This is a genomic window from Ruegeria sp. AD11(2025) (genome assembly GCF_056542405.1).
This window is the reverse complement of the sequence record NZ_JBQFZU010000022.1, coordinates 1-57,406: the sequence shown is the minus strand read 5'-3', so window position 1 is coordinate 57,406 and position 57,406 is coordinate 1. Positions and strand designations below refer to the sequence as shown.

47 protein-coding genes, 1 tRNA gene and 4 pseudogenes (1 of these 52 cut by a window edge) are annotated in these 57,406 nt (G+C 58.7%); 21 read left to right on the top strand and 31 right to left on the bottom strand.

All coding sequences use genetic code 11. From position 1 onward, the window contains the following. The 4 genes in view from urtB to urtE are tightly spaced (at most 3 nt apart) and all read left to right on the top strand, a layout consistent with a single transcriptional unit that may run on beyond the window. A protein-coding gene (gene urtB / locus ACR1XY_RS18210; protein WP_480595340.1) for an urea ABC transporter permease subunit UrtB crosses the window boundary here: on the top strand, nucleotides 1-1,691 show its 3' portion. Its footprint begins 262 nt before the window's first position; 1,691 of the gene's 1,953 nt are visible here — the last part of the coding sequence; its start codon lies off the left edge, out of view; its stop codon occupies nucleotides 1,689-1,691. Between the two features lie 3 nt (nucleotides 1,692-1,694). Next, nucleotides 1,695-2,924: an urea ABC transporter permease subunit UrtC gene (urtC, locus tag ACR1XY_RS18205; RefSeq protein ID WP_480595339.1), complete on the top strand. Its 1,230-nt coding sequence runs from the start codon at nucleotides 1,695-1,697 to the stop codon at nucleotides 2,922-2,924. Next, nucleotides 2,921-3,661, top strand: coding sequence for an urea ABC transporter ATP-binding protein UrtD (gene urtD / locus ACR1XY_RS18200; protein ID WP_480595338.1), 741 nt, complete (start codon nucleotides 2,921-2,923; stop codon nucleotides 3,659-3,661). Before urtC ends, urtD begins: the two co-directional genes overlap by 4 nt. Before the next feature lie 3 nt (nucleotides 3,662-3,664). Beyond that, nucleotides 3,665-4,360, top strand: a complete 696-nt coding sequence (gene urtE / locus ACR1XY_RS18195; protein ID WP_480595337.1) for an urea ABC transporter ATP-binding subunit UrtE — start codon at nucleotides 3,665-3,667, stop codon at nucleotides 4,358-4,360. Between the two features lie 599 nt (nucleotides 4,361-4,959). Here urtE and gph read toward each other — a convergent pair. Further along, nucleotides 4,960-5,637 carry a phosphoglycolate phosphatase gene (gene gph / locus ACR1XY_RS18190; protein ID WP_480595336.1) on the bottom strand — a complete coding sequence of 226 codons (678 nt, stop codon included), beginning with the start codon at nucleotides 5,635-5,637 and terminating at the stop codon, nucleotides 4,960-4,962. Nucleotides 5,638-5,862: 225 nt separating this feature from the next. On the opposite strand from gph, the gene hemP reads away from it, so the two are divergent. After that, entirely contained in the window at nucleotides 5,863-6,030 is a 168-nt protein-coding gene (hemP, locus tag ACR1XY_RS18185; RefSeq protein ID WP_480595335.1) for a hemin uptake protein HemP, read from the top strand. Continuing rightward, nucleotides 6,027-6,503, top strand: a complete 477-nt coding sequence (locus ACR1XY_RS18180; RefSeq protein WP_480595334.1) for a hypothetical protein — start codon at nucleotides 6,027-6,029, stop codon at nucleotides 6,501-6,503. The genes hemP and ACR1XY_RS18180 overlap by 4 nt, the downstream gene beginning before the upstream one ends. 52 nt (nucleotides 6,504-6,555) lie before the next feature. Here ACR1XY_RS18180 and ACR1XY_RS18175 read toward each other — a convergent pair whose 3' ends face one another. From ACR1XY_RS18175 to ACR1XY_RS18145, 7 genes are all read right to left on the bottom strand, one after another. After that, nucleotides 6,556-9,621 (bottom strand): aminotransferase class III-fold pyridoxal phosphate-dependent enzyme, encoded by a 3,066-nt coding sequence (locus ACR1XY_RS18175; RefSeq protein ID WP_480595333.1) that lies wholly within the window; start codon nucleotides 9,619-9,621, stop codon nucleotides 6,556-6,558. Nucleotides 9,622-9,691: 70 nt separating this feature from the next. After that, on the bottom strand, nucleotides 9,692-10,564 hold the full coding sequence (locus ACR1XY_RS18170) for an NAD(P)-dependent oxidoreductase (RefSeq protein WP_480595332.1): 873 nt from the start codon (nucleotides 10,562-10,564) through the stop codon (nucleotides 9,692-9,694). 96 nt (nucleotides 10,565-10,660) lie between these two features. After that, on the bottom strand, nucleotides 10,661-11,050 hold the full coding sequence (gene cueR, locus ACR1XY_RS18165; RefSeq protein ID WP_480595331.1) for a Cu(I)-responsive transcriptional regulator: 390 nt from the start codon (nucleotides 11,048-11,050) through the stop codon (nucleotides 10,661-10,663). Further along, complete coding sequence (locus tag ACR1XY_RS18160) at nucleotides 11,047-13,524, bottom strand: heavy metal translocating P-type ATPase (protein ID WP_480595330.1); 2,478 nt, start codon at nucleotides 13,522-13,524, stop codon at nucleotides 11,047-11,049. The genes cueR and ACR1XY_RS18160 overlap by 4 nt, the downstream gene beginning before the upstream one ends. Before the next feature lie 102 nt (nucleotides 13,525-13,626). Beyond that, complete coding sequence (locus ACR1XY_RS18155) at nucleotides 13,627-13,788, bottom strand: hypothetical protein (protein ID WP_480595329.1); 162 nt, start codon at nucleotides 13,786-13,788, stop codon at nucleotides 13,627-13,629. Between the two features lie 44 nt (nucleotides 13,789-13,832). Continuing rightward, entirely contained in the window at nucleotides 13,833-14,453 is a 621-nt protein-coding gene (locus ACR1XY_RS18150; RefSeq protein WP_480595328.1) for a pyridoxamine 5'-phosphate oxidase family protein, read from the bottom strand. A gap of 11 nt (nucleotides 14,454-14,464) precedes the next feature. Then, nucleotides 14,465-14,929 (bottom strand): nuclear transport factor 2 family protein, encoded by a 465-nt coding sequence (locus ACR1XY_RS18145; protein WP_480595327.1) that lies wholly within the window; start codon nucleotides 14,927-14,929, stop codon nucleotides 14,465-14,467. Between the two features lie 258 nt (nucleotides 14,930-15,187). On the opposite strand from ACR1XY_RS18145, the gene ACR1XY_RS18140 reads away from it, so the two are divergent. Together ACR1XY_RS18140 and ACR1XY_RS18135 are read left to right on the top strand one after the other, a co-directional pair. Further along, on the top strand, nucleotides 15,188-15,751 hold the full coding sequence (locus tag ACR1XY_RS18140; protein ID WP_480595326.1) for a TetR/AcrR family transcriptional regulator: 564 nt from the start codon (nucleotides 15,188-15,190) through the stop codon (nucleotides 15,749-15,751). A gap of 109 nt (nucleotides 15,752-15,860) precedes the next feature. Continuing rightward, nucleotides 15,861-17,018 (top strand): acyl-CoA dehydrogenase family protein, encoded by a 1,158-nt coding sequence (locus ACR1XY_RS18135; protein ID WP_480595325.1) that lies wholly within the window; start codon nucleotides 15,861-15,863, stop codon nucleotides 17,016-17,018. Nucleotides 17,019-17,114: 96 nt separating this feature from the next. Here ACR1XY_RS18135 and ACR1XY_RS18130 read toward each other — a convergent pair whose 3' ends face one another. Beyond that, complete coding sequence (locus ACR1XY_RS18130) at nucleotides 17,115-18,014, bottom strand: LysR substrate-binding domain-containing protein (RefSeq protein ID WP_480595324.1); 900 nt, start codon at nucleotides 18,012-18,014, stop codon at nucleotides 17,115-17,117. A 161-nt stretch (nucleotides 18,015-18,175) separates the two neighbouring features. On the opposite strand from ACR1XY_RS18130, the gene ACR1XY_RS18125 reads away from it, so the two are divergent. The 3 genes from ACR1XY_RS18125 to ACR1XY_RS18115 are packed head-to-tail and all read left to right on the top strand — an operon-like array spanning nucleotide 18,176 to nucleotide 22,719. Then, the gene (locus ACR1XY_RS18125) at nucleotides 18,176-20,368 is read left to right on the top strand and encodes a dehydrogenase E1 component subunit alpha/beta (RefSeq protein WP_480595323.1); all 2,193 of its coding nucleotides are present in this window, start codon (nucleotides 18,176-18,178) and stop codon (nucleotides 20,366-20,368) included. Beyond that, complete coding sequence (locus ACR1XY_RS18120; protein WP_480595322.1) at nucleotides 20,365-21,399, top strand: ACP S-malonyltransferase; 1,035 nt, start codon at nucleotides 20,365-20,367, stop codon at nucleotides 21,397-21,399. Before ACR1XY_RS18125 ends, ACR1XY_RS18120 begins: the two co-directional genes overlap by 4 nt. Nucleotides 21,400-21,438: 39 nt before the next feature. Further along, nucleotides 21,439-22,719, top strand: a complete 1,281-nt coding sequence (locus ACR1XY_RS18115; RefSeq protein WP_480595321.1) for an NAD(P)/FAD-dependent oxidoreductase — start codon at nucleotides 21,439-21,441, stop codon at nucleotides 22,717-22,719. A 1-nt stretch (nucleotide 22,720) separates the two neighbouring features. On the opposite strand, the gene ACR1XY_RS18110 is transcribed toward ACR1XY_RS18115, so the two are convergent. Beyond that, complete coding sequence (locus tag ACR1XY_RS18110; RefSeq protein WP_480595320.1) at nucleotides 22,721-23,623, bottom strand: LysR family transcriptional regulator; 903 nt, start codon at nucleotides 23,621-23,623, stop codon at nucleotides 22,721-22,723. Nucleotides 23,624-23,698: 75 nt separating this feature from the next. Here ACR1XY_RS18110 and ACR1XY_RS18105 point away from each other — a divergent pair, with 75 nt between their 5' ends. From ACR1XY_RS18105 to ACR1XY_RS18085, 5 genes are all read left to right on the top strand, one after another. Then, nucleotides 23,699-26,911 (top strand): reductive dehalogenase, encoded by a 3,213-nt coding sequence (locus tag ACR1XY_RS18105; RefSeq protein WP_480595319.1) that lies wholly within the window; start codon nucleotides 23,699-23,701, stop codon nucleotides 26,909-26,911. 128 nt (nucleotides 26,912-27,039) lie between these two features. Beyond that, nucleotides 27,040-27,906, top strand: a complete 867-nt coding sequence (locus ACR1XY_RS18100) for an FAD binding domain-containing protein (protein WP_480595318.1) — start codon at nucleotides 27,040-27,042, stop codon at nucleotides 27,904-27,906. Further along, nucleotides 27,903-28,382, top strand: a complete 480-nt coding sequence (locus ACR1XY_RS18095; RefSeq protein ID WP_480595317.1) for a (2Fe-2S)-binding protein — start codon at nucleotides 27,903-27,905, stop codon at nucleotides 28,380-28,382. The genes ACR1XY_RS18100 and ACR1XY_RS18095 overlap by 4 nt, the downstream gene beginning before the upstream one ends. Continuing rightward, nucleotides 28,382-30,637: a xanthine dehydrogenase family protein molybdopterin-binding subunit gene (locus ACR1XY_RS18090; RefSeq protein WP_480595316.1), complete on the top strand. Its 2,256-nt coding sequence runs from the start codon at nucleotides 28,382-28,384 to the stop codon at nucleotides 30,635-30,637. The genes ACR1XY_RS18095 and ACR1XY_RS18090 overlap by 1 nt, the downstream gene beginning before the upstream one ends. Beyond that, a complete protein-coding gene (locus ACR1XY_RS18085; RefSeq protein WP_480595315.1) occupies nucleotides 30,630-30,875 on the top strand; it encodes a MoaD/ThiS family protein in 246 nt (81 codons plus the stop codon). Before ACR1XY_RS18090 ends, ACR1XY_RS18085 begins: the two co-directional genes overlap by 8 nt. Here the strand turns inward: ACR1XY_RS18085 and ACR1XY_RS18080 are convergent. After that, entirely contained in the window at nucleotides 30,872-31,579 is a 708-nt protein-coding gene (locus tag ACR1XY_RS18080) for a lysophospholipid acyltransferase family protein (protein ID WP_480595314.1), read from the bottom strand. The two genes, ACR1XY_RS18085 and ACR1XY_RS18080, sit on opposite strands and share 4 nt — an antisense overlap. A gap of 143 nt (nucleotides 31,580-31,722) precedes the next feature. On the opposite strand from ACR1XY_RS18080, the gene ACR1XY_RS18075 reads away from it, so the two are divergent. Beyond that, nucleotides 31,723-31,798 (top strand) — tRNA-Trp (locus ACR1XY_RS18075). Nucleotides 31,799-32,480: 682 nt separating this feature from the next. Here the strand turns inward: ACR1XY_RS18075 and ACR1XY_RS18070 are convergent. The 3 genes from ACR1XY_RS18070 to ACR1XY_RS18060 all read right to left on the bottom strand — a co-directional run bounded on the left by ACR1XY_RS18070 (nucleotide 32,481) and on the right by ACR1XY_RS18060 (nucleotide 33,907). After that, complete coding sequence (locus ACR1XY_RS18070; RefSeq protein ID WP_480595313.1) at nucleotides 32,481-33,002, bottom strand: GNAT family N-acetyltransferase; 522 nt, start codon at nucleotides 33,000-33,002, stop codon at nucleotides 32,481-32,483. Nucleotides 33,003-33,118: 116 nt separating this feature from the next. Continuing rightward, nucleotides 33,119-33,499: a GNAT family N-acetyltransferase gene (locus tag ACR1XY_RS18065; protein ID WP_480595312.1), complete on the bottom strand. Its 381-nt coding sequence runs from the start codon at nucleotides 33,497-33,499 to the stop codon at nucleotides 33,119-33,121. Nucleotides 33,500-33,649: 150 nt separating this feature from the next. Next, the gene (locus ACR1XY_RS18060; protein ID WP_480595311.1) at nucleotides 33,650-33,907 is read right to left on the bottom strand and encodes a YjhX family toxin; all 258 of its coding nucleotides are present in this window, start codon (nucleotides 33,905-33,907) and stop codon (nucleotides 33,650-33,652) included. A gap of 1,247 nt (nucleotides 33,908-35,154) precedes the next feature. Here ACR1XY_RS18060 and ACR1XY_RS18055 point away from each other — a divergent pair. After that, nucleotides 35,155-35,574: pseudogene (locus ACR1XY_RS18055) on the top strand (transposase). Nucleotides 35,575-37,098: 1,524 nt separating this feature from the next. On the opposite strand, the gene ACR1XY_RS18050 reads toward ACR1XY_RS18055, so the two are convergent. Beyond that, nucleotides 37,099-37,383 carry a hypothetical protein gene (locus tag ACR1XY_RS18050; RefSeq protein ID WP_480595310.1) on the bottom strand — a complete coding sequence of 95 codons (285 nt, stop codon included), beginning with the start codon at nucleotides 37,381-37,383 and terminating at the stop codon, nucleotides 37,099-37,101. Between the two features lie 466 nt (nucleotides 37,384-37,849). Then, nucleotides 37,850-38,158, bottom strand: a complete 309-nt coding sequence (locus ACR1XY_RS18045; protein WP_480595355.1) for an alpha/beta hydrolase — start codon at nucleotides 38,156-38,158, stop codon at nucleotides 37,850-37,852. A 413-nt stretch (nucleotides 38,159-38,571) separates the two neighbouring features. Here ACR1XY_RS18045 and lptF point away from each other — a divergent pair, with 413 nt between their 5' ends. Then, on the top strand, nucleotides 38,572-39,711 hold the full coding sequence (gene lptF, locus ACR1XY_RS18040) for an LPS export ABC transporter permease LptF (RefSeq protein ID WP_480595309.1): 1,140 nt from the start codon (nucleotides 38,572-38,574) through the stop codon (nucleotides 39,709-39,711). Here the strand turns inward: lptF and ACR1XY_RS18035 are convergent. Continuing rightward, a complete protein-coding gene (locus ACR1XY_RS18035) occupies nucleotides 39,708-40,535 on the bottom strand; it encodes a LysR family transcriptional regulator (protein WP_480595308.1) in 828 nt (275 codons plus the stop codon). The two genes, lptF and ACR1XY_RS18035, sit on opposite strands and share 4 nt — an antisense overlap. Before the next feature lie 101 nt (nucleotides 40,536-40,636). On the opposite strand from ACR1XY_RS18035, the gene ACR1XY_RS18030 reads away from it, so the two are divergent. Next, nucleotides 40,637-41,227: an HD domain-containing protein gene (locus ACR1XY_RS18030; protein WP_480595307.1), complete on the top strand. Its 591-nt coding sequence runs from the start codon at nucleotides 40,637-40,639 to the stop codon at nucleotides 41,225-41,227. Here ACR1XY_RS18030 and speB read toward each other — a convergent pair. The 10 genes and pseudogenes from speB to ACR1XY_RS17980 form a co-directional block, all read right to left on the bottom strand. Next, complete coding sequence (gene speB, locus ACR1XY_RS18025; RefSeq protein WP_480595306.1) at nucleotides 41,224-42,066, bottom strand: agmatinase; 843 nt, start codon at nucleotides 42,064-42,066, stop codon at nucleotides 41,224-41,226. The genes ACR1XY_RS18030 and speB overlap by 4 nt on opposite strands. Then, nucleotides 42,063-43,232, bottom strand: a complete 1,170-nt coding sequence (gene nspC, locus ACR1XY_RS18020) for a carboxynorspermidine decarboxylase (RefSeq protein ID WP_480595305.1) — start codon at nucleotides 43,230-43,232, stop codon at nucleotides 42,063-42,065. The genes speB and nspC overlap by 4 nt, the downstream gene beginning before the upstream one ends. Nucleotides 43,233-43,316: 84 nt before the next feature. Then, a complete protein-coding gene (locus ACR1XY_RS18015) occupies nucleotides 43,317-44,528 on the bottom strand; it encodes a saccharopine dehydrogenase family protein (protein WP_480595304.1) in 1,212 nt (403 codons plus the stop codon). Nucleotides 44,529-44,550: 22 nt separating this feature from the next. Beyond that, nucleotides 44,551-46,440, bottom strand: a complete 1,890-nt coding sequence (gene speA, locus ACR1XY_RS18010) for a biosynthetic arginine decarboxylase (RefSeq protein ID WP_480595303.1) — start codon at nucleotides 46,438-46,440, stop codon at nucleotides 44,551-44,553. 100 nt (nucleotides 46,441-46,540) lie between these two features. After that, on the bottom strand, nucleotides 46,541-47,623 hold the full coding sequence (locus ACR1XY_RS18005; RefSeq protein WP_480595302.1) for a DUF1513 domain-containing protein: 1,083 nt from the start codon (nucleotides 47,621-47,623) through the stop codon (nucleotides 46,541-46,543). A gap of 3 nt (nucleotides 47,624-47,626) precedes the next feature. Beyond that, entirely contained in the window at nucleotides 47,627-48,637 is a 1,011-nt protein-coding gene (locus ACR1XY_RS18000; protein ID WP_480595301.1) for an imelysin family protein, read from the bottom strand. 3 nt (nucleotides 48,638-48,640) lie between these two features. Then, a complete protein-coding gene (locus ACR1XY_RS17995) occupies nucleotides 48,641-50,170 on the bottom strand; it encodes a di-heme oxidoreductase family protein (protein WP_480595300.1) in 1,530 nt (509 codons plus the stop codon). After that, a pseudogene (gene bfr / locus ACR1XY_RS17990) lies at nucleotides 50,142-50,627 on the bottom strand (bacterioferritin). Before bfr ends, ACR1XY_RS17995 begins: the two are co-directional and overlap by 29 nt. Further along, nucleotides 50,575-50,868, bottom strand: a complete 294-nt coding sequence (locus tag ACR1XY_RS17985; protein ID WP_480595299.1) for a (2Fe-2S)-binding protein — start codon at nucleotides 50,866-50,868, stop codon at nucleotides 50,575-50,577. Before ACR1XY_RS17985 ends, bfr begins: the two are co-directional and overlap by 53 nt. A 127-nt stretch (nucleotides 50,869-50,995) precedes the next feature. After that, on the bottom strand, nucleotides 50,996-52,267 hold the full coding sequence (locus ACR1XY_RS17980) for an imelysin family protein (RefSeq protein ID WP_480595298.1): 1,272 nt from the start codon (nucleotides 52,265-52,267) through the stop codon (nucleotides 50,996-50,998). A gap of 231 nt (nucleotides 52,268-52,498) precedes the next feature. Here ACR1XY_RS17980 and ACR1XY_RS17975 point away from each other — a divergent pair, with 231 nt between their 5' ends. Next, complete coding sequence (locus ACR1XY_RS17975) at nucleotides 52,499-53,032, top strand: ZrgA family zinc uptake protein (RefSeq protein ID WP_480595297.1); 534 nt, start codon at nucleotides 52,499-52,501, stop codon at nucleotides 53,030-53,032. A gap of 436 nt (nucleotides 53,033-53,468) precedes the next feature. Here ACR1XY_RS17975 and ACR1XY_RS17970 read toward each other — a convergent pair whose 3' ends face one another. The 4 genes and pseudogenes from ACR1XY_RS17970 to ACR1XY_RS17955 all read right to left on the bottom strand — a co-directional run. Further along, nucleotides 53,469-54,926, bottom strand: a complete 1,458-nt coding sequence (locus tag ACR1XY_RS17970) for a pyridoxal phosphate-dependent decarboxylase family protein (protein ID WP_480595296.1) — start codon at nucleotides 54,924-54,926, stop codon at nucleotides 53,469-53,471. A gap of 688 nt (nucleotides 54,927-55,614) precedes the next feature. Then, nucleotides 55,615-56,157: pseudogene (locus tag ACR1XY_RS17965) on the bottom strand (NAD-dependent epimerase/dehydratase family protein); the annotation flags it as partial. 42 nt (nucleotides 56,158-56,199) lie between these two features. After that, nucleotides 56,200-57,303 carry an alpha-hydroxy acid oxidase gene (locus tag ACR1XY_RS17960; RefSeq protein WP_480595295.1) on the bottom strand — a complete coding sequence of 368 codons (1,104 nt, stop codon included), beginning with the start codon at nucleotides 57,301-57,303 and terminating at the stop codon, nucleotides 56,200-56,202. Further along, nucleotides 57,303-57,406, bottom strand: a pseudogene (locus ACR1XY_RS17955) (sulfopyruvate decarboxylase subunit beta); the annotation flags it as partial. The pseudogene ACR1XY_RS17955 and the gene ACR1XY_RS17960, both read right to left, overlap by 1 nt.

Below are 57,406 nucleotides of genomic sequence, written 5' to 3'. Positions count from 1 at the left end.
GTCGGTCGTATGAATTGACCGACTTCGATAGCGGCGAGGTTGTCGGCACATTTGAGAAATCCGACCTGAAACAGATGAAACCCAACAGCGGTGTCCGTGCGATGATCGGCACCGCGCTGGTGCAGTTCCAGCTGATGGACCCGAGCCGCGCCAAGCGTTCTGCGGCATTGCGTTCTATTCAGCGTGATCCCGATGGGGCCTTACTGGAACCTCTGCGGGCCTCGATCGACGAAGAGCCCGACGCTGATCTAAAGGTACAGAAACATCGGCTCGAGCGGCTGCTGACCATCGGCTATGACGAAGATTCGACGGCGCGCGTAGCTGCGATTGAAGAAATGTCGGGCGATCTGGGCGTTGACGTCCGCGCGGCCTTGAACCCTCTGGTTGTGACCAAACGGCAAGTCGCTGTCGAGATTCCAACGGATGCCAACATCTCTGCCATACTTGTGCCGGGCGCAGACGCGCTGAGCGCCGCCGAGGCTTATGACCTGTTGGTTGCGCGCGATCTGGCTGCTCCGCGGGTCTCTCCTGATGATATTCGCATTGCGTTGTCCGCCAATATCGACGGTGGGCGGGTCGGAGGCATCCCTGTCACGCAATTGAACTCTGACGCATCACGTACGCAAGCCTATACAGCGCTTGCTGAGGCCGGGGTGGTGCCCGATCTGGTCACGCAGGCCGATATTGACACGGCGCTGGGCACGCATGTGTTCTTTGAAACTTATGTGGAGCCTTCGCCTGAAGTCACCGCCGCCGCCGAAAAGGCGCTGGAACAGATCGAGTTGAAGGTCGGCCTGAACCAGACGCTGGACCTTACGCTGGACGCGATCTCACTGGCTTCGATCTATTTCCTAGCCGCTATTGGCCTCGCTATCACCTTCGGCGTGATGGGCGTGATCAACATGGCCCATGGCGAGTTCATCATGATGGGCGCGTACACAGGTTACGTCGTGCAGCAGTTCATCCCCGACCACACGCTGTCGATCATCGTAGCGATTCCGATGGCCTTTGCCGTCACCTTCGCCATGGGCGTCGCGATGGAGCGTCTGGTGATCCGTTGGCTCTATGCCCGCCCGCTGGAAACGCTGTTGGCGACGTTCGGCATCTCGATCGCGCTGCAGCAGTTGGCCAAGAACATCTTTGGCACGCAGGCACGCCCGCTGACCGCGCCCGGCTGGCTGGACGGGGCATGGGTTCTGAACGATGTTGTCTCGATCAGCTATATCCGTATCGCGATCTTCGTGCTGGCGATGATCTTTTTGGGGCTGTTCCTTTACATTATGAAACGTACCCGCCTGGGGCTTGAGATGCGCGCCGTGACGCAGAACCCACGCATGGCTGGCTCGATGGGCATCAATCCGGGGCGGGTGAATATGCTGACTTTCGGTCTTGGTTCCGGCATCGCCGGAATCGCCGGGGTTGCCATCGGTCTTTTTGCCAAGGTCACCTCCGATCTGGGCAGTGATTATATCGTGCAAAGTTTCATGACCGTGGTCGTGGGCGGTGTCGGCAACATCTGGGGGGCGCTGGCTGGCGCCGGGATGATCGGCTTCCTGCAAAAGGGGATCGAGTGGATGAACCCGTCGAACACCCTTGCAGCCCAAACTTACATGATCATCTTCATCATCATTTTCATTCAATTCCGGCCAAGGGGGATCATCGCCCTCAAAGGCCGCGCGGCGGGGGATTGAGCCATGGAACGCAGCTTTGTCGCCAAGAACCCGTCCGTGCTGGTCTTTCTGGCCATCCTGTCGCTGTTCACATTGGGCGTAACCGTCCTGTCCGAAGGGTTCGGGATCGGCGCGATCTCGACCAGTTTCGTCAAGACGCTGGGTAAAACTCTGTGCCTGTGCCTGATCGCCGTGGCAATGGACTTGGTCTGGGGCTTCACCGGTATCTTGTCGTTGGGCCATTTCGCTTTCTTCGGGCTGGGCGGTTACATGATCGGCATGTGGCTGATGTACGAACGCACCCGCTTGATTGTAGTCGAATCGTTGTCGCAGGCCGAAGTCCCACCAACACCGTCCGAGGTTGTGGACGCCATCGGAACGCAGATTTTCGGCGTCGTCGGATCGTCGGAATTCCCGCTGATTTGGGCATTTTCCCACAGCCTGACGCTGCAATTGGTGCTGGTCGTATTAGTGCCGGGCCTGCTTGCGCTGATCTTCGGGTGGCTGGCCTTCCGCAGCCGCGTAACGGGCGTGTACCTCTCGATCCTGACACAGGCGATGACCTTGGCATTGGCCCTCTATCTTTTCCAGAACGACAGCGGGTTGCGCGGCAACAACGGACTATCGGGACTTCAGAACTTACCTGGGGTGGCCGCCTCACAGGACGTGGTGTCGATCTGGTTCCTATGGGCCTCGGCGCTGGCCTTGGGGCTGGGCTATATGCTGGCCGCGTGGATCGTGTCGGGCAAGTTCGGCTCGGTCATCCGCGGCATCCGCGATAACGAGGCGCGGGTGCGCTTCCTGGGGTATTCCGTCGAGGTCTACAAACTGGCCGTCTTCACTCTGACCGCCTGCATCTCTGCCATCGCGGGCGCGCTGTATTACCCGCAGGCGGGCATCATTAACCCCGAGGAAATGGCCCCCATCGCCTCGATCTACCTCGCCGTCTGGGTCGCAATCGGCGGACGTGGTCGCCTGTACGGAGCCGTCATCGGTGCGGCCTTCGTCAGTCTGCTCAGCACCTGGTTCACGGGCGGGCAGGCACCGGACATCCCGCTGGGGTTCTACACGATCAAATGGGTCGACTGGTGGCAGGTGATGCTGGGCGTGTCCTTTGTGCTGGTCACACTGTTCGCGCCGCAGGGTATAGGCGGGCTGTTCGATCTGTGGACCAACCGTCGCCATCCAGACCGCCACGGCGCCAATCTGGGCCCAGACGACGGCGCCCTGCGTGAGAAGGAGGCCAGCCAATGAGCACCCTGCTAGAGGTCAGCGGCGTTTCCGTCACCTTCGATGGGTTCCGCGCCATCAACAACCTGTCTTTCCAGATCGGTGAGGCTGAACTGCGCGCCGTGATTGGCCCGAACGGGGCAGGCAAGACCACCTTCATGGACATCGTCACCGGCAAGACCCGACCCGATGAGGGCCGGGTGATCTGGGGTGAGAAATCCGTTTCGCTGCTGCGGATGAGCGAGGCCAAGATCGCACAGGCAGGCGTCGGGCGGAAGTTCCAGAAACCCACCGTGTTCGAAGATCAGACCGTGCAGGAAAACCTGCTGATGGCCTTGAAAAACAAGCGCGGCTGGCTGGGGGTGCTGTTCTATCGCCCCTCACCCGAGGATCTGGAAAAGGTCGAAGAACTGGCCGCCGAGATAGGATTGAAGGATGAACTGACCCGCAAGTCCGGCGAACTCAGCCACGGTCAGAAACAATGGTTGGAGATCGGAATGCTGCTGGCACAGGAGCCGCGGCTTCTTTTGGTTGACGAGCCCGCGGCGGGCATGACCCCGCAGGAGCGCGAGCACACCACCGACCTGCTGGTTCAGGCCGCCAAAACCCGCGCGGTTGTGGTCGTCGAACATGACATGGAGTTCGTCCGCCGTCTGAACTGCAAGGTCACCGTTCTGCATGAAGGTGCGGTTCTGGCCGAGGGCTCGCTTGACCACGTGACATCAAATCAGGACGTCATCGACGTCTATCTGGGGCGCTAGGCGATGTTGACACTGAATGACCTGACCCTGCACTATGGGCATTCGCAAATCCTCTTCGGTATCTCGATGGAGGCCGCGCAGGGCGACGTGACCTGCGTGATGGGCACCAACGGCGTCGGCAAGACCAGCCTGATCAAGGCGATTTCCGGAACCCATCCGCGCTCGGGCGGTAAGGTGGTGTTGAACGGTGAGGAACTGGGCATCCTGCCTGCGCATAAGATGGCGTGGAAAGGGGTTGCCTATGTTCCGCAGGGGCGTGAGATTTTCCCGCTGTTGACCGTACGCGAGAACCTAGAAACCGGGTTTGCCTGTCTACCCGCCAGCGAGCACTTCATCCCAGATGAGATATTCGAACTGTTTCCGGTGCTCAAGAAAATGCAGAATCGGCGGGGTGGGGACCTGTCGGGGGGGCAGCAGCAGCAATTGGCCATTGCACGCGCCCTGATCACCAAGCCGCGCCTGCTGCTGCTTGACGAGCCGACCGAAGGCATTCAGCCCAATATCATCCAGCAGATCGGAGAAGTAATCCGCCATCTGCGAACCCAGGACGAAATGGCTATCGTTCTGGTCGAGCAGTATTTCGACTTCGCCTATGATCTCGCCGACCGGTTTGTCGTATTGCGGCGCGGGGAGATCCTGATGTCAGGTCTCAAGGCGGACCTTTCACGTGATCAGGTCTTGCAGGGAGTTTCCGTTTAGAGATCTGCGCGTCGGGCAAAGAGCGCACATTCTGAAATAATGGTACTGAGTTGGTCCGCCGAACTGAGTACCGTGATCGGGTTTGCCCGAGCGCAGTTAATTCTTCGATCTGGCGACTGGTCCGTTCCGGCTTTGCCCTTGGGATCATTGCGGCAGTATTCTCATTCCTGCAACTCGCGCAGATTGCGCCTCGGGTTGGTTGGTCGCTTCAGCGGCTTTGCGAACTGTTCCCCAAGGCCGGACGATCGCCGCAAACAGGAAGGTATTTTCTTTCGGGCGGTGCGCAGCAGTGCTTGCAGAGGCGTCAGGCGGGGTCGTTTTCACCCCGCCATTTTCTTACCGGAGAGGGCATTGCCAAGGAGTTTTCTGATTGCAACCCGATCCGAGACACAAAAAAGCAAAAAATTACCTCGCAATTTCAACGTCCTTTGACGGTCTACGGGAAACCCCCAATACCGGGAAATGGGGTAATTCGTTAACTATAACTTATTGATCGGATCATTTCGAACGATACCACTTTTCCCCTATGAGGGGCTGGCTACATACCCCCTCGGCCGGCCCCTCAGTAAACTGATACAAACCGTTCCGATCCCCCAAACCTACCTACGCGTTTCCCCCAGCGACTGCAGAACGTGCGTGACAAGTGCCGGAAGCTCTGACGCATCGCTGTAGCTGGTGGTGTGCGGAATCTCGGCGACCGGTGATTTGCGATAACCTTCGGTGAACAGAAGAAACGGCACCTGCGCACGGCAGGCCGTTTCTGCATCTACCTCGCTGTCACCCACGAACAGTTGCGGACCAGAGGAGGTGACGGCGGCGAAACTGGCCTCCAGATGAGCCGGGTCCGGCTTGCGGGTGTGCAGGCTGTCGCCACCCAGAACAGCGTCGAAATGATGCGCCAGGTTCATTGCCTCGAGCACATGACGCGCAGGGGTCTCGGGTTTATTGGTGCAGACACCCAACACGCAGCCCATATCGCGCAACTGTTCCAGCGCCCGCATCACGCCGGGATAGACGACGGTTTTGTCACTGGCCGCGGCGTTGTAGTGTGTCAGGGTCTGTCGGGTCAGATCTGCGTGACGGTCCATTGAAAGGTTACAATGCAGGATCACACGTTCCACCAGTTTGGGCAGGCCGTTGCCTACGAATTGTTGAACCTGTTCCAAAGGCAGGGCAGCCACGTCGTTGTCGTGCAACATCCTGTTGGTCGCTGCGGCAATGTCCGCAACGCTGTCCACCAGCGTCCCGTCCAGATCGAACATGATTGTCGCGCTCATCGGCAGCCCCGTCTGATTAATGTCTCGCAAATGACCTCTATCCCGCCTGATTTTTTGACACAATCACATTGGGTTGGAGATTCTGTAAGATCTAGCTTGACATACCTGAGTAAAATAATCAGATTAAACGGGAAGTGAGCAGCCAACCCCATTTCGGGTCAGCCAGATCGAGAAAAACGCGAACAGATCAAGGCATTTCGCCTGAGACCACTTGGAGTTGTCCTGATGAATATGCAGAACCCGAATCCCAGCCAATCCTACGCCGTGTCCTTGCTGCCTGCCCATAAGGCTGAGGACCTGACCAAGGGTGGAAACCTGGCCCATATCGAGCTAGGCGACCAGCTGTACACCCTGCGCATCACTCGCGCCGGCAAGCTGATCCTGACGAAATGAGCGGACGCCACCCTCGCGGCGGGGCGGCCGTTGGTCGCCTTGCCGATCTGAGCCCGGTCGAAGCCGGCGCCGTGTTGTATTTGCGGCTCTGGGGTGACGGTGCGCAGGGTCGCTCGGACGCCGCAAGCGACTTTCAAATCGCGCTGGGCACAGAGAGCGGACACGCCGCGATGATGACGCTGGACCAGTTGTGTTCCTTATGCGCGCATCACGGGCGCCGCCCGCTGATCCGTCACGGGTTGGGCTGTTCCTGTCTGGGCGCGGATGAGAATTGCTTTGCGCAGATGATCGCAGCGGCCTCGGAAGGGGATCGCGAAGACGCGATGATGATGGCATCCCTGATTGTGCGGGCGGATTTCGCGCCCGCGTTGGCCTCACTGTCCGAGGAACTTGGACTGGCACTGCGTCGCATGACAGCGCTTGTTCCAATGCCCACGACCGGGCACCAACCCCCCGCTGCCGTGCTGCAATAAGCAGCAGGCAAGCGTAAAACCCCGGCCTCCCTCGCGCTGGGGTTTTTTCTTGTCAGCAACACCCGCACCCGGCGTGGTGATGATCATGAACGAAGGTCGGGGCAGGGGCATAATCGCCGACTTCGGCCAATACATCCCGCAGCACCCAGAGGATCATGTCCACATCCTCGGCCTCAATGGTCAGAGGCGGCCGTATTTTCAGGATGTTGTCCTTTGGTCCTTCGCTGCCGATCAGGATGCGGTGATCGCGCATCCGGTTCTTGACGTACTTGCAGATCTCGGTGCCCTCGGACCCGTCGGGGTTGATCAATTCGACGCCCAGAAACAGACCCATGCCTCGAACGTCTCCGACGCAGCCGAAATCGGCCTCGATCTGGCGCAGGCCGTCCATCAGGCGCGCGCCCATTTCACGGGCGTTGTCCTGCAGGCGTTCGTCATCGACGATATCCAACACCTCTTTGCCGATCCGGCACGAGAGTGTGGAACCGCCGAAGGTCGAGAAGAACTCGATCCCGTTGTCAAAGCTGCGGGCGATCTCTTTGGTTGTCACCAGCACGCCCAAAGGGTGGCCGTTGCCGATGGGTTTGCCCATGACAACGATATCCGGCAGGGCGCCCTGATGTTCAAAACCGAAATAGTATTCGCCCAGACGCCCCAGCCCGGTCTGCACTTCGTCGGCGATGCAGATGCCACCGGCTGCCCGGATTTTCTCGTATACCGCAGGCAGATAGCCCTTGGGGGGGATGATCTGACCACCGACCGAGGGGAAGGTCTCTGCGATGAACCCGGCCACGCCCTGTTTCTTGTCTTGCAAGGCGGCAATCGCAGGGTCTACGAGGTCAGCGTATTTCCGGGCGCGGTTGGGATCGTCACGTTTGAACGACCCCCGATAATCGTCCGCTACTTCGACCAGTTCGACCCAGTCGGCCTGACCGATCCCGCCCGGCTTGTTGAACTTGTAGGCCGAGATCGCAACCGCCGCGTTGGTGTTCCCATGATAGCCGTGATCCGGCGTTACGATCCCCTTGGCCCCGGTATGGGCCCGGGCCAGCCGGAGGGCCAGTTCATTGGCCTCAGTGCCCGAGTTGACGAAGAAGCAGACATCGAAATGATCCGGCAGTTTCGACAACACCTTGTCGGCAAACGCGGTTTGTGCCGGGTGCAGATAGCGGGTGTTCGAATTCATCCGCTTCAGCTGATCCGCCGCGACTGCCTGAATGCGCGGGTGTGCGTGCCCCACATGCGGGACATTGTTGTAAGCGTCCAGATAGGGGCGACCCCATTCGTCAAACAGGTGGTGCTTCCATCCGCGCATCAGCATGACCGGATCGTCATAGGTTAGGCTGAGATTGCCCCCGAAGTGATCTTGCCGCCCCTGAAGGATCGTGTGCTTGTCGGTGGGGCGATAGAACACTTTTTCATCCGGCAGGTTCAGCAACGCTGCCGGGTTGGGGCAGATGGCGTGCCACAGCTCTATCTCATCCGGATCGCCGACGCCAGGCCAGTCGTTTTGCATTCCGTCCGTGGTCAGAGCCAGTTGGAAATGCACATGCGGAGCCCAGCCGCCGTTCTGGCTGGCATCGCCCAGTTGGGCAAAGGCCGCGCCCTGTGCCACCGGATCACCCGGGTTCAACCGGTCGCAGACCTCGGGGTCCAGATGACCGTAGAGCGTATAGAACGGATCACCCTCGGGTGTTTCGTGATGCAGGATCACCACCCCGCCATAATCCAGATACCCTTCGCGGTTCTCGATGGCTTCGACGCGTCCACTCATAGGCGCGTGCAGGACGGTGCCCGCCGGGGCAAACACATCCACCGCCAGATGCACAGTGCGCCGGTCCGACGCCTTCCAAGGCCCCTTGCGGAACCCGGGTTCCGCATAGATCAGCCGGGGTTCGTTGTAGTAACCCAGCCACAGGCCCTCTCCGAACTCCTCACCCACGCGTGCGGCTTCTTCCGGCGGCATGTGAAATGGGTTCTGCGGCCAGGTCGAGCTTTCGACCGACAACGATCCCATGGGAACATCGCTCAGATCCTGGCCGAACATTGACGCAAACTGTCCGCGATGCTCGGACAGGTAGGCGTGGATGCGCTCAGCCCCGTCTGTGACGGGGAGGTTGCAAGCGGTGCGCAGACGAGCCGACATCAGGTCACTGTTCAAGCCCGTATTCTCAAGGAACCGCCAGGCCGGGGCCTGGCTGATGGTCACGTAAGGATCGTCCGGGTTATCCTCTGCCATCAGGGTAGAATTCACCACGGACACCGCCAGCCGCATCCGCAGCAACGGCCAGATCAGATCGACCTCATCCGCGCGCAACAGGTTAGACGCGTGATAGCCACGCACCAGCGCCGCCAATGCGCGTTCGGGTTTGGGATGGTCCAGAACGACATAAGCGCCCGCAATCGCCAGATCGCAGATACGCGGGGCCGCGCATATGTCGCCCAGATCAATCAGCCCCGAGATGCTCTGGCGTTGCCCCAACTCACCCTCGACCAGAATGTTATAGTCGTTGGCATCGTTGTGGATGGCCTGTTTGGGCAAGCCCGACAGTTGCCCGGAAATCGCGTCGAATTTGCCGCAAATCTCAGAAAGCAATTCACGGCGCAGGGGATCAGTAATCGCATCCAACTGATCGGCGATCCAGCCCGCCTGCGTCAGATCCCATTTGAAATCCGCGCGATGCAGCCCTTTATGAGAAAACCGCTCCAGCGCTTTGTCGGTCGCGCCCAAAACACGACCCAGCTTCAGGATCAGTCCTTCAGATTTGGGTGCCGTTTTAGCATAGCACCGCCCCGGCAGGCCTTCGAGCAGCCACGCCAGCCGTACCTCTCCGTGTTGATCGGCGATCTCGGGCAGCAGTAATCCGTTCAGGTCCGGGAAAACCTGCGGGAACGGCAGCCCTGGTGCTTCGTCCGCAATATGCGCCAACGCCTTGACTTGCAGGTCCACAAATTCGGCCTCGCAACCCGCACGCATGACCTTGAGCACGTAATCCTGACCGTTCGTTGCCCGAACCATAAAGTTCAGGTCGTATTCGCCATCCAGACGCTCCAACTTGGCGTCCAGCCCCCAATGCTTGCGCAGGGCATTCGCCCAGAATTCCGTCATGCCGCTCATGCGATTTCCAGTTCCTTTATTGCCGGGGGCCTCTTCCCCGAGCCAAGAGGGGGCAGACAGCCCCTTGCCATCAGTCCAATGCGCGTAACCGTTTGATCAGCGACGACGTATCCCATCTGCCACCGCCCAGCTTTTGAACATCCTTGTAGAACTGATCGACCAGAGCCGTCACCGGCAGAGACGCCCCGGTCTCGTTGGCCGTCTCAAGGCAGATCCCCAGATCCTTGCGCATCCAGTCGACCGCAAAGCCGTGATCGAAGTGGTCGTCCAGCATGGTTTCATAGCGGTTTGCCATCTGCCAGCTGCCTGCCGCACCCTGGCTGATCACCTCAACGACCGAGTGCCCGTCCAGTCCGGCTTTCTCGGCAAAATGCAGCGCTTCGCTGAGGCCCTGAACCAGACCGGCAATTGCGATCTGGTTGCACATCTTGGTCATCTGACCTGCGCCGCTGTCGCCGATCCGGCGGCAGATTTTGGAATAGACCTGCATGATTGGCTCGGCCGCATCATAGGCGGCCTGATCGCCGCCGCACATAATCGACAGCACACCATTCTCGGCGCCTGCCTGTCCTCCCGAAATCGGTGCGTCCACAAAGGCGATCCCTTGCGCCTGCCCTGCTGTGTACAATTCGCGGGTCACCTTGGCGGAAACGGTGGTGTGATCGACGAAAGTAGCACCCTCGGCCATTCCTTGGAATGCGCCATCTTCGCCTGTGCAAACCATCCGCAGGTCATCATCGTTGCCGACGCAGGCCATCACGAAATCCGCGCCCTGTGCGGCCTCTTTCGGGGTGGCGGCCATGGCGCCGCCATGCTGGGCCACCCAGTCCTCGGCCTTTGCTGCGGTGCGATTGAAAACTGTCACCTCGTGACCCGCCGCCTGCAGGTGGCCTGCCATTGGATAGCCCATGACGCCCAGGCCCAGAAACGCAACTATTGCCATTTGGTGATCCTCTCTGCTGTCCGGTCCCATTTCGTTAAGCAGGCCGGAGTGTTGGGCAGAGACAAAGCAAAGCTGCGCCCAAAGAGCAACCCCGCGTCAGGGCTTGCCGCCCAAATCCTGAAGGATCGGGCAATCGGGCCGATCATCCCCGGCGCAGGCGTCGATCAGATGGCCCAGCGTGTCGCGCATGGCGTTGAGGTCGCTGATCTTGGCCTCGATCTGCGCCAGATGTGCCCGGGCCACCTTTTTGACATCGGCGCTGGCGCGAGTTTCATCTTCGTACAGGGCCATCAGGGTGCGGCAATCCTCGATCGTGAAACCCAAGGCGCGGGCACGGCCCAGAAAGTTGAGTTTGTGCACGTCCTGTGCGCGGAACCGTCGATAGCCGTTGTTGTCTCGCAGCGGTTTGATCAGACCGATATCCTCGTAGTACCGGATCGTCTTGGCAGGCAGCCCGGTTTGGGTTGCTACATCTCCGATATTCATGGCGTGACCTCATGCGTTTCAGGGCCTTGCAGTACCTCAGGCAGGCTAGCCCGCACGCGACGCAGGCGCAGAGCGTTGGAAACCACAAAGACGCTGGACAAAGCCATCGCCCCGGCAGCAAGGGCAGGGGAAAGAAGATGTCCGCTGAACGGATACAGAACGCCCGCAGCAACCGGGATCAGCAGAATGTTATAGCCGAAGGCCCAGCCGAGGTTCTGACGGATGTTGCGCATGGTGCGGCGGCTGATCTCAACCGCATTGGCCACACCGCGCAAATCGCCGGACATCAGCACCACATCCGCCGTTTCAATGGCCACGTCGGTGCCAGTGCCAATGGCCACACCGATATCCGCCGCCGCCAGTGCGGGGGCGTCGTTGATCCCGTCGCCGACAAAGGCCAGCGTGCCGAATTGATCGCGCAACGCGGTGATTGCGGCCAGCTTGCCATCTGGCAGGACCTCGGCCGTGACGTGGTCGATGCCCAGCCTGTCGGCCAGGGCCTGCGCCGTGCGGGCGTTGTCGCCGGTCACCATCGCCAGCGTCAGGCCCATCGCGTGGAGGCGCTGCAGCGCTTGTCGCGTGCCGGGTTTGATCGGGTCCGAAACCGTCAGCAGCGCCGCAGCCTGACCGTCTATCGCGACAAACAGCGGCGTGGCACCTTCGCTGGCGCGCTGGTCGGCCTCAGCGGTCAGGTCGGACAGGTCGACCCCGTGCTGCGCCATCAGGCGGGGCGATCCGATCAGGATTTCGCGGCCTTCGATCGTTGCCTGAACGCCCAGCCCGGTCAGAGATTGGAACTCTGAAGGCGATGGCAAATCTGTCGGTCCTGCGCGGCTTATAGCGGTGGCAATCGGGTGCTCGGATTGCGCCTCGACCGCAGCGGCCAGTCGCAGAACAGTGTCGCGGTCAAAGCCGTTTGTGATGGTGATGCCTTCCAGTTCGGGCCGCCCCAGCGTCAGCGTTCCGGTCTTGTCCAGTGCGATCACCTTGGCCTGTTGCAATTGCTGCAATGCGTCGCCCTTGCGGAATAACACGCCCAGCTCAGCCGCGCGCCCGGTGCCCACCATGATCGAGGTCGGCGTCGCCAACCCCATGGCGCAGGGGCAGGCGATGATCAGGACCGAAACTCCGGTGACCAGCGCCATCGGCAGGGCGGGTGCAGGGCCAAAGATCAGCCAGACCGCGATGGTCAGCAAGGCCACGGCAATAACCACCGGCACAAACCAGGCGGTGATCCGGTCGACCAGCCCCTGAATCGGCAGCTTGGCCCCCTGCGCCTGTTCTACCATGCGTATGACCTGCGCCAGTACGGTGTCGGCCCCAACCCGCGTGGCACGGATCCGCAACGCACCGGTGCCGTTGACCGTACCACCCACGACCTGATCGGCGGGCGCCTTGCCAATGGGCACGGGTTCGCCCGTGATCATGCTTTCATCAACATATGAAGTCCCGTCGAGCACGTCTCCATCCACCGGTACCCGCTCACCCGGGCGGATTTGCAGGATATCTCCTACCGTGATGTCAGCAATTGGCCGATCAATGATGGCTCCATCCATTTCAACCCGCGCAGTCTTAGGCTGCAGCCCCACCAGTTTACGGATCGCGGCGCCGGTGCGGCCCTTGGCGCGCACTTCCATCACCCGTCCCAGCAGTATCAGGACCACGATGACCGAGGCTGCCTCGAAATACACATTGGCGCTGCCTTGCGGCAGAAGCTGCGGCGCAAAGGTCGCGGTGACCGAGAACAGGTAAGCCGCGCCCGTGCCCAAAGCCACCAGCGCGTTCATGTCCGGTGATCCACGCAGCAGTGAGGGGATACCCTTGTCATAGAACACACGTCCCGGTCCAAGTAACAGCAGTGTGGTCAGAGCAAACTGAATGAAATGGCTGTTCTGCAGCCCGATGGTGGCGTGTACCCAATGGTGGAAGGCCGGGATCATGTGACCGCCCATCTCGAGCACGAACACGGGCAAGGCCAGAACGGCGGCAAGTGCCGTCACTTTGACCAACGTGTGGGCTTCTTCGGTTTTTGCATGGTCGGTCGATGTGCCAGCGCTATCCGCCACACGGGCCGGATACCCGGCGTCTTCAGACCGTTTCGCCAGCGCCTGCGGGTCGGTTGCGCCGTCAATATAGGTGATCGTCGCGCTTTCTGTGGCCAGATTGACCTGCGCCTCGATTACGGCTGGATCAGCTTTCAAAGTGCGTTCGACTTTGGACACGCAAGAAGCACAGTTCATGCCGCCGATCTTCAGCGTTGTTTCCCGTGTCGCTGCCGGGTAACCGGCGAGGCTCAGCGCTTCGGTCAGCGCCCCGATCTGACCGTCATATGTCACCTGCGCGGTTTCGGTCGCGATATTGACCGAGGCCTCTGACACCCCCGGCACGTCGCGCAGCGCGGTTTCCACCCGCCCCACGCAAGACGCGCATCCCATGCCCGAGATTTTCAGCTGAATTGTCTGCGGCGTGGCCATCCGACTCATCCTGTAGAGAACTTCTCCCTCCAGATGGGGGTTCCAGTCACGGGAAGGTCAAGGGGTCATGTTAGATTTATAGGAAATTTACTAGCGGGGGAGTCAGCGGTCGAAAAGCTGATCTAACAGCAGGGAATCGTACATCATGGGCGGAGAACTGCGCACAGATTCCGGCGAGGCAAAGAAGGCCAACGTCAGGGCCGCGACCAATAGCAGAGCGCCAATCGCGCAAAAGCTGGCAATGTTCAACGCAGATCGCAGCATGTGTAGGGCTCCTTACATTTGTTGTGACCAGTCCAGTCAGGGAGTCAGGACCGCTGGGCCAATTGCTGTTTCAGTTTTTCGTTCTCGGATTGAAGCTGCGCCAGTTGCTGCCCAAGCGCGTTCAGATGCGGGCGCAGCTCGGCCTCGGTAAAGCGCGGAGTGATGTGGCGCGGGCAATTCCAGTCCAGCGCTTCCACCCGGATGAGGGCGGCACGCTCGGCGGGGGCTTCGGCACCGTCGGGGTACAGGCTTGCCGCTGCGGCCTCACCCTCGGAGAACTCTACCCGGCCAAGTATCTTGAGCCGCCGTTGGTTGGCATAGTCCATAAGGATCAGCGCAATCCGGTCGTTCCCGTCCAGATTCCCGCGCGAGATATACTGTTTGTTGCCGGAAAAATCTGCATAGCCGATGGTTTGCGGGCCCAGCACCTTCAGGAATCCGACAGGCCCGCCACGGTACTGGACATAAGGCCAGCCGGTTTCGGACACGGTGGATTGATAAAAACCGTCGCGCGCCTGGATGAATGCCTTTTCGGTCGGTCCGATCTGATGCCCTTGCTGAGGGCCGCCTTCGATGAACTTGGCGTAGGTCCCGGCCGAGCCCATCCTCTCCTGATGCGCCCGGACGGCCGGGGTAAAGGTCAGTTCGGAAAAGGCGCGTGGCATGTTCTATCCTTTCACAGGCCTAATTCGGTCAGGCTGGGGTGATCGTCGGGACGGGGACCCAGTGGCCAATGGAACAGGCGGTCGGCCTCCGAAATTGGAAGATCGTTCAACGAGGCATGACGCTTGGCCATTCGGCCATCCTCGGCGAATTCCCAGTTCTCGTTGCCGTAAGAACGGAACCACTGTCCACTGTCATCCCGCCATTCATATGCATAGCGTACGGCGATGCGGTTGCCGGAAAAGGCCCAAAGTTCCTTGATCAGTCGGTACTCCAGTTCTTTGTTCCACTTGCGGGACAAAAAGGCGTGGATGTCAGTGTGACCAGTCAGGAATTCGGTGCGGTTCCGCCATTGGCTGTCATCTGTATAGGCTGGCGTGACCACATCAGTGTTGCGGCTGTTCCAGGCGTTTTCCGCCATGCGGACTTTCCGAGTGGCGGTTTCCAACGTGAAGGGGGGCAGAGGGGGGCGGTTCATTTTTCAGTCTTTCATGTCAAAACGGCTGCAATCATCGCCAGGGCCAAAATGACCGGGACATATTGAGAAGAGAAAAGGCTGGAATGGCGTCTCATCTGATTACTCCAAAGTTAACAGATCGGTACATCTTGCACTCAATATGTACCGATCGGTAAACTTTTGCAAATATTATTTTGAAACCTTGCGCAGGCTCTCTCGGAGGTTGTGATTTAGGCAATCGGTCATTATGTACTGACCTGTACACTCAGGAGTTCGTATATGCGCCCGAACAAACGTGACGAACTGGTCCGCAAAGCCCTGCAGGTTTTTTACCGTGATGGGTTTCATGCCACCGGAATGGACAAGCTGGTGGTTGAAACGGGGGTGTCCAAGACCTCGATGTACAAGCATTTTCGCACCAAAGAGGACCTGATTCTTGCTGCGTTGCAGCTGCGGGACGAGAGCTTTCGCGAGGATTTCCTGCACCGTATCAGCGAGTTGTCCGACACTCCGGCCGGGCAATTGATCGCCAGTTTCGATGCGCTGGGCGAGTGGTTCAGTGAGGAAGAATATCGCGGCTGCATGTTCATCAAGGCCGGCGCAGAATACCAGGAGGAGGATCATCCGATCCACAAACAGTCGGCGGAACACAAGCAGATATTGCTGGATCATTTCACGGACCTGGCCCACAAGGCCGGTGTGCGCGACCCGGAACATCTGGCCTGTCAGATTGTGCTGTTGCAGGAGGGCGCGATTGTCGCGGCGGTGTTTCTGAAATCCTGTGATCCGGCACACGATGCCAAAGCGGCCGCACAGGTTCTGTTGGAAAACGCGCTGGTCTGAACCGGGCCTGATCATCAAAGCGACGTTGCGTTGCGTTGCCTCGGGGCGGATTGGAATGCGAAACCTCTAAAGCTAGGCTGTTCAGGCAAAAGCAAGGGAGGGATGTCGTATGCCACTGTTTACCACCACCGCAGGTTGGGTGACTGAAGAGCATCAGATGTTTGCCGAAATGGCGGACCGGTTCATGGGGGAAGAACTGACACCCAATCTCGACCGCTGGAACGAAAACGGCGTTGTTGATCGTGACATGTGGCGCAAGGCGGGTGAAATGGGGTTGATGGCCGGTGCGATTCCGGAAGCCTATGGCGGTGTGGGGGGTGGTATCGGGTTTGATGCGGTGACGCTCTACGCCCAGGCCTCGCACGGGGATTCAGGGTGGGGTTATGCGATCCAAACCATCGTCGTTCACTACATCAACGCCTATGGCAGCGAGGATCAAAAGCAGAAATGGCTGCCGCGTCTGGCCTCGGGTGAGATGGTCGGTGCGCTGGCCATGACCGAGCCTGGAACCGGCTCGGATGTGCAATCCATTCGGACGACCGCAGACAAGGATGGCAATTCCTACCGGCTGAACGGGTCCAAGATTTTCATCACAAACGGTCAGTCGGCGGACCTGATCCTTGTGGCTTGCAAGACCGACAAGACGCAGGGGTCAAAGGGTGTCTCTTTGATAGCTGTGGAGACCGAAGGCGCAGAGGGTTTCCGCAAGGGTCGAAACCTGAAGAAACTGGGGATGAAGGCCAATGACACGGCCGAGTTGTTCTTTGAAGACGTCAAGGTGCCGATGACCAATCTTCTGGGCGCGGAAGAGGGGCAGGGCTTTTATCAGATGATGAAACAATTGCCGTGGGAACGTCTGACCATCGGTATCGGGGCGCTCGGCGCGATAGATTTCGCCATCGCGGAGACGGTGAAATACACGCAGGAGCGTAAGGCGTTCGGCCAACGGGTGATGGATTTTCAGAACACCCGCTTCAAACTGGCCGAGTGCAAGACCAAGGCCGAGGTCCTGCGCAGCTTCGTCAATGACTGTATCGCGCGGCTCGAGGCGGGAACGCTTGATGCTGCCACGGCCTCGATGGTGAAGTATTGGGGATCGGAAGTTCAGAACGAGGTCATGCACGAATGCCTGCAACTGTTCGGCGGTTACGGGTTCATGATGGAATACCCGATCGCCCGCCTTTACGCGGATGCGCGGGTTCAGATGATCTATGGTGGTACCAATGAGATCATGAAGGAACTTATCGCCCGGTCTCTGGATACTTAACAATTCCGGGGGTTTCCCCGTCCGTCGCCAGTGTTTCTGGCCCAACGGAAGGAGGACGCAAGGCCGAAGGCCGCGCTGGGAACTCCAATGCAAATCTTACAACTGTGGTACTTGATCAATTTGACCTTGCAGCCACACGCGAAATGACCTGAGCGGTTCGGATTCCGCGCGCGATTGCGGCCAGACAAGATAGAAATCCCCAAGGCTCACCCCCGGTCCGCGCCAGGCCGGTACGAGTCGACCCGCCTCTAGGTCTGCTTCGATCAGGTAGCTTGGTAGCAATGCCACGCCTAGCCCGTGTATTGTTGCCTGCCCCATGGTCGAGAACTGATCGAACAACATACCGTGTATTCCGGTAGCCTCATGGCCTTGTGTGGTGAACCACCTTTCCCAAGCGTCCGGGCGTGTTTCAAGGTGCAGCAAGGGGGCCGCCGTCAGCCATCCGATGTCATCGGCGTCATCGGGCAGCAGGTCGGGTGAACACACCGGCAGCACATCTTCTCGCATGATACGCAGGTAATTCACACCGGCCCAGTCGCGCTGGCCGAAGTGGATCGCGGCGTCGAAATGCTCGGCGTCAAAGTCAAACGGGCGCAGGCGGGTGTTCAGGTTCACCGTGACCTCCGGGTGGCGACGAGCGAAATCTTGCAAGCGCGGGGCCAGCCAGTGCATGCCGAAGGCGGGAAGGATCGACAGGTTCAGCGATCCTCCGGTGGGGTTGGCTTTCAGCTTCAGCGATGCCTGCGCCAGATGGGTCAGTGCAACGCGCGCAACTTGCACGTATTCTTTGGCCGCTGGTGTCAGGTGCAACCGCATTTGGCTGCGCTGGATCAAGTCCACACCCAATTGTTCTTCCATCGACTTGAGTTGCCTGCTGATCGCGCTTTGCGTCAAGGAAAGCTCTTCGGCGGCGGCAGAGGCGCTGCCGAGGCGGTCAACAGCCTCAAGCGCAAGCAAAGACGGGATCGAGGGCAGGAAGCGACGCGGGGCGATCATATGACATATCCTCATACCTTTCGGATGGAATATCACTGGCATTTGCCGCGCACCAGCCCGATACACATACAGGCTTTTCTTTTGGGTGACCGGTTAAGAACCCGCGTGCTATCCAAGATGAAACCGCCCACCTGAAGAATTCGAAGACCGGGGAACAGGCCATGGATCGCGCTCAGATCGTTCACGAAAACTTCCTGACCCGGGTCACGAAACGTGACTATCCCAAGGGTGCGCCGCCTCGTCCTGGCCTTAGAAACACTGACGCGGTATCGCTGTTTCGCTCTCAGGTTCTCAGCCGGGCGCTGGATCGCACCAGCCGAGCAATGCAGAAGGCGGGGCAGGGGTTCTATACAATCGGCTCATCCGGTCATGAGGGGATGGCGGCTGTGGCCCATGCCCTGCGCCCGACCGATATTGCGTTTTTGCACTATCGTGATGCGGCGTTTCAAATCGCCCGGGCCGAGCAAGTGCCGGGTCAGCAGATCGCCTGGGACATGCTGCTGAGTTTTGCGTGCTCGAAAGAGGACCCGACCTCGGGCGGGCGGCACAAGGTTCTTGGCTCCAAGGCGCTGATGATCCCGCCGCAGACCTCGACCATTGCCAGCCATCTGCCCAAGGCCGTTGGCGCGGCCTATAGTCTGGGCGCCGCTCGACGGCATGATCCTGAGCATCGGGAGTTGCCCGAGGATGGAATTGCAATGTGTTCCTTTGGAGATGCTTCTGCCAACCATTCGACGGCGCAGGGGGCAATCAATACCGCTGGGTGGACCAGCGTGCAATCCACGCCGCTTCCTCTGCTGTTTGTGTGCGAGGACAACGGGATCGGGATCTCAGTCAAAACGCCCAAGGGCTGGATACAGGCGTCGATGGAGCATCGCCCGGGTATCAGGTATTTTCAGGCCAACGGGTTGGACATCTATGAGACTTACGCCGTGGCGCAAGAGGCCGCCGACTATGTGCGTACCCGCCGTAAACCTGCTTTCCTGCACCTGAAAACCGTGCGGCTTTATGGCCATGCGGGGGCGGATGTGCCGACCACCTACCTGTCGAAGTCCGAGGTTGAGGCGGACGAGGCTAACGACCCCTTGCTGCACTCTGTACGTTTACTCGACCAGGCTGGTGCACTGTCCCCGGCCGACGCGCTGAAAATCTATGAAGACACTTGCGCCCGCACGGACCGGGTCGCGGCCGAGGCAGCAACGCGTCCGCATTTGGCCAATGTAACCGAGGTGCTGGCCAGCCTGATCCCGCCGAAGCGTCCCTGCAAGCGCACCAATGGCCCCAGCGCCGAGGCCCGAGCCAAGGCCTTTGGCGGAGATATGCGCGCGATGGAAGACCCTCAACCCATGAGTCGCCTGATCAACTGGGCGCTGACCGATCTGATGCTGGAACATTGTGAGATCGTCTGTATGGGTGAAGACGTTGGCCGCAAGGGAGGCGTCTACGGCGTGACCCAGAAATTGCAGCAAAGGTTTGGACCGGACCGGGTGATCGACACGCTGCTGGACGAACAGTCCATTCTGGGGCTTGCCATCGGCATGGGGCACAACGGATTCATTCCGATCCCCGAGATTCAATTCCTCGCATATCTCCACAATGCCGAGGATCAGATCCGGGGCGAGGCTGCGACCCTGTCGTTTTTCTCGAACGGTCAGTTCACCAACCCTATGGTGCTGCGGATTGCCGGGCTGGGCTATCAAAAAGGGTTTGGCGGGCATTTCCACAACGACAACTCTCTGGCCGTGCTACGGGATATTCCGGGTGTTATCATTGCCTGCCCCTCTACCGGTGCGGACGCGGCGCAGATGCTGCGTGAATGCGTGCGGTTGGCGCGGGAAGAGCAGCGGGTGGTGGTGTTTCTGGAACCGATTGCGCTCTATCCGATGCGAGATCTGCATGAGGCGCAGGATGGCGGGTGGATGACCACCTATCCCTCACCCGATCAACACATTGCGCTGGGTGAGGTGGGTGTGCACGGGGATGGTGCCGATCTGGGCATCGTGACCTACGGCAATGGGCATTATTTGTCGAAACAGGCCTTGCCTGAACTGGAGGCCGCTGGCGTGAAGACCCGGATCATTGACATGCGCTGGCTCGCGCCTCTGCCGGTTGAGGCCCTGCGCGAGGCCACCAAACCCTGCGCGCATGTTCTGGTCGTTGATGAATGCCGCCGCACCGGTAGCCAATCTGAGGCGCTGATGACGTTCTTTACCGAGGAAAGCCCCGATACGCCAACCGCCCGCGTTGTGGCAGAGGATTGCTTTATTGCCACTGGCCCGGCCTATGCCGCTCCGTTGCCGTCGAAAAACGGCATTGTTGCCGCCGCGTTGGCACTGACCGGAGGCCGCGCATGACCCGCACCGCTGTCGTTATCTGCCCCGGGCGGGGGACATACAACAAACCCGAACTGGGTTATCTGCACCGTCATCACAGGCAGCGGATGGGTCTGTTTCAGAGCTTCGATACCATCCGCGCCGAAGCGGGGCAGGAGGCCGTGACCGCGCTGGATGGCGCCAGTCGTTACACTGTCAGCAAGTATTCCCGCGGAGATGTGGCCTCGCCCCTGATCTATGCAGCATCGCTAGCCGATGCACAGGCTGTAGCCGAAGACATCGAAGTGGTCGCGGTCACAGGCAATTCGATGGGTTGGTACATCGCCTTGGCCGCAGGTGGTGCCCTGTCACCGCAGGACGGGTTCCGCGTGGTTAACACGATGGGCACGCTGATGCAGGACCAGCTGATCGGTGGGCAGCTGGTTTTTCCGTTCGTGGGTGAAAACTGGGAAGACGATGCCACCCGTAAAGCTGAATTGCTGGCCGACGTGGCGCGGATCAACGCGTCCGATGGGTGCGATTTGGCGCTGTCCATTGATCTGGGCGGGATGCTGGTTCTGGCGGGGAATGAGGCAGGGCTCAAGGCATTTGAGGCTGCGCAGCCAATGATACAGGACCGTTTCCCGATGCGGCTTCCCAATCACGCGGCCTTTCACACTGCATTGCAGGCTCCGGTTGCGGCCGAAGGGAAAGCCCGGTTGGGCGCTGAGATGTTTGGCCAGCCAGAACGTCCTCTGATCGACGGGCGCGGAAAAATCTGGTGGCCGGGTGCCACGGACACGCATGCACTTTGGGATTATACGCTGGGCCATCAGGTGACCGAGACCTATGACTTTACTCGCGCGATCCAGACCGCCGCGCGCGAGTTCGCACCTGACCTATTCATTGTGACAGGCCCCGGTGCGACTCTGGGTGGGGCCGTGGCGCAATCGCTGGTTCTGGCCGACTGGCGCAGTATGTCCGACAAGGCTCCATTCCAGAAACAACAGGACGCGCAGCCTTTCTTGATTGCGATGGGCCGCGACGATCAGAGAACGCTTGCAACCGGCTGATCCAGCCCTGATGATCCGCGCGCATTCAAGGAGCCCCGCGTGAGCGACCACAACCAGCCCCTCTGGCTGAACACCTGTATGGAGCAGTTCGATAGCCTTCCCCTGACCGACGACCTGACCGTTGATCTGGCGGTGATTGGAGGTGGCTATACAGGTTGTTCCGCAGCGCTGACGGCCGCTCAGGCCGGGGCATCAGTGTGCCTGCTGGAGGCGGAGGAGATCGGTCATGGCGGCTCGGGCCGCAACGTTGGGCTTGTGAACGCGGGGTTGTGGCTGCCGCCCGACGACATTCGTCAGCATCTTGGGGACGAAGCGGGGGGAAAACTGATTGAACTTCTGGCCGCCGCGCCCGGTGAAGTGTTTGATCTGATCGAAAGGCACGACATCAACTGCGGACCGGTGCGGAATGGCACCCTGCATTGTGCGCATTCCGCCAAAGGGCAGCGTGACCTGAAGACCCGGCACGCGCAGCTGTCCGCTGCGGGTGCGCCGGTTGAATTACTGTCTGCAGACCAGACGGAACAACGCACCGGCAGTACGGCGTTCCATGGTGCCCTGTTCGATCCCCGCGCGGGGACGATCCAGCCGCTAAGCTACGTCCGGGGCCTTGCCCGCGCCGCTGCCGAGGCCGGGACGCAGATCGCGACCCAAAGCCCGGTGCAGTCCATGCAGTACAGCGATTGCGTTTGGACGCTGAAAACCCCTAAGGCCACCGTACGTGCGAAATCGGTGATCCAGGCCACCAACGCCTATCATCAGGGGCTGCAGGCATCGGCACCGGAATATGTGCCGGTTTATTACTTCCAGTTCTCGACCGCGCCACTGTCGGACAATCTGCGCGCCAGTATTCTGCCGGGCGGAGAGGGGTGTTGGGATACCGGCCTGATCATGACCTCGTTCCGGATGGACGCCGCGGGCCGCTTGATCATCGGCGCGATGGGCGATCTGGGTCAGGCGGGCCGCGCTGCCCATACCGCCTGGATCAGACGCAAACTGTCCGAGCTTTTCCCGCAACTGGCCGGCCAGCCGCTGATCGAGGGGTGGCACGGGCGGATTGCCATGACCTCGGACCATATTCCCAAGATCACGCAGATCGGCCCCAACGCCCTGTCGGTTCATGGGTATTCCGGGCGTGGGATTGGGCCGGGCACCGTGTTTGGCCGTCTTATGGCAAAAAGTCTTCTGCAGGATGATCTGTCGCTGCTGCCTGTTCCTGCGGTCGCGGAATACCACGAAAGCTGGACAGGCCTGCGCCGTACCTATTTCGAAACCGGAGCGGCACTGACCCATTTCGTCAAGGCGCGGTTCTGGTCACGGTGACTCAGCCCTGCAATTTCGCGGCAACTGCCTCGATCCGGTCCCGCAACCAGCGATGGGCCGGATCGTTGGTCGAGCGCTGATGCCAGACCATGTAGATCGAGACCGGGTCGCAATCGAACGGCAAGGGCGCGCAATCCAGCGCCGCCAACGGCCCATGTTTCATCAGCAATGTGTCGGTCGAGATCAGATCGCTGCCCTTCACGAAGGAAGGTATTGCGTTGAAATGCGGCAAGGTAACGGTGGGTGGTCGGATCTGGCTCTGGTCCACGCCGCGCATCACTGCGCGGGAACTGCGCCCGTCGGCAAAGCGCACTTCGACATGTTCGGTTTCGCAATAGCTGTGCCAACTGTCCGGAGTATTGCGCCGCGCTGCGTCGTAGAAGATCATCAACGGGCTGATCAGCACGCGTTTTTGGAAAATGTCCGGCCCATCGGGGGGCAGGGGGGTCAGCATCAACTGGCACCGGTCACTGCGCAGCAAGTCCGGGTCAGGGACGCCTGAGGGGATGAATCCCAGCCTCAGCCTGACGCCTTCAGCCCTAAGCGCGTGTAGCAGTGGTGGAAAGATCAACTCTCGCGGCATGTCGTTGGTGGCAATCTGGATACTGATCTCTTCGGCCAGAGGGTCAAACGGGCGGTCATCGGTCAGTGCGCGCATACCGTCCAGCACTTGTTGAACGGGCTCTTTCAAGGACAGGGCGCGTTCAGTTGGCGTCAGCCCCTGACCCGAGCGCACGAACAGCGGATCACCCAGCACCTGTCGCAGCTTGGCCAGCGTATGGCTGATCGCAGACTGCGTCACGCCCAGACGGTCAGCGGCCTTCGAGACCGAGCTTTCCTCGAGGATGGTCAGAAAAGTCCGCAGGACCTTGCCGTCCAGATCGGTAAAATCAGTTTTTCTCATATCATCTATGACTAGTCATGAATGGATTTGCAGTCCAGCGCGCATTAGGTGACAGTCATCATCAGGAGGCACGCGATGGGAATCCGCTTTTTCTCGGACAAGAACCGGCCGGTCCATATGGGCCCTTATCCGCTTGAGCGGTTGGCGCGGCAGGCGCTTCTGCCTGATTTTTCTGCGGTGAAGCCGATGCAGACGATCGGCTTTCATCGTGCGGATCACCCCGAAAGCATTGTTAACGCGATGGGTGAATTCCAGGCGATGATGGACACGATCCGCGACGGGTTTGTGAACCCGGTGGTCTCAGTAATCCCCGACGATCCGTCACAGCGTGCCAATCACCTCAAGGCGTTCGGCTATTTCAATGATGCGTCCATGATGGGTTGTGGTCCCCTGTCGCCCGAAGCGATGCTGCCCGAACCCCGCCGTAATCCCGATATCGACCGTCTGGCCCATGCCTTGAAAACGCGGCAGACCAAGACGCTGGCCTCGGGGATCGACCTGATCATGGCCGATCTGAAAGACAGCATGGAGGCCGCCCCCAAGTCGATGAACACGCATCGCCACGCCATCGTCTTCCTATATGAACACAACCGCGACCCTGATCCGAATGAGCCCGGCGCGGAGTGGATCATCGACGCGCAGGATCATCGCGCCTGTCTGCTCGCGACCGAGAACGCGGTAGTCATCGCCAACTATATCCGTCTGCTGGGCTTTGACGCGCGGGCGCATACGGTAATGTCATCCGACGTTGATCTGGGCAAGCTGGCGGTGGCGGCGGGTTTGGCCTCGGTCGAGGATGGAGACATCGTGGCCCCGTGGTTGGGCAGGCGGTTCGGTCTGGCCGCCGTGACCACCGAGATGGAGATCGCCCATGACCAGCCCCTGCAGCCGATGGCGCAGCAACCGTGGTTCCGGACAGAAGGACCCGCCTGGTGGCTGGGCGCTGGGTTTGCCAAGAATGCGCTGAACCGTGACCCCTATGCCAAACGGCGTTACGAAGACGGGGCGCATCCGTTCGAGAACCTCAAGCGGGTTGATGCGCCGACCACCTATATCGACGAGGAAAACGTGGCCCGTGTGCCCAAACGCGCCGACATGTTTGCGCGGGCGCAGTTTGGCGATATGGGCAAGCCCCTGCAGGATGCGGCGAAGGGTGGATATTACGTGCGCAAGTCCGCCCCAAGTTGCGCGCAGCGCCGGGCGCTGGGCGCGTTTGTATTGCTGCAGGACGGTGAGAGCGCAGAGGCCGCGCCCCCCACCAATGCCGCGCGCAATACCGCTAATATCAAGGCAACGACCTATTTCCTTGGTGTTGATGCGGTTGGCCTCAGCCGGTGTCCGGACTGGGCATGGTATTCCCATGACGCAACGGGCGAGGAGATTACCCCTCCTCACGATCAGGTCATCAGCATGATCATTGATCAGGGCTATGAAACGATGGAAGGCGCCAGCGGTGACGACTGGATCAGCGTCGCCCAGTCGATGCGCGCCTATCTGCGGTTCTCGCTATTGGGTGGCGTGATCGCGCAGCAGATCCGCAACCTCGGCTACAAGGCCAAGGCGCATACTGTAATGGATGGCGAAGTACTGCAGCCTCCGCTGTTGCTGTTGTCCGGGTTGGGCGAAGTCAGCCGGATTGGAGAGGTGATCCTGAACCCTTATCTCGGTCCGCGCCTGAAATCTGGTGCAGTGACGACGGATATGCCGATGGTGCACGACAAGCCGATCGATTTCGGGCTGCAAACGTTCTGTGAAAGCTGCAACAAATGCGCGCGCGAATGTCCTTCGGGGGCGATCACCGCCGGGCCTAAACTGATGTTCAACGGCTATGAAATCTGGAAGTCCGACAGCCAGAAATGCGCCACCTACCGGGTGACCACTCTGGGTGGAGCAATGTGCGGGCGGTGCATGAAGACCTGCCCGTGGAACCTTGAAGGCATCTTTAAGGAACGCCCGTTCCGCTGGGCTGCGATGAACATCCCTCAGGCCGCGTCTGCGTTGGCGAAACTGGATGATGCGGTTGGCAATGGTGACTTGAACGACATCAAGAAATGGTGGTGGGATATCGAATTGCAGTCAGATGGCGCTTATCGCCCCACCGAACACCCGCTGAACCGGCGCGGTCTGCAAACCGATCTGGACCTGAAATACCAAGATCAGACACTGGCCGTCTACCCCGCTTATCTGGCGCCACACCCTTGGCCCTATCCGTTTGCCATGGACCGCGAGGCTGGGATCGCCGCCTATCAGGCAATGGTCACGGCCGAAGAATACAAGACCCGAAAGGCTGCAGGCGATATGTCAGTCATCCACCGCTATACCATCGCCGGGGATGCGCCCGTCATGCGGGTTGAGCTGACCAAGGTCGACAAGATGACGGCGGATGTGACCAAGTACGAATTCTCGGCGCTTAACGGAGCGCCGCTTCCGGAATGGACCGCGGGTGCGCATCTGGACGTGCTGGTCGCGCCGGAATTCCTGCGGCAGTATTCCATGTCGGGCGATCCGTCTGACCGGACGACCTATCAAATCGGTGTGCTGCGTGAGGATGAAGGGCGCGGCGGCTCAGCGCTGTTGCATCGTATCTTCAACGAGGGTCGCAAGGTCTTCGTCTCGAAACCGATAAACCATTTCGAACTGGATGAAACGGCGACCAAGACATTCCTGATGGGCGGTGGCATTGGCATCACCCCCATGATCGCCTTTGCCCACCGCCTTCACGCGCTGGGCAAGCCATTCGCATTGCACTATTCCGCCAGTACCCGCGACGCGGCGGGGTATCTTGACGATCTGGCTGCAATGCCTTGGGCGGAACACGTGCATTACCATTTCTCGGACGAAGGCACGCGCGCTGATCTCGACTTGATCCTGTCCGGTTATGAGGACGGCTGGCATGTCTATACCTGTGGCCCGGACCGCTATATGGACGGCGTCATGCAGGCGGCGGAACGGCAGGGTTTCCCCGAGGATGCGCGGCATCTAGAGTATTTCTCGGTTCCCGAACAGCCGGATTATGAAAACCACCCGTTCACCCTGAAGCTGGCGCAGTCGGGGCGTGAGCTGACGGTGCCAGCCGAAAAAGATGCCGCACAGGTGTTGAACGAGGCCGGAATTCACGTGGACGTCAAATGCTCGGACGGCATTTGCGGGGTCTGCAAATGTGGTGTGGTATCCGGCGAAATCGAACATCGCGATTTCGTTCTGTCAAAAAAACAACGCGAGAGCGCTATCATCCTGTGCCAAAGCCGGGCTGCGCAACCCGATGGCATGATCGAACTCGACCTCTGACATGAGGTCAGGAAACGACATCCGATAACAGAAAAATTGGTCGCTCCTGCCATGGACGCCGAGGGGTTGCTGCACTAACGTCCCCTGCGAACCCCAGTGAACCCTGATCAACAGGTACGAGGTATTTCATGGATTATCACAGCCCCGCCAGCTTTGCCGAGGCGTCGGCTCTGGCTGCAAATGCGACGGGCATTACACGGTTTCTGGCAGGCGGCACCGATGTTCTGGTGCAGTTGCGCTCGGAGTTGGTGACGCCCGATACGCTGATCGACATCAAGAAAATTGACGGGGTGCGCGACATCACCCGCAACGCCGACGCCAGCTGGTCGCTGGGCGTCGCCGCAACGGGGGCCGAAATGAGCGAGCATCCCGATCTGGGTCGCGACTGGCCCGGCGTGGTCGAGGCGATGGACCTGATCGGCTCGACGCAGGTGCAGGGACGCGCGACGTTGACGGGCAACCTGTGCAATGGCTCTCCGGCCGCGGATTCAGTGCCAGCGATGGTGGCGGCGGGCGTGACTGTCACCGTGACCGGCCCCGAAGGAACCCGCGAGGTTGCCGTAGAAGACATTCCAACCGGCCCCGGCAAGACCTCGTTGGCGAAGGGAGAGGTGATCTCAGCCGTCAACATCCCCGCACGGGGGGAGAATGGCGGCGACGCTTATCTGCGGTTCATACCGCGCACTGAAATGGACATTGCCGTGGTCGGTGTGGGGGTTAACCTGCGTTTGGACGGCGATATCATTACCGAAGCGCGCGTCTCGCTGGGGGCCGTTGCCCCAACCGTTTTGCTTGCTGACGGCTGCGCCAAGGCCATCATCGGCAGCACGCTGGACGATATCGCACTGGACGCCCTGGCCGCTGCAGCGGCCGCCGCCTGCAACCCGATCGACGACAAGCGCGGCACCATCGCATTCCGCACCGAGGTCGCTGGCGTTCTGGCCAAGCGCGCCGCGAAAATCGCCTATGCCCGGGCCAAGGGAGAGCAAGCATGAGCAAGTTCCACGTATCCACCACCGTGAACGGGGACGCGGTCGAATACCTGTGTGACCCGCGAGAGACCCTGCTGGATTGCCTGCGCGACAAGCTGAACCTGACCGGCTCGAAAGAGGGCTGCGGCACCGGCGATTGCGGCGCGTGTTCGGTCACAGTCGATGGCCGTCTGGTCTGTTCCTGCCTAATGTTGGGTGTTGAGGCCGATGGCAAAACCATCGAAACTGTTGAAGGTATTGCGGATGGGGACGTTCTGCACCCGCTGCAGAAAAAGTTCATCGAACATGCTGCCCTTCAATGCGGTATCTGCACGCCGGGGATTCTGATTGCGGCCAAGTCGCTTCTGGAGAAGAACCCAAACCCGACCGAAGAGGAAACCCGGTACTGGCTGGCAGGAAATCTCTGCCGCTGCACCGGTTACGACAAGATCATTCGCGCTGTGATGGAAACGGCCGAAGAAATGCAGGAGGCTTCGTAATGGCTTTGGATGATCGTAAGTCTGAATTCACTTTCGTTGGCACCCGTCCGGACCGCCCGGATGGGCTGGATAAGGTAACAGGTCGTGCCAAGTTCGGGGCCGACGCCTATGCGCCTGGCATGCTGCACGGTGCCATCCTGCGGTCTCCACACGCCCATGCGCGGATCGTAAAGATCGACGCGTCCAAAGCAGAGGCGCATAAGGACGTCAAAGCTGTCGTGACACGCGCGGACTTCGCCGAAGTGCCGTTCAAGCCCGGTCTGGAAGGCGAGTTCTGGAACGTGCTGGAAAACGTCATGGCGGGCGAAAAGGCGCTGTATGACGGGCACGCGGTGGCAGCCGTTGCGGCAACGTCGGCTCTGGCCGCGCGCGATGCGCTGAAGCTGATCGAGGTCGAATACGAGGTCCTGCCCCATGTTACTGATGTAGACAAGGCAATGGCTCCGGATGCGCCTGTCATCCGCGAAGGTGCGGCGGACTATTCCGTGCCCGAAGGGATGCACCCGAACGTGGTCCGATATCATGAAAGCGGCCATGGCGACGTCGAGGCCGGTTTTGCCGAGGCTGATCTGGTGATGGAAGACAGCTTTGTGACCGAGGCGACCCATCAGGGTTACATCGAACCGCACGCCTGTCTGGGGATGCTGGGCAATGACGGCAAGGGTGAGCTGTGGTGCACCACCCAAGGCCATTGGATCGCGCAGAAAACCTGTGCGGCCTTGTTGGGCATCGAGACCTCGCAACTGCGCGTCACTGCATCGGAGATTGGCGGCGGCTTCGGCGGCAAGACAACCGTTTTCATCGAACCCGTCGCGCTGGCGCTGAGCCGCAAGGCCAACCGCCCCGTGAAGCTGGTCATGACGCGTTCCGAGGTGTTCCGGGCGACCGGCCCTACCGCCTCGGCCTCGATGGACATCAAGATCGGCATGAAGAAGGACGGCACGATCACCGCGGCGCGTGGCGAATTCCGGCTGCAAGGCGGTGCGTTTCCGGGGGCTCCGGGCGATATGACCGCCATGTGCGCTTTCGCAGCCTACAACCTGACCAATGTCAAGCAGATCGGCTATGACGTCATGGCCAACCGCCCCAAGCAAGCCGCCTATCGGGCACCCGGTGCGCCGATGGGGGCCTTTGCCGTTGAGTCGGTCATCGATGAGATGTGTAAAAAGTTGGGCCTGGATCCCATCGACGTCCGCCTGAAAAATGCGGCGCACGAAGGCACCAAAGCCAGCTACGGCCCGCGGTACGAGCGTATCGGCCTGGTCGAAACGCTTGAAGCCGCCAAGGCGCATCCGCATTACACGGCCCCGTTGAAACCGGGGCAGGGGCGCGGGATCTCCTGCGGGTTCTGGTTCAACCACGGCGGCGAGACCTCGGTGTCGCTGGCCCTGTCCGAGGACGGTTCGGCCCAGCTGATGGTTGGTACGCCGGATATCGGTGGTTCCCGCGCGTCGATGGCGCTGATGGCAGCCGAAGTTCTGGGTATTCCCTACGAGAATATCCGCGTCACCATCGCCGACACCGCAACGCTGGGCTACAATGACGTCAGCCACGGCTCTCGCGTGACCTACGCGTCGGGTCTGGCGACAATCAAGGCGGCTAAACACGCGGTTGAGAAACTGTGTGAACGCGCCGCGGCCAAGTGGGGTATCCCGGTGGATGCAGTGAAATGGGAATATGGCTGCGCGGTGCCTTCGGGGCCCAATGCGGGCGATTTCGACCCGATGCCGCTGGCCGATATCACCGCCGATATGGGCGCAACCGGAGGTCCGATCTCGGGGCATTTCGAGGCCACCCCCGAGGGTGCGGGCGTGTCTTTCGGTACCCATATCGTAGATGCAGAGGTTGACCCGGAAACCGGCAAGACATCAATCACCCGCTACACGGTCATTCAGGATGCGGGCAAGGCGATCCACCCGACATATGTGGAAGGCCAATACCAGGGTGGCGCCGCGCAGGGTATCGGCTGGGCGCTAAACGAGGAATACATCTATGGCGAAGACGGTCGCCTGCAGAACTCGATCTTCCTCGACTATCGCATCCCAGTTGCCAGCGACCTGCCGATGATCGACACGGTGATCGTCGAAGTGCCGAACCCCGGCCACCCGTTCGGTGTGCGCGGCGTGGGCGAAACCGGCATCGTGCCGCCTCTGGCGGCCATCGCCAACGCGGTGTCTCACGCAGCGGGCGTTCGCATGAAGCAGCTGCCGATGTCGCCACCGCGCATTCTGGCGGCGCTCAAGGACAATGGTTGAGGTCCACCTCTGGTCCGGCCTTCGGTCCTTGACCGGGGGCCAGCAGGTGGTGGAGGTCGAGGCCAAAACCACCGGCGAACTTTTGCGGGCACTGGTAAGGCTGCACCCGCAGCTTCAGGGGCCAGTAGATGCGGGGGTGTCCATCGCCATTGACGGGCGCGTCATTGCCAGCGGATTGACCGAACCGATCCCCGAAGGCAGCGAGGTTTACCTTATGCAGCGTCTGAGGGGCGGTTAAGCCTCGGGCGACCACGGTTCGCGCCCGACCATGCGGTCGGCCTCGGCGGTAATGTCGTTCATATGCTGCTCAAGGCTTTGACGCAGCTCTTCGATTTGCTCTTCGGATGCTTTGCGCGGCACGGTTTCGGTCCACTCGCGGCATAGAAATACGCCCTTGTTCCGCCAGGGACGGGGCATCAATAGGCGATCCCATGTACCCGCTTCGCCGCCGTATTGCGCGGAAAAGGTGATGCCGAAAACCCGTTTGCCCGAGGTGCGTGCCCATACCAGCGGTACCGTGGAAAGCACACGCTCCGGGCCACGTGGCCCGTCGGCGGCGATGCCGATGGAAATCCCTTGTTTCATCTTGCCGAGCACTTCTCGCGACACGGCAACGTTGCTCTTGTGTTTGCTGGCCATGGCGATCGTGTCCATGCCGAACAGTTTCTGCACCCGGCCTACCATGCTGCCTGCTCGAGCAGACGAAGTGATTGAGCAGATGCGCCCTTTGTCCAGCGGGAAGAAATACGGCGACTGCGCCAACCGTTGATGCCACAGAACCACGATGATCGGCTCACCCTCTTCGGCCAGTTGATCCAGTTCCTCGTACCCGATGCGCTGCCACGTAGTGTTGCGGTTGACCATTCGGATATAGCTCGCAATCCGTCGAGCAGCCCAGTTCAGGACGGCTTCGCTGTCGGCGATCTTTTTGCGAATGCTCACGGTTGGGGTCCTTTGTGCTGACCAAACCGTGTCTTATAGAACTCAACGCCGCACGCAACTTGTTTGTCGGATGCATTAGTGGCGCGGAATCTGAAAAAGCCTCTTGAGTCCGCCGCGCGGCTGGCATATCTGAGGCGCACCTTAGGGGTATAGCTCAGTTGGTAGAGCGACGGTCTCCAAAACCGTAGGTCGCGGGTTCGAACCCTGCTGCCCCTGCCATTAAAATCAATCACTTACATGAGTATCGGTTTTCAAGCGCCAAGAAAATTGTGCGTTCTTCTGAAAAATGCGTGAATCGGGCAGTTGCTCTGGGCTGAGCAACTCGTTTTGCTGGACGCTAGAATCCTGACCATAACGGAGCGAATGCCAGGTTTTTCATGTCGGTCCTCAAATGCAGGATGAACCCCAACCCTCACCGACAAGCGGCAAATGAACCCTGGTTCTTTCCATGGTACTGGAAAGCAAGTGCATTCCTGGCTCTGAACATAAACTGCCTGACAGTTGGGTTTTCACTCGCTTTTTCCCGTTGGAAAATGACGCATTGCCCATTTTTTTGGTAGATGCTGGCCAAAGGCAAAATCCGCTCTGCTGCCAAACTCGAACGATGCTCTGAACCCTAGAATCCCATCAGTAGCTGCCGCGATAGCAAAAAAGCCAGATCCACTGTAGGGCGCATAGGTTACCGTGACCGGTTAATGAAACAACTGCCCGACAAAGTACTGAACCGGTAATAGGTTCCTAGTGTGAACTGCTGGCTCTTCGCGGGCAATGCGATCCTGTGGAATGCGACCTTGCGCCAGAATCATTCCCCTGCATCATCAGCAAAGCCCGATGTCCACAATGCGCAACGAACCAAACATTCGACCGACAACGCCGATTGTCTGGTTCAGGGTAGCTGGCGTCACTCGCGTCCGGAAGTATCCCACCAATGCGGTTGCATGAACTGTGGGATCGCCTTTGTTTTGCCGTTCAGGCTGTTGAGCGTGCCAGCTGTAAGCTCAAGAGACATCCATGCTTCATGCGCCGTCAACAGGTTCGGGTACGGCGTCTGTTTGTCGGTCGGGGCAAAACCATACCGAGGGTAGAAGGTCGGGACGCCCAGAACGAATACAGCGTCTGTTCCAATGGACTTAAGGTGTTCGATGCTGGTTTCTATCAGTTCCTTGCCGACGCCTTGACCCTGATACTCCGGCGATACGCCACAAGGGGCGAGCAGGTAGCATTTTTTGTCTGGGTGGTCCTCAAAGACAAACGGGGTGAATAGCACATTAGCTACAACCTGCCCTTCTCGTCTGACACTGATCGAAATCGTGTCTGGGTGGTCAAGGAAGTCTCTGGCAAGTTGGGCAGTTTCTTTGCCTTCTGCTTCACCAAAAGCCTGTCTGTGGACTTCCGAGATTGCGTCATTCTCTGTTCGGTTCATAGTACATTTCTTTTTTGTTTCATTTGTCGGCGCACCAGAACGCCACCCCAGGTCGGAGGCTCGTTTTGCGGCGCGTTAAGCAAAGTTTCGTCGCCTGGGTTTTTGAGAGCTCGGCCCTATACTTGCTCGCTTGGATGCCTCCGCATGAGCGGCACAGAATATGGGCCGGTCACGCTGGATGTGCTTTCTCCGATGCCATCCAAAGCGCCCGGAGTCAGCTCGCGCGCAAACCAACACTCAAGCGGGGCCTGCGTTCTTACAGGCGGCAGGACTTTGTGGGGGGTGTTGTGTCGGTCCCCATAGTGGAAAGGTTCACCCATCACAAAGATAACACCAGCATCAAGTTGCCGTTCCGCCTCTTCCATCAGGCGCGTGGCATAGCCGTTTCTTTGATATTCGGGCAGCACAGCCAACGGAGCGAGAACAAAGCACTTCAAGTGTGGTGCCTTGTCGATTCTGAGCGGGGTATAGCAGGCATGTGCAACCCCCTCATACACGATGGAAAAGCTGCCATCTTAGATCAGGTCATCCGCAAAGTCGGCATACAGTTTGGCATGACGTTCATCGTACAGGCCTCCGGCAGCAGCGAATGCCTCGTATTGGATTTGATGGGGCGTTTTCATAGAAAACCCTCCTTCTTGATTGGATTATCGTTGGTTCATTTGCGCGCGAACGGACTGGTTCCCTAAATGGGTGATCCGATAGGGGCGGCCATTTTTCGATTTGATGAAGCGCTTGTCTTTTAGGCGTTTGAATACGTCCATCGTGCAGGCAGGGAAGACAAAGCCGTCACGAGTGTAACATTCGACGGACTGCACCTTACCATTGTCGGCGCGCGCGTATTTTATCTCACCACCTAAGGCGAGTTCGTGCAAAACACGTTGCTCGTGCTTTGAGATGTTCATTGGGATGTCTCGATATTACGAAAGTACAGAAACAGGACACTCAGCGTCGCGCGTAAGTGTGCCTATCAATGTTGGTGTTCCTGAATTTGCTTCGCCAGGAACGGGCGTTAGGCCCGGGTCTCTTTCATAAAATCTCCATTGCGAGAGGCGACAAACCTCAAGCGTGCGGCTTAGGTAGTCTTCGATTTTTGAAACGTCAACCGGCATAGGGCAACGTAGCGATGCCGTGCGAGTAAATCTCGTCAGTGAAAGCGGGAGAAATAGCTGCGGTGCGGGATTGCGTGGGTTCGAGGGCCCGTAGATTCTCGAAGAGCATCCCCATTATGTACGTTTCGCATCTCATTGTTGATGCTGTTTATCCGAACTAGTCACCACCAGCCGATTGAGGCTGCTCGCATCTCTCCGAAATTCACCGCGTTTTGTTTGAGGTTGATATAGTGACTGTGCCGACGGAAAGCCGCGCCCTTTTCACAATTGTCTAGGTCGCTGAGAACCAACCGAACCTCGACTGATTGATTAACGCAGAAACTTTCTCAAGCCTCGAGTTCTCATATGATTTCTCAAGTGCCTCGGCATTCAAACGAGGGACGTTTCTTGCCAAAAGCGCCAGTGGTGCTATTGCCAGGTCGGTTTGAGGAATTCAGTTGAAAGTCTTTTTCAAAATTTTGTCTCCGCTTGTGTGACGCGCATCACTGACGGCCCCGCCAGATCAGCCAATACTGGCTACAGTTAATGAGTTGGCGTTCATGGTATTATTAGAGCGCAGTATTTTTCATTATCCTCCCTGCGGACTGGGCGCGCTGAAATCATGCGCGCCCCCTTTTTTAGTGATCGATCCACCAAGCGGGCAACACGCCCGACGATACAATGCGGCAACACGTCAAGCATCAGACGCCGAAACAAACACCGCACGCAGCTCCCGCTTTCATGGCATGGGCAAATATGTGCCGCCAGCGTAGCAAGTTTTCGCTACGTAAGCATGCAGCGACTATGCAAAGCGCGAAGTTTGACGTACTCCGAGGAAACCATTTTGATGGGGCTCAAAATGAAACTCAACGCACTTGAAGTTTGTTGCATCTTACTGGCCAGCGCAGTGGCCGTGGCCGGGTTTGTCGAAGCGGCAAACGCTGTGATTTCTGCCATCTGAACTTCTCAAACCCTAAGACCCCTGATGGCATCCCTAGGGCTAGGACACGCTTATTTATGTCTGGTGGTGTGATTCACCGTTCAAAAAACGAGCGGTGAAAATGTCTGATCCTTTCCGGCTGACAGATGTGCGGATAGCACGTCGTGAGCCCTGTTTTCCGCAGTCCCGCGGCAGACTTCGCGTAGATGGTCGGCGTGTAGTGAACGGAATTATCCTTATTAACCGTGGTGGTTTACGCTAGCGAGATGCACCCAAGGAGTACGGACCGCTCGGGGATAGAGGCTGCGATGCCAATTGCCTCAGAGAAGCCCTGAATTGGGACACGCGCATGTGCCCCTGGCCGGAAGCAACGCAAGGCCACCGACAAATATGACGAACACTCTACAAGCGGCATAACCGGATAGAGATCATGTTCGGCAGGCTCAAGGGCCGGAGGCGTGTCGCAACCAGACAAGATAGGTGCCCAAAGGTAATCCTTTCCGCCATCTCTTTCACCGCAACTGCCATGTTCTGGCTATGAAACAAGAATGAGTCCGAACCTTAGCCGCTAATTCACCTGTTGGCGAATACGTTAACTGCAGCCTACTGCGAGAAGGCTAACTTTGCTGGAATCAATATGGCTTGGGAAAGGACAGCTTTTCCGTTCGAAGTAAGACGTTGGATGGTGGCGGGTCCATGGAAACTTCATGCCGCGCGAAGTGGCAATAGGTAACGCTTACCGCTTCCCTGTATCCGCCTCATATCGGATCTATGGCCAAATGACTCAATCGATTCCCCCGTGACTTCCACAAGGAACTAGAAACCCGCCCAGTCGACGATTGGTAGGCGGCGTTGCACGTCTGGGCAAAGCATCACGGGTTCGGGTTGAAGCTGCAATGGTGGTGACCGTTACCGGGCGTAACCGGCGACTTGAATTTGAGACGGTACAACGCGCGAACCTAAGATCATTGGGCGGCGACTTAAGATTGGATAATGCGCAATACTGTCCTTAGCCGGAAAATTGTAGGGATGGTCTCAGAAAAAAAAGGGGCTGGACGAGGGGGCAAAGCCAGCCCCTATCTTTTTCTCAAGGGGGTGTGTGGTATTTATGATTCTAAAATACCCAGTTTACGCAAAGCCCGATATTGGGGGTTTCCCGTAGGGACTTGGATTCTAGCGAATCGAGCTGTTTCCGGGATGCGAACGGTGAGTTTCACAATGAACCGTGGACACAATTTAGACACAATGCGATCTTGGCAACGTGGGCGGCATGTCTTTATTTTAGAACGTTCTGGTTTTTCAAACTGGATTAGAGGGGGTTAGTTAGTTCGGCATGTCGCCCCACGAACGCTGTAGTTCTCTGAAAATTGATCGAATTGCGGGTTTTGAATGCTGGTGCAACGCTGCATTTTTAATCTAAGCGTCGCAATTGGAACAAGTAGCTCTGGCATCAGTTTCGAGCGGCGCGCCTTATAGGGGTTTGCGATTTCAACGAGGGGGTATGAGTTCGGCGCGTCGCACCCCAAACACGCGCAGTCAAACTCACTTGGCACCCCGGAACAGGGTCACACTCGCCCCAATTCTCTTTCCTACTTGCGCGCCCGTTCGATCAAAACGGCGCATGAATTCAACGCCGGTCTCACCTTCAGTTCGAACCAAGGTGACAGTTTACTTGAAACCTGATTACGCACCAGTTTATAGGACCGGGGGGGCCACTGAGTTCTACTTGGCGACACCAAGCAAATCTGCTGAGCGCAGTGTTTTGTCGGCGGCTCCAAATCGGAGGAGGCTCAAGCTGGTGCGCCAATAGTTGGCTATTGCGGCATGGCCGAGGGGGAATGTCCGGCTGCGAATGTGCCCGTGAATGGACAGACGGACTACCAATAGACTGATGGCGTCTTACGCGTTGCAACAAATGGACAGCCAAGGGCATTCGCAATCGGTCGCGTAAATCTCAGCCCCTTCATCGGCGGATGGAACCCGGTCTCGATTCCTCGCTTCTGCACCAACCTTGAGCCTTTCCCAATGATTGCTTTTCAGCACACCACGCCCAGAATGGGCGCAGCTAACTGACCACAGCACCGACCCCGGATCGGCGACGACTTTTTGCTGACGTGAGACTGGAAGTCCTGACCGTGATGGAAAGAAAGCTCGGTCGCCCGAAGGCGCCAATGCGGTACTTTGCCCAAACATCCCAAACAGATTGTATGTCATGCCAATCCCGCAACTCGTCCTCTCGCGCTGAATTATAGGCGCCGAACGATTCTGAAATGGTTTTGGTGCTGTTGTCGGAGCGCACGGTACGAGTTTGTGCTTTGCCTTCCTCAGCCGCCTTGCGGGCTTCCTTCACGCTGATATCCGGGAACGTGCCAAGGTTTTAACGATGGCGGCGCTGACCGCGCGGAATAGCTACTTCTCAGAAATATTTGCTGCGCTTGCCAATTCTCAGGACCAGCCCGCGTACAACTTTGTCGCGGACTTCGTAACCCTTATCCTCGGACTTCAGGACCTCTGGTTTGCTTTCGCTCAGACAGAATTTGATCTTTTTTGTGCGTTGGACAGGTATGCCCTCGACTAGTCACAGAAAGCTAAATCCCGCAATTTCATACTGTTAGGTGCGGGCAGATATCCAGCGGTAGATAATTCCCGCAAACTCCAAAACCGTAGATCGCGGGTTCGAACTCTGCCACCCCTGCCATTCCACCAGTCCCATGGAAATAGCATTGCCTGCAGGGGCAGGGGGCATTGCGTAGTGCGTCTGGAATCTGTGTTAATCAGTACCGCCCTGGTAATGAAAAACTTAAACTCAGAAATTTTCACCACAAAGAGGCTGGCCACCTTGTTCCTCGGGCCGGCAATGCCAGATCCCCGACGCTTGTGTCATGCCGTGAGGGCATTGTATTCGCGTCCTGACCATCGATTGTCAGAGAGAGGTCCTTAAAATGGGGTTCGACTGTTTTGGCGTCGTCCCGATCCCGGTCATAGGTGTGAAGTGATCCATCGCTGGGCCAGTCAAACGCAATGACCGCGCCATAGTAGGCATTGGGCCTGACGCCGGATTCTGTTTTCTCCAAACGATCCAGCATGTCCTTCTGGCTGGTGTTGAAGCCGTAAACATAGATCAGGCCCGCCTTGTCTCTGCCTTGTTAAACCACAAGGCCTAGCCATTTCGCCTTTTGACAATGCTGCCCTTGCGAATGCTGCCATCCGCGTTCTTTTTCGCAATGTTGACGTATCTCGTTTTTACCGCTGGTTTGAGAGTGATTTTTTTCTTCTCGGAATTGTAAGTGCGGTGGGAAAAAGCAGTGCCATATAAAAACTCCATTCTGCGTAATCCCCAAATTCTGACACGAAAGGACGTTTCCGCAAAATCCCAGGCGTTGAGCGCACCAGTAGAGAAAACTGCCCGGTTCCGTGCAACGGGCTGCGGAAACGCTTAAGGGGTAATATCGGTTGGCGCGATCCGGCCAATCCCGGTTTCCTCTGCCACCGGAATGGCATAAGGTCCTGCCCATTACGAACACGCGGATGAGGATACATGTCGCGCTTTGATGGATACTTCCTGCGGCAATTGCTGATTCTGTTCGGCTTTTTCACCCTGGTTCTGGTCGGTGTATTTTGGATCACCCGATCCGTCAGCCTGTTTGATCGCGTGATCAGCGGCGGGCAATCGGCCATGGTTTTTTTGGAATTTACCGCCTTGACCTTGCCGACGCTGATCCGGACGGTGATGCCAATGGCAGTGTTCGCCGCCGCTGTCTATGCCACCAACCGTCTCAGCCGCGAAAGCGAGATGACGGTGATGTTGGCCACCGGCTCAAGCCCTTGGCGTCTGGCGCGGGCTGTCTTTCTGTTTGGTCTGGTGGCCGGGTTGATGATGGCCGTCATCAGCGTTTTTCTACGCCCGGCCTCGGTCGAGCAGCTTGAACAGCGTCAGGCCGAGGTTGCCGGCGACGTCACGGCGCAGTTGCTGAACGAGGGCGAATTTCTGCACCCCGCCTACGGTGTCACGGTCTATATCGGCAAGATCGATCTGGACGGCACCTTGTCCGAAGTGTTTGTCTCGGACCGGCGTGATCCGCTGAACCCGGTCAGCTACTCATCAAAGACGGCGTATCTGGTCAACAACGATACCGGCATTCACCTTGTGATGCTGGACGGGATTGCACTGCGTCTGGATCAGCAGGGGCTGACCTTGTCCTCGACCCTGTTTGAAGACGCCTCGTACGATATTTCCCAGCTGACCAATTCCACCAATATGGCCAAGCGCAGCCTTGAAGCCATTCCAACGATCGAGCTTTTACAGGACCGAGATACCATTAGCGCGGCAGAAGAGTTCACCAAAGGTGAGCTAATCGACGAATTGCACCAGCGGTTTTCCTGGATTGCCATCTGTATTGCAGTTGCGCTGGCCGGGTACGCAACGCTGATGCTGGGCAGTTTTTCACGTTTTGGACTGTGGCCACAGATTTTGGGCGCTTTTACCATTCTGGTCCTGCTTGAAGGCGTGCGTGGCTTTGTTTCGCCCGTTGTGATTGACGATCCGAACCTGTGGGGCTTGCTGTATTTGCCGGCGGTCATTGGTATAGCTATCTCGAGCCTGTTCCTGCTGATCGCGGGGCGACCTTTGATGCGCAGACGTTACAAGGATGCGCCGGGCGTGCTGTCCCGGGGTTAGTTCGTAGCGCGTAGATCGGTTAGACAGTTCAGGATGTCCTCGCAAGTGGCGCTGTCGTGGCGGGTCACTAGGTACAGCGGCAGCATCAGGTCGATGGCTCCGGTTACCGGGATCAACTCACCTGCCGACAGGTGATCCCTTATGACATATTCCGGGAAATAACCGGTCCCGCCCCGCCGCAGGACATAGCGCAAGGCCATCAGGCAATTGCCCAGAAACACGGTTTGCCCCGCCGCTTGACGAGCTGCTGCGCGTACGTGATCCTGATACACCTCGCCCAGTTCTAGATTGATAAAGACCGGATCGCCCGTGGCCGGGGTTTCAACCAGCATCAGATGTTCGGGGTTCAACTCGTGCGCCTGAATTCGCGGGTCAGTGGGCTGTTCGTGGGTCAGCGCTGCGTCCAGAACCTGGGTGGCGACCGCGTCTATCATATTCAGGTCGTGATCATAGTTCAGCGTCAGCAACAGATGCCCAACGCGCTTTTCGAACCGCACGGCCAAATCAACCAGTAACGGGTCCCAGATGCTCAGCTGCGCTCCAAGGCGCAGAGCCACCCGGTTCTGCGTTTGCGCGGGCAGGTCATTAGAGGCAAAGGACCACAGCGACAGCATCTGTTCCGCATAGGGCCGGAACTGTCGCCCGAAATCGGTCAGACTAGTGCCACCGGCGCCGCGCGTGAAAAGCGGCTTGCCGGTTTCCTCTTCGATAAGCCGAATGCGGGCGCTGACGGCCGTCTGGGTTACGTTCAGCTTGCGGGCCGCGGCGTGAAATCCACCGGTCTCGGCCACGCATAGAAAGGTCTCGATCGCCTTGAGTTGCATATCGAAAGTATTTTTTCATCGGTCTGATAAAATCAATTTATTTTTTTGAGTATCAGATACGAGTTATTCTGATGCCAACCGATTAGCCAAAGGACCGCGCCATGCTGGACAAAAGCCACAAACCCACCTGGACCAGTTTTGAAGAGGCCACAAAGGCCGACTGGGACGCCGTTATGGAGTATGAAGAGAGCTTCAACGCCGCCCTGCCTGACCGGATTCTGGATGCGATCCGCTCGTTGGACGAAGACTGGACGCCCTATCCGGTCAACCGTTATCAGCACAGTCTGCAGGCCGCGACCCGTGCCTATGAAGACGGAGCGGATGAGGAACTGGTGGTTGCGGCCCTGATCCATGACACTGGCGATATCCTGTCGCCCTATAATCATGGTGAGCTGTCGGCGGCGATGATGAAGCCCTATGTCAGCGAGAAGACCTACTGGATTCTCAAGCATCACTGCGTGTTCCAGGGCTACTACTACAACCACCACCTTGGCGGTGACCGCAACGCCCGCGACAAGTACCGCGACAGCCCCTATTGGGAGGACTGCCGCTATTTCTGCCACGAATACGATCAAAAGGCATTCGACCCGGATTACCCGACCAAACCGCTGGAGTTCTTCGAGCCCATGCTGCGCCGAATCTTGGACAAGGGTGAGGGTCACATGGAACTAAATGAGACCGCCGAGGATTAACAGGCGGCCATCAGCCGATAGACGATCTGAGCTGCAGTGAAATCCCAGGCGGCATTGCCATCCGGGGCCAGCTCGACCACGTCGAAGCCTACGCATTTGCGGCCCTTCAGGGCGTGTTCGACCAGCCGCAGCGCCTGATAATAACCCAGCCCGCCGGGGACCGGTGTTCCTGTGGCGGGCATCTGGGATGGGTCCAGACCATCAACGTCAAAGCTGACATAGACCAGCGCGGGAAAATCCTCGGGCAGGTCAACGGCGTGGATGTTGCCGGTGACCAGTTCCTCGGCATCCACATGGAAGACGTGGTTCTTCAGGCGGCTTTTGGCCTCTTCGGTGGAAAAGGCGCGGACGCCGAATTGCGCCAAACGGACACCTTCCTCGACCAGCAGATGCATGACCGAAGCGTGAGAGTGTTTTTCACCCTGATAGGCATCGCGCAGGTCGGCGTGGGCGTCGATCTGAACGATGCCGATCGGCTGGTTCAGAGCGCGGGCCACCCCCATGACCGCGCCGTAGCTGAGCGAATGCTCACCGCCCAAAGTGACCGGCACCTTGCCCGCGCGGATGGCGGCCTCGGTGCGCTGGGCGAGGCGCTCCATGATTTCGGACAGCGACGCGTCACAATCCACGGGCTCTTCGGTAAATATGCCTTCGACACAGGGCTCGGCATGGCCGGTGATGCGTTCCAACTCGTTGCTCGCCTCAAGGATGGCTTCGGGGCCTTTGGCCGTGCCCGAGCCGTAGGACACCGTGCGTTCCAGCGGCACCGGGATAACACGGAATTTTGCGTCTTCAGTACGCTCGGACGCAGCCAGTTCACTGTCGAGGAAAATGCTCATGAGAGTCGGTCCCTAAAGTCGTCATAGCCGAACTGTTTGATGATCTTCAATTCGTCCGTTTCGCTGTTCCACAGGGCAATTGTAGGAAGCGGAACGCCGTTGAACGTGTTGGTCTTGACCATCGAGTAATGCGCCTGATCGAGGAAGGCAAAGCGCTGCCCGATATCCAGCGGCCTGTCCCACGTGTAATCGCCGATCACGTCACCAGCCAGACAGGATGGTCCACCCAGACGATAAGTGTGACCGGCATCCGCCTCGTCCATCAGCGCGGGGCGATAGGGGGCCTCGATCACGTCGGGCATGTGGCATGTGGCCGAGATATCGGTGATCGCGAGGGTCATGCCATTGGTGGGCAGATCGAGGATTTCTCCGACCAGAATTCCGGCATCCAGCGCCACGGCCTCACCGGGTTCCAGATAGATATCGATGCCATATGATTCACGGATGCCCTTGATGAAAGCGACCAACCCGTCGCGGTCATAGTCATCGCGGGTGATGTGGTGGCCTCCGCCGAAATTCAGCCATTTCAGCTGGCCGATATAGGGCGCAAGTTTGGGTTCCACTGCGGCCCATGTGCGCTGCAGCGGTTCGAACCCCTGTTCGCAGAGTGTATGCATGTGCAGACCGTCAACTCCGATCAAGGTCTCGGCGGTCAGTTGGCTGACCGGCATGCCCAGACGCGAGCCGGGAGCGCACGGGTCGTATTTCGCGACCTCGCCCTCGGAATGTTCCGGATTGATGCGTAGGCCGACCTGGACACCGGCGGCCTGAGCCTTGGCGAGGAACCGGTTCTTTTGTGCCGGAGTGTTAAAAATGATGTGGTCGGACAGCGACAGGATTTCGTCCATGTCGGCGTCCTTGTACCCGGCGCAAAAAGTTGCGACCTCGCCGCCGTACTCCTCACGGCCCAGACGCGCCTCGTAGATGCCGCTAGCGCAGGTGCCGTCGAGGTGCTGGCGGACCAGCCGGGCCAGCGAGAACATGGAAAACGCCTTGAGCGCACTCAGCACATGCGCGCCGGATCGGTTGCCGATATCGGCGAGAATTGTCAGGTTGCGTTCGACGGCCTTTTCATCGACCACGAAACAGGGAGTGGGCACGCGGCTGAGGTCGAAATTGCGGAAGGCTCCGGCATCCCCGGCCTGTGTGGTCATCATATCTGCCATAATCGGCGTCTCCGTCGAGTGAAGAGGCCGGGGGCTTTGCCCCCGGACCCCCGAGGTATTTGGGGCCAGATGAAGCTGGGCGGATCAGAAATCGACCGGGCCGTCGAGTTCGTGGACCTGCCATGGGAGCCCATGGGTATTCAGCATGTCCATGAAGTCATCGGGGTCGAGCTGTTCCATGTTCCAAACGCCAGGCTCGGTCCAGTTGCCCTTCAGGACTTGGGCTGCACCGATCATGGCGGGGACGCCGGTGGTGTAACTGACGGCCTGTGAGCCGACCTCACGATAGCACTCTTCGTGGTCGCAGATGTTGTAGATGTAATAGGTCTTCTCGCCCGAGCCGTCCTTGGCCTGACCCGTGGCGATGTCACCGATGCAGGCTTTGCCCTTGGTTTCCGCACCCAGATCGCCGGGGTCGGGCAGCAGGGTTTTCAGGAACTGGATCGGGATGATTTCCTTGCCGTCATGCATCACCGGGTCGATGCGGGTCATGCCGACATTTTCCAGAACCTTGGCGTGGGTGATATAGGCGTCGCCGAAGGTCATCCAGAAACGGGCGCGTTCGATCTCGGGGAAGTGGGTGCTGAGGCTCTCCAGTTCCTCGTGATACATCAGGTACATGTTCTTGGGGCCGATGGCGGGGAAGTCGAACTCGACCTTATGGGTCATGGCGGGGGAGTGTTTCCATTCGCCACCTTCCCAGTGGCGCACTTCGGCCAGCACTTCGCGCAGATTGATCTCCGGGTTGAAGTTGGTCGCAAACTCCTGATCGTTCGAGCCGCCATTTGCGTCCAGCACGTCAATCTGGCGGATCGTTTCCAGCTTGTGTTTCTTCAGCCATTTCGCAAACACGCTGGTCACACCCGGATCAAAGCCCGAGCCGAGGATGGCGGTCAGACCAGCCTCTTTGAACCGTTCCTGATAGGCCCATTGCCAGTGGTATTCGAACTTGGCCTCATCCTCGGGCTCATAATTCGCGGTGTCGAGGTAGTGAATGCCGGCCTCAAGGCACGCATCCATAAGCACCAGATCCTGATAGGGCAGGGCGAGGTTCACGAGGATCTCCGCACCGGTCTCTTTGATCAGCTTGACCGTATCCTCGACCTTGTAGGCGTCCAGTTCGGCGGTTGCGATATCGACGCCCACGCGCTCTTTCACTGCTTTAGCGATGGCGTCGCATTTCGACTTGGTTCGGCTGGCCAGAGTGATCTCGGTGAAGATGTCCGAATTCATCGCCATCTTGTGCACAGCGGCGTGGGATACGCCGCCCGCGCCGACAACCAGTGTTTTTCCCATGGGGTAATCTCCTCTCAAGGGGTTATTCGTAATAGGTGTAGCCGTTGATCGAGTCGCGATAAGCGCTCATCAGGGTTTTGCGGTCCTTGGCTTTCAGAGTATCCGTCGAGATCGCCTCGTCCACCATTTTGCGGAAGGCGGCGACGCAATCTTGCGGGTCAAACTCGACATACGACAAGACCTCGGAAATCGTGTCGCCTTCCTGTTCGTGCAGCAGGTCGAAACCGCCATCGGCACGCAGGTCGATGGTGACGACGTTGGTATCCCCGAACAGGTTGTGCAGATCGCCCAATGTCTCCTGATAAGCGCCGACGAAGAAGACACCCATGAAATACTCGCCTTCCTCGGGCAGGGAGTGCACCGGCAAGCTGGGTGAAACGCCATCTGCCAGGATGAACCGGTCGATCTTGCCGTCGCTGTCGCAGGTGATGTCGGACAGCACCGCGCGGCGGTCCGGCGTCTGGTTCAGGTTTTGCAGCGGCACGATCGGGTGAAGCTGGTCGATTGCCCAGACATCGGGCAGGGATTGGAACAGCGAAAAGTTGCAGTGATAGATATCGGCGACCTTCTCAAGCTGGTCGTCCACATCGGTTTCCATCTCGTCGCTGGCCGCCAAAGCCTTGATCCGGGCCATCAGGGACAGATAGATGCGCTCGCCCCGAGCCATCTGGCGCAGGTCGACATAGCCGCGGCGGAACAGGGCGCGCAGTTCGTTGCGATAGAAATTGGCGTCGTTCCAGCATTCCTGAAGCCGGTCGCAGGACAGGTAACCCTGCACTGCCGCCAGGTCCGAAAGGATATGGTGATCGTCGGTCTCGACATCCGGGGCGGTTGCCGCGTCATAGAGCGTGCTTTCCAGCACGTTGAAAACCAGCATCGAGGATGTGGCCACCACCGCGCGTCCGCTTTCGGTGACAAGCGTCGGGTGCCCAACGTCGGCCTCGTCCATCGCGTACGCGACGGTTTCTACCACGTTGGCGCAATATTCCTCGACCGTGTAGTTGATCGAGTTTTCGGCTGCCTTTTTCTCGCCCGTATAGTCGACGCCCATACCGCCGCCGAGATCCAGATGGGTCAGCGGCACGCCTTCCCGCGTCAGTTCGGTGTAGTACCGGCAGGCCTCACCCACGGCACGGCGAACATCGTTGACGTCCTGCACCTGCGATCCAAGGTGCGAGTGCTGCAGTTTGAGGCAATGAAGCAGGCCAGCATCCTTAAGCTTGTCCACGGTTGCGACCAGTTGGTCGGTATTCATGCCAAAGGCCGAGCGGTCGCCCGAGCTTTCCTCCCACTTGCCGCTGATCTGGTTGGTCAGCTTGACCCGCACGCCTAGCAAAGGTTCGATGCCCAGCTCGTTATAGACCCCGATCACCGTGTCGGCCTCTTTCGGGCTTTCCAGCACGATGACCGTGTTGAAGCCGATCTTGCGGCTGAGGATCGCCAGCTGGATGAACTCGGCATCCTTGACGCCGTTGCAGACGATCAGGGCCTCGCGCGACAGGCGATGGGCGAGGGCGATCACCAATTCCGGTTTGGATCCGGCTTCCAGCCCGTATTGGTATTTCTTGCCAAACTCGACAATCCGGTCGACCACCTGCGCCTGTTGGTTCACCTTGATCGGAAACACACCGCGATAGGTGCCCTTGTACCCGGTTCGGGCGATGGCATCACGAAAGCTTTCGTTGATATGGGCGATCTCGTTTTCCAGATACGAGCTGATGCGCAAAAGCATCGGCGCCTTGATGCCACGTTCGTTCAGGTCGTGCAGGATACCGGGCAGGCTGATCGCCGCCGCTTCAGGTGCCATTGGATTGCGCAGACCGATCTCGCCATCCTCCGTCACCTCGATGAGGCCCTTGCCCCATTTTTCAACCCCGTAGATGGAATGCGGTGCGTCGGGCGTCTGTTTCAATCAAGTCGGTCCTTAACGTGGGAGTGCCAGTTTTGCGCCCGCCAATACGGCAGCAGTTCGATTCGTCCAAGTGTAATCTATGTGACGGGCTTTGCCGAATTTAGGCGGTCGGGCGAATTGGGATCAGATGATTGTCCCATTGGCAGTCCGGGCGGGCGGAGATTTGGACCCCAGAGGTCAGCTCGCCGACGATTCCGGTGCCGGTGGTGAAGACAAAACCTTTGGGTCCGGGGCCCAAGCCGCAGACGTCCTCCAGCGGGAAGGCGCCGGTTAGTTCGACGCTTGCCACGTTGAACCGGTGTAGGGCGCTGCCACGGGGACAGGTGATGGCAACGGCCTCTCCGTCACCGGAAAAGGCGATGCTGCCGGCATAGCCTTGCAATGTGCTTTGCTTGGCGTCAGGGGCCGACAACAGGCGCGGTGCTTGGCCGCGACGGTGCAGGCCCAGTAACGGCGGATGTTGTGCCTTGTCCCCCTGCCATTGCATCGCGAACGCCACCAGCCCGTCTTGGCGCACGGCCAGATGCCGGATCGAATTCTTGTGCAGGTTCTGCGACAGTTCCACCTGTTCCAGAACCGTACCGTTCAGGTCCAGATAAGACAGGCGCGGTTGCATGGTCGGCAGGTTCAGTTTGGTGCGACCGGTTTCGGGGTGGGTTTCGATGCCGCCATTGGCGATGACCAAGGTCTCCCCGTCGGGCATCAGCCGCATGTCATGCGGGCCAACGCCGCCCGAGGGGAACTCACCCAGACGTCTATAACCGGAGGTGTCCCAAATGCCGATCACGCCCTCTCCGGCCTCGTAGTTGTTCTCGGTTGTGAATAGCTGCGTACCATCGGGTGAGAAAACGCCGTGACCAAAGAAATGGCGGCCTTCTGGGGCGGTTAGCCGTGTGAGTTCGGTGCCTGTGGCGCAATCAATGACCAGCGCGAAGGTGCCGGGGCGGCGCGCAAAGGCCACTGCTTGCGCGCGGTAAGGATGGGCCGCAGCCGCATGGCCGCGCGCGGGCAGGGGAAGAGAGAACAGGACATCCCCGCCCGTAGTCCAACCGGCCAGACGGTAGCTTCCATCCGGAAATAATGCGGCGGCCAGATAATCCGGTGCTCCGACCGAAGCCCAGCCGCGCAGAGGGGCCAGGCTGCTTGCGGCCAGTCCGGCCAGAAAATGTCGGCGGCTTGGCATGGGTCAGTCCCCGTCCAGCGAATTGAATCCGGCGGTGATGCCCAGCGTCGGACCAAGATCGGACGAGGCGATCTCGCGGATGTCGTTGATCGACTGCCACAGCGCCTCGACCCGGAACCGGCCCTGCGGATCAGCCACGCGTGCAAGGGTCGGATCATCCAGCGACTGCGCGCGGGTGATGGCTTTGTCGAATGCGCTATCCAGATCAGCCGTGATATCGGGGTGATCTGCCGACAGGTGCGCGGCCAAATCACGCAGCGCAATCAGGGACAGTTCCACATGGCGCAGGGATCGTTCAGAGCGACGCGCCTCGGCCCGGTTGGGGCGGGGGCGGTCGAATGTGCCCATCGGGCGGCCAAGCCGGGTGTCGCCGGTGAATTCCAGACCGGTGACCAGCGCCTTGTAGAGATCTTGCATCGCTTCATCGCCGGATCGGTAGGGGCTGTTTTCGCCCGGTTGTGTCAGAGCGTTTGCGAAGTTTGCCCAATCTTCATCCATTGCGCGGGCGTTCAGGTCGATATCGGTGGCTATGGCCTGAATCAGCGCGCAGCGATAAGCGTCGCTGCCCTGATCTGAAAAGCGGGGATCGAAAAGCATCTGTTCCAACGCAAAGAACCCCCGTCCGGCGATCGAGGTTTCCGCAAAGGTCGCGGGGGTTTTGACGGCGTCGTCTTCGATGGCGATCAGACCGGACAGGGCCTTGGGCGTGAAGCCTTTGGTGTCAGGCCAGAAGGCCAGCGCAAAGGCCCGGTCACCGATTTCCGAGGGGCCAAATCGCATGTGGCTGACCGAAATCCAGTCGTCAAAGGCGGTGTGATAGGCCGCGCGCAATTCGGGCGACGTTGCGGTGCAATTGGCCTGCGCCACTTGCGCCAGAGCTCCGGTTGCGCCGGAAAGCGCTGCGAAGCCGGGCAGAATATGTTCTTCGACTGTTGCGTTCAGGATCGGACCGCGATCCTGCGCCAGCGACGGGAAGGGCAGCGTCAGGGCAAGGGCAAAAGCTAGGAACCGCATTAGTCAGAGGCTTTCGAGGAAACGGATCAGAGCATCACGGTCGGGCTTGGGCATTGCCACAACCGTATCGCGGGCGGCCTGAGCTTCGCCTCCGTGCCACAGGATGGCCTCGAGCAATGTTTGCGCGCGTCCGTCGTGCAGGAACTGAGTGTGGCCGGAAACCGTTCGGGTCAACCCAATCCCCCACAACGGTGGTGTGCGCCACTCGCGCCCGGTGGCGCGGGCCTCGGGGCGGTCATCGGCCAGCCCTTCGCCCATGTCATGCAACAGCAGGTCGGAATAGGGCCAGATCAGCTGAAAACTGTGTTCGGGCCGGTCTTCCATGCGATGGGTGACAAAGGCAGGTGTGTGGCAGGACGTGCAACCGGTGTCGTAAAACACTTCTTTTCCGCGCAACACCTTCGGATCATCCACATTTCGCCGTTCCGGGACGCCAAGATTTCGGCTGTAGAAGGCCACCAAATCCATGCCGATTTGATCGACTTCAAACACGCGGGTGTCCCCATCGCCATGCGGGGCGCTCACGCAATGCACCTGGGCATCGGTGCAATCGCCATGACCCGCAGGGTAGAGCGGACTAGATATACCGATATCGCCGGAAAAGGCCGCTGCCGATTGCTCCATGATCGTCGGCATACCCGCTTTGAGTCCGAACCGGCCCAGCATAGGCACATCAAATTCCTTGGACCAGACGATGTTCGGGCGTCCGGAGATGCCGTCCCCGTCGGCGTCATCGGGATCGGCGTTGGCCAGCAAGTCCTCGACCGGGATCGCCTCGAGCAGACCCAGACCGATCATCTGTGGTGCCACGCGCGGGCTGATCATGGCCTCGGGGTGCAGTGGACCGTATCCCAAATCCGTCGCCTGATAGATCGGCTTGCGCAGGGTGACGGTTTCACCACCGGAAAGGTTTACGGGGACCTCATCATAGGTAATGTCCAGTCGGTACTCCGCCGCGTGGCCGGGCAAGGCCAGGTCCTGCATCTGACCACCATAGTTAGGGTCGGGCTGCGTGGCGATAAAGTCCTCAATCTCTTCGTAGGCATCGCCGCCCGGGATCGAGACGCGCAGGAACATGGAGGTCGCATTGTCGCCAGGCCCGGCGGGCGTGTGGCCGCGCCCGTCCTTGATGTGGCAGCGCTGGCATGAGCGCGCGTTGTACAGCGGCCCCAGCCCGTCCGACGCCAGGGTCGACGCGGGCGAAGATACCCAGATTTTCTTGAACAACCCGTTGCCGACCTTGAAGTCCAGCTCCTGCTCAAAACTCAGGTTGCCGGAAGGTTGCGAGAACGCATCCGCATCGGTGCGCGCGCGGACGGTGGCGGCCCCGGCGGGCAGGTCCTCGAACCGTTGTGGCGCGCTGAAATCAGTGGGTGCCACGATGACATTGGCGATCCGGGTGCGCTCATCCTCGGTTCTGGGTTCGAAATTGAGGTGAAGATCCTGCAGTTCGGCTGCGCGGGGCTGGGTGGCCGCAAGCGCGGCTACCGACAGGACGGCGAAGCTATTCGCTATCGTCCTTTTTCGATGCATTAAGTCGCGCATAATTGGCTTTGCCAATCCTTTCGTACAGGTCGAGCTGTGTTTCGAGGAAGTCGATATGTCCTTCTTCATCCTTGAGCAATCCCTCGAACAGCGACATAGAGACGTAGTCGCACACCTCGTGGCAGAACTCGCGTGCCTCGGCATATAGGGCACGAACGTCTAGTTCCGCGGCGACGTCGCAATCCAGTGTCTCTCTGGGGGTCCCACCGATTCTCAGCGGGTCAAGTTTCTGCAGGTTGGGGTGGCCTTCCAGAAAAATGATCCGTTCGATCAACTTGTCCGCGTACTCCATTTCCTCAATGGACTCTTCGCGGCACTTCTTAGCCACATGACCCAGGCCCCAATCCTCTTACAGGCGGTTGTGCAGCCATTCCTGGCTGACGGTCGACGACTCATGCCGCAGAGATTTGTTTAAGTATTCTATGACGTTGGCGTTGCCCTTCATCTGGATCCTTCGGTTTGGCCCCGGTGCGTAACGCGCGGAGTTGCATGGGTACTTCCAGATTATCGTTCGATCGCATGGTGTCTAGAAAAAGCGGCATGCAGCCGCCACAATCCGCGGATTTACCGAGGGCGTGATACACCTTTCCGGGGGTAATAATTGCCTGAGCGTCTGACGCCCGCATCCAGTCAATCGCTGCGCGGATTTCGTGGTCAGTGATGTTGGTGCAGTGGCAAACGATCATGGCGATTCAAAGCTCGATAGGTTTCTTACGGTTTTAGTAAGTTATATTCTTCACGTCCAGACACAAACTTGCGTGATCAGAGTAACCGGAAGCATGAATTCGCCCATGCTTCCTGCCAGGGATAAGTTCAATGGAAAACCGCGTCCGGGTTATCCAGGCTTTCCGAACCTTCAAAATCGATTTGATCCAGTTCCAACACATTTACGATGCGCTCGATGGTCTTGGTCTGATCGACCAGACCTTCAACGCCGCCCATGATCAGCAGCTCACCGCCTTCATTGCCGCGTTCCAGCATCTGATCGTAGGCGAAACCGGCTTCGGCGGTCGATTTCAGACGACCCAGCGCCTGCATGGTGTTGGCCAGCTTGACCTTCATCTCGGCGTCCAGCGACGGATCGGAGGCGATCACCAGTTCCGACAGCGATGCGCCGGAAACCGGGGTGCCGTCGATGCGGGTGTAACTGCCCAGATAGACGTTCTGAATGCCCAGCCCATCATAGTAGTGGCTGTTATGGGTGTTGTCCGAGAAGCAATCATGCTCTTCCTCGGGATCGTTCAGCATCAGGCCCAGACGCATCCTCTCACCTGCCTGCTCACCATAAGAGAGCGAGCCCATTCCGGTCAGGATGGCACTCACGCCTGCGGTTTCATCTGCAGAAAGGGCAGCGCGTGCTTCGCCGCCTTCTTTCCACTGGTCTGCCATCCATTCCAGATCGCTGATCAGCAACTCTGTCGCGGCGCTCAGGTATTGAGCACGACGGTCGCAATTGCCGCCGGTGCAGTCGTCCCCCTGGGCATAATCGGTATACGGGCGGTTGCCCGCACCGGCACCGTGGCCGTTCATGTCCTGCCCCCAAAGCAGGAATTCGATGGCATGGTAGCCGGTGGCAACGTTTGCCTCGATCCCGTCGGCTTCGTGCAGGGTTTCGGCCAGGAGCTCGGGGGTGATTTCGCTGGCGTCGATGGTCGCGCCTGACAGCTCAAAGCTGGCGTTGGCGATCACGTTCAACGCGGCGAACTCGTTTTCATCGGTCGGGCCGCCGTAATTGGCGTCGACATAGTCAATCAGGCCTTCATCCAGCGGCCATGCGTTCACCTTACCCTCCCAGTCGTCAACGATGGCGTTGCCAAAACGGTAAACCTCGGTCTGCTGATAGGGTACGCGCGCGGCAACCCAAGCGGCCCGTGCCGCGTTCAGGGTAGCATCGGTTGGTTCGGCGATCAGGGCGTTCACGGCCTCATGCAGGGCTTTGGCCGCGATCAGGCTGTCATCATATTTGGCTTCGGCAATGTTCGCGTAGGTGGTCAGAACATCAGCTTTCGACGGTGCGTCGGCTGCAACGGCTGCGGACGCGATGCTAAGGGTCAGGGCGCTGGTGGCAGCAAAAAATCGGGTCATGGGGGTGACACTTTCCTGTCTGGTACAATTTCACAGACGCCGCCTGTGCGACGCATATGGCGCAAAAGCTGAGTTATTTAGTCAGTTATGTCAACCTGAGTTTTATACTCAGATTAGCTGATCTTTGCCCTCCCCATATTTGGCGGGGCCGCTGGCCCCGAGCCTAGATTGCGCCGCTTTTGAAAAATACTAAGATAAAACCCGTGATTCCCTGGTAGATGGTGCCTGTTTATGAGATGCGCAGCTCTCGCCCTGACTTTGGTTCCTGCGGTCGTTCTGTCGCAGACGCAAGCCGGGATTGAGCACGAACATGGCACGGGGCATCTGGATATCGCGGTCTCAGAGGCTGAGTTATCCTTGTCGCTTGCGGTGCCTGCTACGGATATCATCGGCTTTGAGCGCCCGGCGCAAACCGACGAGGATCGGGCCATGGTCGCCGGTGCGATTTCCGATCTGTCCAAACCGTTGGAACTGTTTGTCCTGCCGGAAGGCGCGGCCTGTTTCACGGCAACGGCCAATGTCACACTGCTGGCAGAAGGGCTTGGTCCCGAGGCCGACGTCGCCGCGGCAGCAGATCAGGAACAGCACACCGAATTTCAGGCCGACTACCGGATACAATGCCAGGCGATCAACCTGATCGATGCTATCAGCTTCTCGTATTTCGAGCGGTTTCCGAACGCCCTGAAACTGATTGTCGAGATTGATCGGTCCGGTGAAATCCAGGTGCACGAGGTCACGCGGTCCATGTCGAACCTGCCCCTGTAGGCAAATGATGCAGCTTGGAAGTAGCGGGCAAGGTATCCATCGTTATTTAGGTCAGATTGAACTCACTCATCTGGAGATCCCGGATTAACGATCAGATCGCAGAGCTTCCGATCAGCAACGCTGTCACCGTTACATTCATTGAGAAGACTTTTTGCTTTTCCATGTCCCAAGCACTGTCAACGGCGGGCTGACGAATGGGCGCTGGAACGGTGCGGGCGTTCTCGGGAGTTTCAGGGTGGGCGAAGTTTGCGTACCAAGGGCAGTCTACGAGGGGTGCTATCGTGGTGGTGGCAGCGATCTGAACGGCGCCTGGGGCTCAAGCCGTGGATTGGGGAGCGGAACTGGCCAGTCGGCTTTGGCTGCATCGTCCCCAACGTCAAAGAAGAGTCCGATGCAATCGCTGACCTTGCAACCCATACTCGGTCTGCAGAGACCTCTAGTGGACTTTCTCGGCAACGATCTCTTCGCCGATGCGCACCACATCGCGCAAGAAGCCGTCAATGTCCTCGTGCCTTGTGCGGTGGTTGTTAAAGGCGCAACGGAGGCCATGCTTGCCCTGCACAGTCGTATCTGATGGGACAGCAAGGCCGCGTTCCTGAAGCCGCAACATGATCTCGGTGTTGAGGTTCTTGGCCGTATCCTCATCCGCCGCCGTATAGCGGAAGCAAACGATGTTAAGGTCTACCGGAGCAACCAGTTCCAGAATCGGATGCGCTTCGATCTGACGCGCCATGTACCGCGCGAAAGCAATGTCCTGAGAAATAAGGCGTCCGAACTTGGCGACACCCTGTTCCTTGAAAGCCATCCAGATTTTCAACGCTCGGAAACCACGACTGAGTTCCAGGCCATAGTCGGCAAGGAACTTACCTGCGAGTATCCCACGTTCCTGGATTTGAAGATAGTCACCATGCATTTCGAAGGTTGCGAAATGCGCCTCGGGATCCTTGATCAGAACGGCTCCAGCCTCAAAAGGTGCGTGTAGCCATTTATGTGGATCGATTGCGACAGAGCCGGCCCTCTCCATGCCGGACACAAGATGCGCGTGGTCTGGGGCAAGACGTAGAACACCGCCAATACACCCATCCACATGGAACCAAAGCCGCTCTCGTTCACAAAGATCGGCAAGTGCGGTCAGGTCATCAATTGCGCCGGTGTTTGTGGTGCCCGCCGTCCCGATGACGCAGGCTGGCTGCAATCCCTGCGCGCGGTCTTCGGAAATTGCTGCCTCCAGCGCATCGAGTCTGATCCGCTGGTGGCCATCGCTCGGGACCTCCACAAGTGCTTTTGCGCCAAGGCCAAGGGTTTCGAAGGCCTTTTGATGACAGCTATGAACCTGATCAGAAGCATAAAATTGCAGCGGCTTTTCCATGGCGGCGATGCCTTCCGCGCGCACATCATAGCCGGCAGCGAGGTTCCGGATGACCGTATGCGCAACGAGGTTCGCCATGGACCCGCCGCTGGTCAGGGTTCCACTGGCATTTTCAGGAAAGCCAGCGATTTCCTTCAACCAATCGACAACCTGCTGCTCGACCTGCGCCGCACCGGTGTTACCACCTCCGAGATTGCTTCCCTCCACAGCGGCAAGGAAATCACCCAATGCTCCTGTGAAGTTGCTGGCTCCCATGTACCACCCCCAGAAACGGGGATGGATATTTCCCATAGGATAGGCACGCACGAGCGCAAGATAGTCGCTATAGACCTGTTCCAAAGGGCAAGGGGCGTCTGGCAAGCCAGCCTTGAGACGAGAGCGAACGTCGTCGGGCATTGGGCGCCAAACGGGACGCTCGCGCACCTGCTCCAAATGATCGATGGCCTCATCCACCACGATATGCGCGAGCGCGCGGGCTGCCTCCCAATCGTCAGGATCGAGCGTTTCCTCTTTGATATTGCCCATTTGCCGCGCGCCCCCTCTCGTCAATTGGAGAGTGCGGGAGATTTGCCTTCAGAGCAATCTCTTCTTGGCCCAGGTGTTCCGCTCGGACGGCTCTGGCCCGATGCAACAGTGTCGGAAAAGCCTGAGTGTTAGTTGGTCGGATGGCAATTCTAAGCAGTCGCGACCGTTGTGTAACTTACAACCTAAAAGGAGACCCTGATCAATCGCTGTACGATCTGCAGAAAGTACTTGAGATCAGTTTTGCGGCAATTGATGAGAAGCGTATTCGGGGCAACGAACTCGAAAAGATGGGGGCATTCGTTGAAGGTGGGCAGCTTTGGATGAAGAAAAGGCAATTGACTGAGTGGCGACTGCTCCGACGCTCAAATTAGAACGAGGTGTAGGTATTATGATGGTAGGGCGAGGTGGATTTGGAGAATCCCTCAATCAAATCAATGCTGCAAGACGTATTTGGTGGCTGAGGTCCGTTTAGCACACAATTTCCACACAATAACACTCTGTAAAACAAAGGTTCCTCGGCCCTCGAGACGACGACGTGGTTATTACTCGTGGCGATCCACCGGTTTTTGGCCGGACTGTTCAAGTTGCAGGAAGTCTATGAACTGCAAATCTCTCTGTTTTGAGGGCTACAATAGCTCTTGAGCTGCCTCGAACGTCAGGGCGCATCGAGTATTGCAAGTCGCGACCATCACCAATGCGGAAAGCGTCTCTCAAGATACTTAACGATGCGAAATGAGAAAAGCCTTTTGACTGAGGTTCTAACTGCGATGGTGGGTGTCATTTTTGCAGGGCTTCCGTCTTGCGGATCGTATCCGATTTTTCTTTTTGTTTCGGTGTTATCCCAACACATGCCGGGGTTGTCTGACATAAGATTTAAGGCCGCAAACGCGACGTCTTTGGTGTCTATCGCTGCACGCATGCCGTTTAGAAAATCCCGATCGCTCAGCCACATCTCCTGCCCCCAACGACCCATCGCCATATGAGGTCCAGGCTTGTTGTCATGGGTCCATTGGGTCCAGCCGATGCGCAGGCAGATAACCGAAAGCCCATGATGCTGCGCGAAGTAAGTGCCGGTCCGTTTGCAAAACAACTTTGACATGCCGTAGGCGTTCACCGGCCCCAGAGGCGTGTCGCTGTTTAACTCATCCATGGTGAAACGCTTGTCCCCGTGGACCCAGTTCGAACTGGCAAGAACCACACGTTTGACGCCCATCGCGACTGCATGGTGGTAGAGCGTTTGGGTTCAATGTCCCACAAAGTCGCGCTTGCGTTACTAAAGAGAATTGTCACAATTCGGCATAATCTGTCCGGTTTGGGCCATGGCAATACTCAACTCTTGGCTAAGAACATCCCACATTTGCTCCAAACCTGCCTCTCCGGCAGCTGCGATAGCAAACTGCAGTATCCTTCCAACAAAGACAAAGTTGGCCCCAAGTGATAGGGCCTTAAGAACGTCTTCTCCTGACCGTATCCCGCTGTCGTAGAAGAGGGGAAAACCCGACCCCAGGTCTGAGCGAATATTTGAGAGCACTTCTATCGGCGCGGGGGCTGCTTCCAGCTGCCGCGCACCGTGGCTTGAAACTTGAATGGCATCAACGCCTGCAGACATCAACGCGCGGGCGTCCTCGCTGTCCAGCACCCCTTTCACCACCAGTTTTCCAGGCCAGAGATCCCGCAGCCGGGCCAGTGTGTCCCATGTGGCTCGGGCTCGGCTCTCGGCGCGGTCGAAGTCATAACCCTCCATCTTGAAATTCGCCATTTCCGGCCTGCCTGCAAAAAGCGTCTTAAGCGACCAGCCGGGATGCATGGCAAAGTCGAAAAACTGCCTGGGGCCGATTCGGAAGGGCATTGTGAACCCGTGGCGCAGCTCACGCGGCCGACGGCCGACTTCGGGAACATCGACTGTCAGCACAAGGGTTTGGTATCCGGCAGCCTTGGCGCGTTTGGCCAGCTTGAAAGTGCCGCTGCCGTCGCCGCTGAAGTAAAGCTGGAACCAAGCATATCCTTGTGCCGCCTCCAGGATGGTTTCAAGCGGGGTGGAGGCAACGGTTGAGACGCCATGAGGTACACGGTAGCGCGCCGCCAGCCGCGCCAGCATCAGGTCGGCACCTGGAGCGGCCAGATTGCACATACCCATGGGTGCGATGCCAAAGGGGCGGTCGGCGTCGGCACCGAAAACCTGTACCGCCAAAGACCGCCGGCTGACGTCGCGCAGGATGCGGGGACGTAGGGTGATGGCATTCAGGGCCGCACGGTTGCGAGCCGCTCCGGCCTCCTGCCCGGCGGCGCCATCGATATAATCAAACACCATCCAAGGGAGCCGCCGCTGGGCAAGGCGGCGAGCATCCTCAGCCGAATGGATTGCGCCTGTGCCCATCAGCCGGCCACGGCCTTCATGAACCGGTCGCGGATCACGACCGGATCCATGGTGATCACCGGCATCTTGGCGTTGCCGCTTTCGCACTTGCTGACGATGATGG

Excerpts from the sequence above, each read along its gene's own strand:
- ACR1XY_RS18105 (WP_480595319.1), top strand. The coding sequence starts at position 23,699 with ATGGGAATCCGCTTTTTCTCGGACAAGAACCGGCCGGTCCATATGGGC.
- urtE (WP_480595337.1), top strand. The coding sequence starts at position 3,665 with ATGTTGACACTGAATGACCTGACCCTGCACTATGGGCATTCGCAAATC.
- ACR1XY_RS17985 (WP_480595299.1), bottom strand. The coding sequence starts at position 50,868 with ATGATCGTTTGCCACTGCACCAACATCACTGACCACGAAATCCGCGCA.
- ACR1XY_RS18140 (WP_480595326.1), top strand. The coding sequence starts at position 15,188 with ATGCGCCCGAACAAACGTGACGAACTGGTCCGCAAAGCCCTGCAGGTT.
- ACR1XY_RS17995 (WP_480595300.1), bottom strand. The coding sequence starts at position 50,170 with ATGCATCGAAAAAGGACGATAGCGAATAGCTTCGCCGTCCTGTCGGTA.
- ACR1XY_RS18000 (WP_480595301.1), bottom strand. The coding sequence starts at position 48,637 with ATGCGGTTCCTAGCTTTTGCCCTTGCCCTGACGCTGCCCTTCCCGTCG.
- ACR1XY_RS17960 (WP_480595295.1), bottom strand. The coding sequence starts at position 57,303 with ATGGGCACAGGCGCAATCCATTCGGCTGAGGATGCTCGCCGCCTTGCC.
- lptF (WP_480595309.1), top strand. The coding sequence starts at position 38,572 with ATGTCGCGCTTTGATGGATACTTCCTGCGGCAATTGCTGATTCTGTTC.
- ACR1XY_RS18035 (WP_480595308.1), bottom strand. The coding sequence starts at position 40,535 with ATGCAACTCAAGGCGATCGAGACCTTTCTATGCGTGGCCGAGACCGGT.
- ACR1XY_RS18145 (WP_480595327.1), bottom strand. The coding sequence starts at position 14,929 with ATGAACCGCCCCCCTCTGCCCCCCTTCACGTTGGAAACCGCCACTCGG.
- ACR1XY_RS17975 (WP_480595297.1), top strand. The coding sequence starts at position 52,499 with ATGAGATGCGCAGCTCTCGCCCTGACTTTGGTTCCTGCGGTCGTTCTG.
- nspC (WP_480595305.1), bottom strand. The coding sequence starts at position 43,232 with ATGGCAGATATGATGACCACACAGGCCGGGGATGCCGGAGCCTTCCGC.
- ACR1XY_RS18155 (WP_480595329.1), bottom strand. The coding sequence starts at position 13,788 with ATGCTGCGATCTGCGTTGAACATTGCCAGCTTTTGCGCGATTGGCGCT.
- ACR1XY_RS18120 (WP_480595322.1), top strand. The coding sequence starts at position 20,365 with ATGACCCGCACCGCTGTCGTTATCTGCCCCGGGCGGGGGACATACAAC.
- ACR1XY_RS18125 (WP_480595323.1), top strand. The coding sequence starts at position 18,176 with ATGGATCGCGCTCAGATCGTTCACGAAAACTTCCTGACCCGGGTCACG.
- ACR1XY_RS18160 (WP_480595330.1), bottom strand. The coding sequence starts at position 13,524 with ATGGCCACGCCGCAGACAATTCAGCTGAAAATCTCGGGCATGGGATGC.
- ACR1XY_RS17980 (WP_480595298.1), bottom strand. The coding sequence starts at position 52,267 with ATGACCCGATTTTTTGCTGCCACCAGCGCCCTGACCCTTAGCATCGCG.
- ACR1XY_RS18085 (WP_480595315.1), top strand. The coding sequence starts at position 30,630 with ATGGTTGAGGTCCACCTCTGGTCCGGCCTTCGGTCCTTGACCGGGGGC.
- urtD (WP_480595338.1), top strand. The coding sequence starts at position 2,921 with ATGAGCACCCTGCTAGAGGTCAGCGGCGTTTCCGTCACCTTCGATGGG.
- ACR1XY_RS18070 (WP_480595313.1), bottom strand. The coding sequence starts at position 33,002 with ATGAACCGAACAGAGAATGACGCAATCTCGGAAGTCCACAGACAGGCT.
- ACR1XY_RS17970 (WP_480595296.1), bottom strand. The coding sequence starts at position 54,926 with ATGGGCAATATCAAAGAGGAAACGCTCGATCCTGACGATTGGGAGGCA.
- ACR1XY_RS18150 (WP_480595328.1), bottom strand. The coding sequence starts at position 14,453 with ATGCCACGCGCCTTTTCCGAACTGACCTTTACCCCGGCCGTCCGGGCG.
- ACR1XY_RS18175 (WP_480595333.1), bottom strand. The coding sequence starts at position 9,621 with ATGAGCGGCATGACGGAATTCTGGGCGAATGCCCTGCGCAAGCATTGG.
- urtC (WP_480595339.1), top strand. The coding sequence starts at position 1,695 with ATGGAACGCAGCTTTGTCGCCAAGAACCCGTCCGTGCTGGTCTTTCTG.
- ACR1XY_RS18030 (WP_480595307.1), top strand. The coding sequence starts at position 40,637 with ATGCTGGACAAAAGCCACAAACCCACCTGGACCAGTTTTGAAGAGGCC.
- ACR1XY_RS18170 (WP_480595332.1), bottom strand. The coding sequence starts at position 10,564 with ATGGCAATAGTTGCGTTTCTGGGCCTGGGCGTCATGGGCTATCCAATG.
- ACR1XY_RS18095 (WP_480595317.1), top strand. The coding sequence starts at position 27,903 with ATGAGCAAGTTCCACGTATCCACCACCGTGAACGGGGACGCGGTCGAA.
- ACR1XY_RS18180 (WP_480595334.1), top strand. The coding sequence starts at position 6,027 with ATGAGCGGACGCCACCCTCGCGGCGGGGCGGCCGTTGGTCGCCTTGCC.
- ACR1XY_RS18130 (WP_480595324.1), bottom strand. The coding sequence starts at position 18,014 with ATGATCGCCCCGCGTCGCTTCCTGCCCTCGATCCCGTCTTTGCTTGCG.
- ACR1XY_RS18060 (WP_480595311.1), bottom strand. The coding sequence starts at position 33,907 with ATGAACATCTCAAAGCACGAGCAACGTGTTTTGCACGAACTCGCCTTA.
- ACR1XY_RS18090 (WP_480595316.1), top strand. The coding sequence starts at position 28,382 with ATGGCTTTGGATGATCGTAAGTCTGAATTCACTTTCGTTGGCACCCGT.
- ACR1XY_RS18110 (WP_480595320.1), bottom strand. The coding sequence starts at position 23,623 with ATGAGAAAAACTGATTTTACCGATCTGGACGGCAAGGTCCTGCGGACT.
- ACR1XY_RS18005 (WP_480595302.1), bottom strand. The coding sequence starts at position 47,623 with ATGCCAAGCCGCCGACATTTTCTGGCCGGACTGGCCGCAAGCAGCCTG.
- ACR1XY_RS18015 (WP_480595304.1), bottom strand. The coding sequence starts at position 44,528 with ATGGGAAAAACACTGGTTGTCGGCGCGGGCGGCGTATCCCACGCCGCT.
- cueR (WP_480595331.1), bottom strand. The coding sequence starts at position 11,050 with ATGAATATCGGAGATGTAGCAACCCAAACCGGGCTGCCTGCCAAGACG.
- speB (WP_480595306.1), bottom strand. The coding sequence starts at position 42,066 with ATGAGCATTTTCCTCGACAGTGAACTGGCTGCGTCCGAGCGTACTGAA.
- hemP (WP_480595335.1), top strand. The coding sequence starts at position 5,863 with ATGAATATGCAGAACCCGAATCCCAGCCAATCCTACGCCGTGTCCTTG.
- ACR1XY_RS18135 (WP_480595325.1), top strand. The coding sequence starts at position 15,861 with ATGCCACTGTTTACCACCACCGCAGGTTGGGTGACTGAAGAGCATCAG.
- ACR1XY_RS18100 (WP_480595318.1), top strand. The coding sequence starts at position 27,040 with ATGGATTATCACAGCCCCGCCAGCTTTGCCGAGGCGTCGGCTCTGGCT.
- gph (WP_480595336.1), bottom strand. The coding sequence starts at position 5,637 with ATGAGCGCGACAATCATGTTCGATCTGGACGGGACGCTGGTGGACAGC.